Origin of the sequence: Shewanella sp. 10N.286.51.B7, from assembly GCF_002873615.1 — a bacterium.
Taxonomy (GTDB): Bacteria; Pseudomonadota; Gammaproteobacteria; order Enterobacterales; family Shewanellaceae; genus Shewanella; species Shewanella electrodiphila.
Genome location: NZ_MCUF01000024.1, coordinates 230,687 through 278,811 on the forward strand (window position 1 = coordinate 230,687; position 48,125 = coordinate 278,811).

Consider the following 48,125-nt stretch of genomic DNA (forward strand, 5'->3'; position numbering starts at 1 on the left):
TGCAATTCCTTGCTTGCTGACCCATGCGGCTCATATACGCCGCGCAGTATGGAAAGAAACTCGCTTGCCTGTTTGTGTCGGTATCGGTGAAACCCTGACCCTAGCAAAAGTGGCAAACCATGCGGCAAAAAAACTGAGTGGCTATAATGGCGTTTGTTATATTGACTCAGTTCAGCAACGACAAAATATTCTCGCTAGCATGAAGGTCACCGATGTATGGGGAATTGGTTCTCGTATAGGCAAAAGGTTACAACAAATGGGCATTCAAACTGCACTTGCCCTTTCTAAACTCCAGCCAGGGCTTGCACGAAAAAGCTTTAGCATTGAAATAGAGCGCACGGTACGTGAATTGAATGGCGAAGAATGTAAGGGCTGGGACAGTGCTCGAGCAGATAAGCAGCAAATTTTTTCGACTCGCAGTGTCGGTGAACGCATCACAGACAAAGAGGCATTACTACAAGCCTTAAGTAAGCATGCTGGGATTGCGGCAGCGAAAGCACGCAAACAAGGTTCTGCAGCAAGTAGCTTACTCATTTTTGCCAGAAATTCCCCCTATGATGAACAGCCTAGCGGTTTTAAGTATCACTACCGCTGCGCGACGCCTACCAACGACAGTTGTGAACTCATCAGTCATGCAACAAGCATTGGAAGCCAACTGTTTAACCCCTCTACCCGTTATTATAAAATCGGCGTCGGGCTGGTGGACTTATGTCCTGTACAACATTTACAAGGTGATTTGTTCACGCCGCCTAAAGATCCTGCATTAATGCAAGTTTGTGATACGCTCAATCAACGTTATGGCACTGACTCCGTCTTTGTGGCTGCACAAGGTATTGGCGGAAAATGGCATATGCGCCGCGACTTACTGACACCGCAATACACCACCAGCTGGCAAGATATTCCTCAGGTTAGTTGCCGTTAAAATAAAGCGCCTGTGCATTTATTCAATGCTGTAATAGCTCAAGCAGCAGTTGTTCGAGCTTCAATTGCTCAATCACATCTATTCAATCTACAATCATTCAACCTACAGTCATTTAATCAACAGTCACTTAATCAACGTGACTCATAAGCTGCCACTCAATAAGCTGCCACTCAATAAGCAGTGTATTGACCTTATATTGCCCATTTTATACCGCTAAACAACTTGTGCGCAGCAACAAAAACAGCGCCTAAACAACACAAAAATATAACGACATAATAACGTGAATTACACATGTGTGGGCTTTTACAAGCTAATATCAGCATAATTGAATAAACCTCGACTGGATCATTGTTTTAGCGGCGAAAATATAGACAATACGCACCTTCAAATTTTTATCGGATTACTGTGCGTGCCTGAGTTTGCTTTAAATCAGTTATTTTTTATCCAAGCAATTGGATTTGTCTCAATGGCCATAGGTTGGTGGGCAAATAGTCAACAGCAAGACTGCAAATTTATTCATGGCAATATGGTAGCTGCAATACTTACTGCTGTTCATTTAGGTCTATTAGGCAGTTTTTTAGGCATGGCGAATCAACTAGTAAATGTTATTCGCTTTCGTTGTTGTCAAAGCCTCAGTAAGGATGACTCAATTAACTTGTCCCCTTTATTCCTGACTATGCTTTTTAGCGGTGTTGCGATACTACAGGGTTTAATGTGGGCTGAACATTGGAGTGAATGGTGTGCAGTCATGGCTGCTGTCGTCATGAGTGTTAGCTTATTTTACTTTGCAGGCAGCCAGTTAAGACTCGCTATGATAGCCAGTAACACACTGAACCTTATGCTATCAATATATTTGATGTCATGGTCAGGAATACTCTATCAAGTAATGACGATGATTATTTTATCTCAAGGCCTGGTTCAGCAGTATTTACAAAGCAAATCCTATATCGAAGCGAATAGTATCGAAGCGAATAATGACTGTGTTGAGCTGGTAAAATAGATAGAGAGTGGATTGAGTGTAAATGCTTAACTTACGCAGACATCCACCATTACAGCTCGATACATAAATTCGATACTTAAACTCAGTACAAAAGCCCAGCACTCCCCTATCTCCAACTCTTATCTTTAAAATCATATCGCTACTTTTAAAGCAGCTAATTAATGCGTATTGTAATCAGCCATAGTTAAGCAGCCAGTGTGATGATCAATTAAGTTGGATCAAAAGCTTAAATGAATCATAGAAAACAGTTTTATTCACGACTTTAACAGGGATACAGGAGTTATAAATGCCACATTGTATTATTGAGCACTCGACAGAAATTGATGGAAATCTGCTCGTACCGTTAGTTCACCGAGGTGCGTTAACTTCAAACTTATTTGACCCAGAAGGCAGTGATATCAAGGTAAGGGCCATCGCTTACTCACATTACCAAACCGGTGCAGTTGATATTAATTTTATCCACGTTACCTTGAAGATCCTTTCTGGGCGTGATGTTGAGCAAAAATCAAAACTCACTCAATTAGTACTCGCGCAATTGAAGGCCTTATCAATAAAGGATTGTTCTATTTCGGTAGAAGTTGATGATATAGACAGAGAAAGCTACGCCAAAGTCGTTGTGTAGACAAAATAACGACATAAACTAATTTGTAAGGATACAATGAAGTGAAAATATGGAAACTCGTCATCGTGACTGTGATGCTTGCTGGCTGTTCAGCTACTGAAGTACATTTATATACGCGCTATTTATCAGAGGCTGAAATTGAGAAAGTCACCACGACGCTGGAACAAGCTAACTATAAAGTGACAACCAATACCCACGCTTTCCCTGATACGGTAAATCAATCAACCATCTTATATTCCCCCTTTATAAAGGATGAAACTCACCTTCAAGGACTTATTGGTTCCCTCTCTGATAATGGCTGGGTAATTCCTAACGTTGAAATGCTAAAGTCTGGAAATCACTGGTATAGCAAAGATAATGTGGGTTTATTTTTGCTGCCTGATGGCGTAAAGCCTAAAGATAAAGTCACCACACGAGATCTGGCTAGCAAATACCAAAGCAGAAATTGCGATACGTTAGTGGCTCTGGAGCTTAACGAAGATAATACTTATGAATTATCATATACCAGTAAGGCAGTCACACACTCAGATCATCTGAAAGGCAGCTGGAAAATGAGGAGTTATCCCTATATAGAGTTAACCTCATTAAACAGGCAATGGTGGTTTTATTTTGAAATAGAGCAGACAATTGAAACCGATAAAATCAGTGAAGTTAGCATTATCGAATTTAAGCCTTTAAACCAATATACGTCTTTCCCTGGTTGTAGCTTTGCTAGTGGCGTAAGGGTTTGATCAAATAAGATGCGAGTGAATAAAAAAGGGAGCCGAAGCTCCCTTTAAAAATAACATGTTGCAGACACTAATTAAGCTGAGCTTATAGCTAGACTAGGTGCAAGCACTTATAAATCGCACTTAAACCCAACTTATAGAGCATTAAGATAGGCTTTTAATGCCTTAAGCCTGATGGTTGCGCCACCAATAATATCCATAAACCCTAAAAAGTCAGCTGGTTTATCCGCCGAGATCCAGCCTGAACCTGTAGCACCAATTGGTATGATATAACCTTCCGGCTCTTCAAACTCGATAATCACTGTACGGCCGTGACTGCTGTTGTTGTTACCCACGTGCTGTCTAACATGTTGGGTTCCTGCCATTGGGCTGATTAACGACTCGCCCGTCCCCGTAGTGACACTGTGAACACGTCCACGAAAAATCTCACCAGGAAATGCATCAACATAAAACTCTGCAAATTGACCAGGTTTAATATAGCGATAAGTTTGATCAGCAATACGCATTTCTAAAAACTTTTTAGAAGTATCATAAAGATGCATGTTACCAATACGACTTCCGACTGCAACATTGGTTATTGATAACTGACCATCAAATTGCGCTCTGATCTCACGGCGATCGTCATTCCATTTAGCAGAACTAATCTGCGCATCGAACGAACGTAACTGCGCGCGATGGGTTTCAAGCTCAGCTTTGACAGAAGCGATTTCAGCCACTGTAGATTCGATTTTAGCGTCAAGATCGTCACGGGTCATTTCACTGGCATGTTCACCTAAATTGATAACACGCTCAAAATTACGCTTATCATTATTTAACGTTACCGTTAACGAATGCATTTTAAGTTTTAATGCTTCTTTCTTAGCAAGCTCTGCCGCTTTTTGCGCTTCAAGAGAATCTATTTCTTGTTCGCTGTCTACTGATACCAGTTTATAGATTAAATCGCCTTTTTTTACCTGTTGGTTATGAGTCACATAGATTTCTTCAATCTCTTGACCAAATAAAGGGCTTAACACCGCGTGAGGTGCTTTAATCGTTGAACTATCGGTTAAATCAGCTGGAGACCAAAAACGGTGTGCGGTAAAAAGCATAAATGCGATAAAAATACCTAAACCAACAGAACGAACCGCATTAGCAAGGTTCCATTTGATAACACCGAGTTTTACTAGGAGCCATATAATGAGTACATATGGGAGCATAATCTCTTTCATTTACTTGTCTCCTTTTAAGCCGTTACTAATGATGCTAGAAAGTCTGTTAGCTAATACATCCCAGCGACCGAAAGCAATAATGATGGCTAAAACCCACCAGGTTTTATCGATGAATAAGCCACATAATGATAAGGCAAACACAATTTGTGTATGTGCACTCGACATGGCCTCAGCCTTATGAACAGCAACTTCATGTAGGCGCCAAAATAACAGCAGCGTATAACAAATAATGCCAATAGTGACCACAAACACAAAACCCATGAATAGCTCAGAATCGAGCAATCCTAAGATAGATGGATAACCATTGGCAAAATAACTTTCAGGTAATGATTTACCGTGGATCTTGGTCAACAATGAAAATAAATAGCTCAAAAGACCTAAAGCTGAAAAAGCAGCAATAACAGTGAGACTCTTCTTTAATAACCTAAACACAATGTGCTGTTTAGTTGATGCTGTAGATGCATTTTCTAGCGCTTTTGACATGTATTCTCCATAAAGCAAAGATTTGGACAAATGTATATTAACAATATTTAAATGTAAAAATGGAATAACCGATATTCCAAATGGCTTATTTACTTTGTTCGATAATGTGTTTGTGGAATAGATGGTGTAATATGAAGTTAACGTGTTCTAAATTATCGGTATATTATGGATCTTAATGCACTTAATGTGTTCATTACCCTATATAGAGCAGGCTCGACCCAAAGAGCGGCTAAACAACTCGGAAGATCACAATCTTTTGTGTCAAAAGTGTTGGCGCAATTACGTGAAGAATTAAGCGATCCCTTATTCATACGCACCGCAAATGGTCTTCAGCCAACCAGCTACGCTGACAAGATTGCCCCTAAAATACAAAGTTCTATAGAACAAATCAACCTGGCTTTAGAACCTGAGTATTTTGATCCTAAAAACCTGCAATATATTACGGTTCATTTAGGCGAACCACTAATGGTCATGATGGGAAAAGATCTCATTGATGCAATTAGAGCAGAGACCTCAGCAGTAATTGAGTTAAGACAATGGCGTAAAACAAGTAATGACGGCTTAATTGATGGCTCAATTGATATTGGAATACAAACCTTAAGAGAGCGACCACAACAGCTATACCAGAAGAAAATTGCTTCAGGTTATGGCTCATTAGTGGGCAATAAAAATGGCGAGTTTATTAAGCTGATTATTGAAGACCTAAATGAGTATGTTGAGCTGTATCGCGCCATAGACGTGAAACTCAACCCAACCATTATTGTTGATAATTATAGTGTGCAATGCCAATTACTTGCCGATAATTACTCTTATCAATTTAAGCTAGAGTCAGATGATAGCCATAAAGCGATTGCTGTCGATTTAGCTGTCATCTGCAGTGCTGCGCGTCGTCATGAAGCAAAAATTTCATGGTTATCTGAGTTATGTCAAAAAGTCATGTTGCAATCTATCGCTAATAGTTAGTCCACTCGAAAGTGAGGCATTATGAGTCAGAGAAGTATTCACGCTTTATTTAAACCAAAGTCTATTGCCGTCATTGGTGCATCAAATAAAGAAAAGCGCGCAGGTCGCGTATTAATGAAGAACTTACTGGGTAGCGGATTTTCAGGCCCGATCATGCCGGTGACGCCTAAATACGACGCCGTGATGGGCGTATTGGCCTACCCTAATATTGAATCTCTGCCCATCAAACCTGACTTAGCCATCATCTGTACTCGAGCAAGTCGAGTCCCCAGTATTGTAGAAACCTTAGCGCAATTTGGTTGTAAGGTAGTCATTATCATGGCATCGGGCATGGCCAATGAATATGATGACAATGGTGTGAGTTTACTCAGTTTGACTCAGCAGCACGCTAAACGTTTTGGCATGCGCATTTTAGGCTCAAACAGCCTAGGTATGATAATTCCACCTATTGGTCTTAATGCCAGCTTAGCCCATAGCAGTGCCAAGAAAGGCAAAATCGCATTTGTGTCTCAATCCGCAGCAATTTGTACTACGGTGCTCGATTGGGCCAATAACAAAGACATCGGCTTTTCATCATTTATATCCCTAGGGGATGCATCAGATATTGATTTTGATGAGTTGCTGGATTATCTCGGTAGAGATAGCAGCACCAGCGCCATTATGCTTTATATCGATTCTATCAATGAAAAACGCCATTTCCTGTCCGCAGCCCGAGCAGCAGCGCGTAATAAACCCATCTTTGTGATTAAATCAGGTCGTAGCCAAGAAGGCATCGCAGCCGCCATGCTACATACTGGTGGTAAAGGCGGAAATGATGCGGTTTATGAAGCGGCATTTAAACGTGCTGGTATGCTACGTGTTAATGATTTAATAGAGCTGTTTGCTGCAGTTGAAAGTTTAGCCCATTCAACCCCCCTTAAAGGTGAACGTGTTGCCATTATAAGTAATGGCGGCGGCCCTGCGGTACTCGCTGCTGATGAGCTCATAATAAAAGGCGGTAAATTAGCTCAACTATCAGAAGACACCATTAATAAACTCAATGAAATCTTGCCAACAACATGGTCTGGCCAAAACCCAATCGATATTGTCGGTGATGCCAATAGCGAACGATATACCAAGGCATTAAATATCTTGATGGACAGCCAGGAAATGGATGCCATCTTAGTATTGCATTCCCCTTCAGCATTAGAAGAAAGTGACGAAATTGCCAATAGTTTAATTGCTGCAATTAAAGCTCACCCGAATCGAAATCGACTGAATATCTTAACCAATTGGAGCGGTGAAAACTCAGCTTACCAGGCAAGAAAACTGTTTAATAAAGCGGTGATCCCAACTTATCGAACGCCGGAAGGCGCAGTGAAAGCCTTCATGCACATGGTTGAATATCGACGTAACCAAAGGTTGCTTCAAGAAGTACCGCAATCTATTCCTGATAATATCCCTGCTGATGCAAACAGTGCGAGAAAGCTGCTGCAAAAGGCGCAAAATGAGCAACGTTTCATTTTAGAAACCCATGAAACCAGCGACATTTTAAAAGCTTATGGCCTGAATACCATTCAAACTTGTTTTGCTAAAACTGCAGATGAAGCCATTAAGCTTGCCAACGAACTTGGATATCCTGTTGCGCTTAAAGTACAGTCACCAGATTTAATGTATAAGTCAGATGCTCATGGCGTCATGCTTAATCTAACCAACGATGATGAAGTCCGACAAGCGGCACATTCAATAATAAGTCGCGTTAAAGAGATTAATCCAGATGCCAAGATTGACGGCATGATAGTGCAAAAAATGGCCTTAACAGCAGGAGCGCAGGAAGTACGAGTTTCTGTTATTAATGACCCTGTGTTTGGTCCAGCTATTTGTTTGGGTGAAGGAGGTTCTGAGTGGGATCCTACCCGTGATGCGTCAGTTGCCCTACCACCTTTGAACATGACACTAGCACGATACATGGTCATTCAAGCTCTAAAAGCGAATAAGCTTAGAGACAGACATTTGCCTTTAGGTTTAGACATGAATGCCTTGTGTGTCATGCTGACGCAAATATCGCATCTTATAATTGATTGCCCCGAAATTGCATCATTGGATTTAAATCCCGTTCTGGCAGCGGGTAAGACGATCACTTTGCTTGATGTGAATATGAAATTGAACCAAGCCGATATCGACCCTAAAACGCGCTTGGCCATCATGCCTTATCCAAAAGAGTTAGAACAAACAGCCGTCTTGAAAAATGGCTTAAAAGTCATGCTTAGACCCATTTTACCAGAAGACGAACCTAAGCATTTAGCCTTTGATAATTCACTTAGTGATGAAGACAGATACAAGCGCTATTTTGGTGTGCGCTCTCGTATGACCCATGAAGAAATGGCAGTATTAACCCAAATTGATTACGCCCGCGAAATGGCATTCATCGCTACCGCAGAGGACGATAATGGTGAATCAATCACCCTTGGCGCTGTTAGGGCATCAACTGACCCTGATAATACCGAAGCTGAATTTGCTATGGCTGTACGTGGAGATTACCAAGGGATTGGCCTAGGCAAATTATTGCTAGAAAAGTTAGTCGATTACTATAAAACTACCGATACTCCGGTACTTGCAGGCTTCACCATGTTTGAAAACCGCAGCATGGCAAATCTTGCAAAGAATCTTGGTTTTGCAGTCTCATTTGATATGGAGGAGCATTTGATCAAAATGCACATGGACATGCCTACTTCATCTACATCAAACCAAAAGTAAATGATCCTGTGATAATAAATGTTTAAACATGATTGAGTTAAGAGTGACTCAACAGATTCTAAACGGCTGAACGGCTGGACAGGAAGCTAATAGCATGGATTTCTGTTCAGTTTGGGCAAGGATATAAAGAATTTAAATCAAAACGGAATTTGACAATACTATGATTAGAAAATGCATGATTGGCTTGCTATGTACAGTTTCATTGATTGTTAACGCAGAAAGCTATCAAACGGAAAACTTCACCATTGAATACGATAAAAACATTTCTCTTAACACCGTAAAGCAGTTAGCGAACCGTGTTGCTAAAAATAGAGAAGTCGTTCTATCTTATTTACAGCAGTCTTCGGTCTATGTTGGAACTCCGATTAACGAGCATCTCATTATTTATGTTTCCAAAAAAAGACGCACGCCTTACCAAGATTGGAACACAATACATATCCCCGAAAAAGAGTCCTAGCTGCTTTTTCAGATAGCCAGCCTGAACACTCTGGTATGGCTATTATCCATGAATTGACTCACGTTTATGCCGTTAGTGCATTTAGAAAACAAAAGAAAAATGGATATGAAGATCGTTTTTATGATGACGGCCTTGCCGTGTTTTTACAGCATCGCTTTGGTGGAACACCAGAATATCCAGATTTTGGCACTGACTTATATAGGGCTGTTGCAGAGCAATCAGCAAAATATGGGAGTTTGATTTCACTGACTGAAGCAGAAGATATTAGGCATTCAGCAAAAACTGGAACCGCTAGGAAGCTCGCATATCTGCAAGAAGGTGCATTTACGCAATTTATCATTGAGCGTTACGGGTTAGATATTTATTTAAAATTATACAAAGGTGGCGAGCCACACACCTTAACGGGGAAAACATTTAGTCAATTAGAAAAAGATTGGATTGAGTTAATTAATGTATTTGCAGTTTAACTAAACTATCGACATTAAGTGCCAATAACTACAATTGTACTTATTGGCCGTCAGTGTTAGACAGTAGTAAAATTTAGATAAGCGTCAATGATGACAGTCATAACATTCATACTAGTTTGGACGCTTAGATTATTAGCCTTTCACACAGTTTCTGCCAGATGATTTTGCTTGATACAACATATCGTCTGCGCGTTTTAATAAGGTTTCAGAATCATCCCCTGGTTGAATATTGGCAAGTCCAATCGACACAGTAATATTACCTAGTTGCTGTTTGTTTTCTTTGCCAATCGTTAGTTGCCGCGCGGCAATACGCTCTCTTATACCTTCAGCAACAGTAAATGCATCTTTAAATTCTGTGTTAGGTAAAAGAACAACAAACTCTTCACCACCATAACGCGCGACAAAGTCATTGCCTTTCACTGACTGTTTTAATGCAAAACCGACAAATGATAAAACCTTATCACCCACTAAGTGACCGTGGGTATCATTAAATGCTTTGAAATGATCAATATCAACCATCAGTAAACTGCAAGGTATTTGGTTTTGAGTGAATAAGCTGACTTGTTCCGTTGAAAATATTTCATAGGCGCGGCGATTATTTAAGGAGGTGAGCTCATCGGTCATAGCCACTTTACTGAGGTTATCCATCTCTTCTTTAAGTTGGCTCAACTCGTCCCCTAAAGTTTCAATATCGGCTTTCATTGATTGGTTATTAGAGATGACCTGCTCTATCTCTGAGCTAATATTAACGACTAGTTCATTCAGTGTTTGAGGGTTAAGCTCTGTTTGAAGCTCTTGATTAAAATGTGAGAGATTACTTGAGAAGTCATCGGTACCAGAAGCAAACTGATTAATGCGATTCACTAAGCTATTAATGAGTAGCTGGGTTTCAATCTGGACATTCTCAATCACTTCAGGCGATTGCTCTTGTATGAAGTTATTGTATAAACCTTGATTGACTGAAGGGGTAAATTCAACCTCATTAGCAAGAAGACCATCAATCGCACGCTTTAAACTCAAATTGGTTTCTGAATAGTATTGATACCAAATGGCATAATTTTCAGGCGTGACAGGAATGTTTAACGCTGACATTTGCGGCACAGCCATACGTAATATTTGTGCAGAATTTTCAAGATTAGTATTCAAGAGAACATCCTATTCATCAATGTGAAAATCATATTTCGAAACAGTCAATCTGCACTAGTGACCTACAAGTCGCTTTAGCAATACACATAAAAAGTATACTTCACCAGTGTATTAAAATTATTTATTTAAGCAATGGAATTTAATATATAAAATGAAAAACATTGAATATAAAAGATATTTTAAGCTTTCATGAGGTGCGCTTATCGTAAAATCCTCGTGAAATAAATAAAAAAATAAAACCCTTTTTGAACCCCAAACCGTTTATATCTATAACAAGGTTTTAGATACCAGTAATACACTAGCATTTTACAAGTGAGAATCCATATGAAAATTAGTCTTAACAGCGCATTTAAAAATCTAATCAAGTTGTCTGCAGTTGGCGCCATTGCCACTATGTCATTTTCATCTGTAGCGACTAGTCCTGTGCCGAATCAATTTGAGCGCCCTAACATGATTTCAAGTCATTCATTTACACAAGAGAGCTATCAAGAAATTGAACAAGCTAAAATGTTTCCTAAGCCTACAGAGAACCAAGTACAGCATATATTATCGCTTTCTAAACGTGACGATGAAGCGAGTTATAAAGTGGAAATTCAGATTGGTCAAAACAAAATGGTCGACTGTAATCAACATCGATTGATGGGCGAAATTGAAAAGCAAAACCTGCAAGGTTGGGGTTATAGTTACTATACACTTGATAAATTGACCGATGGGCCAAGTACAATGATGATGTGTCGCGAGCCTAAAACAGCAAAATTTGTGACGCTAGGGGAAAGTATTACAATTGATTATGACAGCCGCTTACCTAAGGTCTTTTATTTGCCTGAAGGTGCCGAACTTCGTTACCGTATTTGGCAAGTCAAAAGTGATTACCAGTACACAGGTAATCAATAAAACAGGATTGGTGCTCGCGGTGTAGGTTAACTTACTGATTGGCAGATAAAAACATGTTAATAACGTTTAACCCGCACCACTTGCATTACTTCTATGGTAAAACCTGCAACCGTTTCTTCATCGGTGTAGTAAATAAGGCTCACTAATTGATCTTTAAGCGACTTATACTTTTTAGGTCGCTTAAATTTAAATGGAACGTCATAACCGTCTATCATAAGTGTATGCAGCACCCACTCTTCTTTCTCTCTTTGTATGTGAGAGATAACTTTAACGCCTTCTAAATGGTTAAGTTTTTCATGTTTCTTTAGCAAGCCCTCAACTGCTTTGTTCTTCATTTTAATGCGCTCCATTTTGGTTATATTTGTCGATACAGTTAACGATATCTTGATAACGATACTCACTACAATAACCGAAACCCGGTAACTGTTTCACTCTTATTCTGGCGAATATAGGCACGGTCATACCTGCCAAAAACTTAGCTTGCACAGATACTGAAACAGATAGATGCCCTTTTGTTAGCATGTGCTGATTAAAGCTGTCTAAATGTGCTTGGATGTCGGTTAAGTTTTCAATGGGTGCTATGGCTTTTTGCGGCAAAATGGCCGGTTTTCCACGACAAACACTACAATGACCACACTGCGAAGGCGCCGCATTATCGTCAAAGTAATGCGCTAACCGCGCTGTAATACAGGTTTGTGATTCAAAAAAAGCTAACAATTGATTTAAACGAGCGATTTCTTTGACTTCATTGCTCTGGAAGTAATCTGATAACTGACCAATGAGATCTTTTTGCACTAGCGCTGCAGGGTTTACTTCGAAAACTTGTGTGATTTTTTTGGTCTCTAATAAGATCATCTGCTTATCTGCAAGATACTCTAATGCTGCAACCACACGCTGCCTTTCAGCCCCATAAGCTTGATATAAACTATCAAAATCTAGTTGACCCCAAACCTTCTTAAAACGTGTATGTTCAAAAATTTGATTTAAAAATGTCTGCCTTTGCTCATCAAAGCCTGCAAGTAATTGCTGTTTATCAACTAGAAATTGATACTTAAACTCAGCAAAATAAGCAAAACTAGGTTTAACGACCTTGGCTAATTCAAGTTGAACCAATAAGGTTTTAAGCGGCAATAACTTGATATTGCAACTGCTGGATATACTAGATTCTTGCATTTCCCAGCGGCCATTATCCACTTCAGCGCTGATATGCTGAATTAATTTGGCAATGGCACTGGGCTCTGGAGTATCACCATAAACAAAGTTTTCTATGGTACTGAGACCATCTTTGTTTGCTAAAGTGACACAATGTGACAGACCATTATCACGCCCAGCTCTGCCAATTTCTTGGCTGTAATTCTCAATCGATTTGGGTAAATCATAATGGATAACAAAGCGTATGTTACTTTTATCTATCCCCATGCCAAAAGCAATGGTAGCGACAATAATATTGATTTCGCCATTCATGAAACGATATTGGATCTGATTTCGAATATCAGATTCAAGCCCCGCATGATAAGCCGTGGCCTGAAAGCCTTGAGTCGTTAAGTACTGCGCAACATCCTCAGCCGTTTTTTGCAAAGTCACGTATATAATGCCCGCACCGTTATACTGGCTGACGCAATGGCTCAAGCTGGTATTTTTTTCACTTTCTAAAACGGGTAATACACTGATATCAAGGTTAGCTCGATAAAACCCTGTTTGAACCACTTGCTGAGGCAATATATTAAACCGCTTAGCCATATCCTGTTTTACTTTGGCAGTTGCTGTTGCTGTTAATAGCAATACTTGAGGAATAGCGAACTCCTGACAATAAACAGGAATTTTCAAATAGTCAGGCCTGAAATTGTGACCCCACTCAGAGATACAGTGCGCTTCATCAACAACCAATAACGAAATAGTAATTGAAGATAAAAACTGCCTAAAGCGTTCATTTTTAAAACGTTCAACAGACACCATTAATATTTTAGTCTGCCCGCTACGCACATCACGCATCACTTGCTGGCTTTGTTCATAGGTCAAACTTGAATCAATACTCGCTGCACTAATTCCTTTACTATGTAAGAAAGCAATTTGATCCTTCATTAAGGCCAACAGTGGCGAAATCACTAACGTTACATTAGCAAGCTGCAGTGCACTAAATTGATAGCATAGTGACTTACCAGAACCCGTTGGAAAAATGGCTAAAGAAGAATGCCCTGACAATATATGTTCAATGACAGCTTGTTGCCCTTCACGAAATTGATCAAAACCAAATTGTTGTTTTAATAACGCAGTTAATGCTGGGGCTGTTGTAGATATGTGAGAACTTGGCTGTTGCATGTCGACGCCTTTATTGATTGAAAGCAGTCGAACGCTTACGACTTACGAGCAATATATTGATTGATTAAATCAGTCAGTTTATCTTCAAACACTTCTTGTACTTGTTCAAGGTCATGACCAAAGCGCTGTAAATATTTTGCAGCTTGCGCGCGAGTGAGCATTTTATTGGCTAAACAATAAGCCATTTCGTCTAATTGTTTATTAAAACGAGGTTCAAGTAACCACTGGCAACTGTCTGTATCAAACGCAGCTAACGTTTGCTGAGCAAGATTACAAAAGGTATCAATGTGATCTATACCATCTGGTCCTAAACAACCTGGCTCTAAACGGTAAAGAACAATTAATTTATTATCAAACATACTAAGCGCGCATCCTATGCGTAAACAATTAAACTGATTTACAAATTATCCAAAAATCAATTAAGTTAAAAAGAAAAACTAGCCTTCTTTGGCTATTATCATAGCTTGTTTAAACTTATCAATATAGTTTTCGATTGGCACAATGTCTTGTTTTAAGCGTCTATTACGCCCAAGCAAAGAGGACTCCACAAATAATTCAAACCAAGATGATAATGCCTCACCATTTTTAGGTTCATCTATCGCGCTAAACGCTAATGCAGCAACTTCAGCGGTAGACAACTGAAAGTCATGACTGCCCTTTCTTAATTCATAAGTGGCTAAGGTTTCCGGATTAAAAGATAGCAAAGGTAAATCATGAAGGTATGGACTCTTGCGAAACATTTTAATCGCTTGGCGCCAGCTACCATCCAGTAAAATGAGTAACGGTATTTTTTTAGGCTTATCAGCTTGATGCGCTAAAGAAGCATTAACTGCATTATCAATGTTTGACTGTTTGCACACTGATAGTTGATCAATATGCTCTACCACTTGCTGGCCTTCTTGTGCATATTGAGCTGGGAAAATTAACAAAGGCTGATATTGAGCATCATTAATCATCTCAATCATTTGCTTATTGGGCTCTTTACGCGACCAAAGAAAAGCGCTGGTATTAGGCACGGTATCAGCAATGAGACGACCACTATTTGTCGGCTTTAATACTTCGTCATCATACATGATCAACATAAAGCTAGCTGATGTGTTGAGATACTGCCTATGCTCACAGGTGCAGAAAATCTCTCCTAATAAACACCATGGGCAACGAATAAGCTTCATTCCTCTAGCTGCAAAAGGTTTTGTTGAAATTGATTTTCTGTATTGGTACAGACGATGAACAGCATGTTGCTGCTCAGGTGGTATCGCCAACATGGTGGACTCTCTTTCTATCGCAATATGGGAATGACTTAAGGACAGCTATAGTTTTGCTATTAAGGAAAATTATCATGCTTGCTTGATACATAATTATCTTAGTATCAAATGATAGTGTATTAAACACAAATAGATGCAGTCGTTTACTTTTACGTTCAAAAATATTCATCACCAATTAAGGTGATGAATGATTTTTGCCTAGCTATAATATTCTACGTAGTAAAAAATCAGCTTTTAAGCGTTTAATTCTAGTCATAATTTTTTTCACAGGAACTGGATATTTCTGTAAAGTTTCAATTTGACTGTAATGAAACAGCTTCTCAGTGTGGGTAAGGATCAGTTCTTGTTCAGCTTCAAAATTGGCCTTCCAAGCACCAGATTCATCATGCAGTAGTAAGCCATTTTCTAGATCCAAAGCCCAAGCCCGTGGGTTAAGATTAGAGCCTGTGATGAGGTGTTTTTTGCCATCAGCACTGATCCCTTTCAAATGGTAACTATTAATTCCATTTTTCCAAAGGTGGATCCTAAGCTGACCATTTTCAACAGCCCATTGTTGGCGCTTAACAAACTTGCGTAACGATTGCTCGTACATATACGGCAATGCACCAATGGTAGAGAATTCTTTTTCAGGTGGTATATAAAAATCGTTAGCCGTTTTATCACCGACAACAATATCAATACTTTTGCCATTACGAAGATGACGAGTCAGTGCACGCACCAAGGCATTAGGTGGATTAAAATATGGCGTACAAATAAACAATGACTCTTGAGACTCATCGACAAGCTTAACAACCACTTCATTAAGCTTATTCTTTTTACGGCCTAACCCCACAAGCGGTGTCACACGATTACCAATACGCGTACTTTCAAATTCGTATTTAGAACGCCCTAGACGCGTCTTGAATGTGCGAATATCGTTCTTTTCAGGGCACTGCTCGCTACTGCTATCTTGCGTTAATGAGCAAACTGCTGGATCGCTAACTAAATACTTATGAATAAATGCAGTCATGCTTCTTGCAAGTTCAGCAGATTCAATCAGGTGATAGCGATCAAAGCGATATTTTTCAAATTGCTGGAAATAGATATTATTGATACTTGCACCACTGAAGATGACAGCATCATCGATAATGAAACCTTTAAGGTGCAAAACGCCCATAAATTCACGGGATTTAACAGGCACCCCAAGAATATCAAATGGGACTTCAGCTTCAGCCATAGCTTTGCGGTACATAATGTAATTACCGCTATCGCCTTTATGGCCAATTAAGCCACGACGTGCACGATGATAATCTACTAGTACAACAATATTAATTTCAGGATTGGCAGCTTTTACTGCTAATAACGCATTTAAGACTTCGCGTCCTGCTTCGTCATCTTCCAAATACAACGCAGCTATATAGATCGCTTTTTTCGCGTTCGCGATGCGTGAAAGTAATTCAGTTTTAAACTGAATCGGATCTAATAACCATTTTAATGATTCAGCTTGTAATGCGATACCACCTAGCTTGTCCAGCAAGGCAACCTCCTTAAATGATTCTCAGTGTTACTCACTGAGTTCGCCGTTTTTAAATGACTATTCGTATTGAATTTAAGCATCAGCCCTATTTTTATTCTAGGTTTGAACAATAAAATGCTTAATCTATCAATCGATATATCTGAAACGACGCAATAACAAATTTACTAAAATAATTGGAGATAGAAATTACCGACTTAACTGCGTTCGAGCAAGGTTTTTCTCAACTTAAACACGTGTTTGGTTAGTTTATGAGAAACAATTAATATATTTGGGCTTAAACGCTAACGATTTACTCACGAAAGTGACCCAATATTTTCTGTAAAATCGACTCTTTCTCAGCCACAAGCAAAGATCTTTAATGTAAACCACGCGTAAATGACGTATTTTAACTTTACCTATATTGATTGTATCTAATTATGCCTTTTCCTATTCGAGCCTTATCCTTTACGGTAGTCATTCTGGCAATGAGTTTTCCAGTGTTAGCAAATGACTATTTAACTAATATGATGAATATCATCAGCCCATCACAGTCACAGATATCAGTGAGTGTTTGGGATGTTGAAAGCCAAAAAAACATCTATACACTGAATGATAATACCTTAATGTTACCTGCTAGCATTCAGAAGTTAATCACTGCAGTAGCTGCGAGCCATCAATTAGGTAAAGATTTTCATTATGAAACCCAAATTACTCATGACGGTGTTATCAATAACAATGTCTTAAACGGTAACCTGTATATCCACTTTCAAGGGGATCCAACCCTAAAACGTAAACACCTCGATGCGCTCATCCTACAATTAAAGCAAAAAGGGATCAGTAATATTAGCGGTGATGTATATCTAGTTGCAGAAGAGTCTAAACAAACTCGCGCACCAGGCTGGGCTTGGGACGATTTAGGCATTTGTTATGCGGCGCCGGTGTCAAATTACATTATTGATAGAAATTGCGTTAAAGCGACGCTGACGCCGTCTAAAGTGGCGTCTACCGTTTCAATTAAATCAATTTATCCAATCACGATGACATCAACAGCTAAGTTTGATCAAACCATTGATGTAAAAGAAGCACAAAAACATTTTTGTGAATTGCATATGCAACGATTTGATAATAACCATTATCAAATTGATGGTTGTTACCCAGGCAACAAATCCATTCGATTAGCGATAGCAGTAAACGATCCGAGTTTATACAGCAAAGGGGTAATTGAAGATTTACTGCAACAAAACAAGATTAACTATCTTAGTATTAACACTGTATCAAAGGTTAATCAGCCACAAACAGTCATTGCAACACATCAATCAAAACCGCTACCCGTTTTATTAAAAACCATGTTACAAAAATCTGATAATTTAATTGCTGACAGTTTATTAAAACAAATTGGCAGACAGTATTTTTTTCAATACCAAAAGCAATTACGAACTGAGCAAGCAGCCCCTTTAGATGAGATACAGTGGAATAATACTGTACCTAAAGATGGATTTTTAGTCGGAGCAAAAGCCATTGAGCATATAATGCTAGAACTTGGTTTACCTTATATTGAAGCAAACATTGTCGATGGCTCTGGCTTGTCACGTTACAACCTTATTACAGCCCATCAAATGATGGCGCTATTACAACTAATCAAAACAGACGAGCAATTAAACTATCTAGAAACATTACTACCCGTTTCTGGTGAGTCTGGCACCCTCAAATACAAAAAATATTTTAATCAACCACCGTTAAAGAGTGAAGTGGCCGCTAAAACCGGCACTATGATGGGCGTAGAAAACTTGGCAGGATATTTAGATGCAGATAATGGTAAGCAATATGCTTTTGTCATCATAGAAAACGGCTTAAGCCCTAAAGCAAAAAAAGCCAGACTGGCACCTTTTAGTGCCCTTTTGCTGCAAACGTTGAATGATTTGCCTTAAACCTTAAGTATCGGTCTTTGCGCTATCAAGCAAATTGCTGCTTAAGCTTATTTATTGTAGATACTAAAAAGCACCTTAAATTAAGGTGCTTTTTTCTGATAAGTGCTTACAAGTCGATAATTTAAAACAAGTCTGCAGGCATTGCCATAATAGCATCATCACCTTGACTAACCTGCGCAATATGGAAATCCGCTTTAGGCAGAACTTTGTCCATATAGAACTTTGCCACAAATTGTTTTTGTTGCGCAAAACTTTGATCTTCATGGCCTTGTGAACGTTCAGCCATCAGCAATGAGTAATAACCGTAAAGGATAAAACCAAATGCATCTAAGAAATCAACCGCACTCGCATTAATTAATGCTGGCTGAGTTAATTTATGCTCATTGATGTGATTTGCAATGGTGAGTAAATTATCAAAGCGCAAGCTGATCGCCTTTTTGTCAGCGTCAGACACATGTTCAAAACCGGCTAACTCTTGGTTAATCTCAGCAACGAAACTAGTTAACGTTGCGACATTGTCACCTGTGACTTTACGACCTAAAAAGTCGATAGCCTGAATGCCGTTTGTTCCTTCATAAATCTGCGCTATTCGCGTGTCACGGACAAATTGTTCTATACCCGTTTCGCGAATATAACCATGACCACCGAATACTTGTTGCGCCATGATTGTAGCGTCTAAACCACGGTCAGTTAAGAAGGCTTTAGAAACTGGTGTTAATAAGCCAACATATTTTGTCGCTTTTGCTTTAACATCACCTTCACTGTGCTTGGCCAAATCAAGTTGTTTACCAGTAAACACTGATAATGCACGACCCGCATCAGTAATTGACTTGATTGTTAATAGCATACGACGCACATCGCCATGCACAATAATTGGATCTGCAGTAGCGCCAGTTGCTGACCCTCCTGCTGCGACGCCTTGTACACGTTCTTTAGCATAGTCGGCAGCCATTTGATAAGCACCTTGAGCACTGCCTAAACCTTGAATACCAATAGCCAAGCGCTCATAGTTCATCATAGTGAACATACACACCAAGCCACGATCGACTCTACCAACTAAAAAACCTTTGGCATTGTCGTAATTCATCACACATGTGGCAGATGCTTTAAGGCCCATTTTATGTTCTATAGAACCAACAGTCACCCCATTAGAATCACCTAATGAACCGTCATCATTAACATTGATTTTAGGCACTAAAAATAAAGATATACCACTGGAGTTAGGCAATTTAGCCAACACTAAGTGAATAACGTTTTCTGTTAAATCATGATCGCCACCGGTAATGAAAATTTTGCTACCAGAAATTAAGTAACTGCCATCATCTTGCGGTTCAGCTTTAGTACGAATGTTACGTAAATCTGAACCCGCTTGCGGCTCAGTCATGTCCATTGCACCTGACCACTGGCCAGAATAAAGATTAGGTAAATATTTTTCTTTTAACTCTTCTGTTGCGTGCGCATTAATACATAATGCGGCGCCAGCAGTCAGTGAACTATATAAAGTAAATGAGTTACAGGCGCTGTAATTCATCTCATCAACTAATACACCAAGCATTTTCGGCATTCCCATACCACCAAAATCTGGCTCACCACAAAGTCCTACCCAACCACCTTCTGAAAATTGCTGGTAAGTTTCTTTAAACCCATCCGGTGTGATGACCTTACCATCAATATGTCTGACTTCTTGTTCATCCCCATTTCGGTTAATAGGTTGAATTAGGTCACGGCTTATCTTGCTCGCTTCATCTAAAATAGCGACAGCAGTATCCATATCGACCATTTCAGCCATAGCAGGCATGTTTTGCCAAGTATTGGTGGCGTCGAAGACATTTTCTAATAAAAACTGCATGTCTTTTAAAGGTGCTTGGTAAGGGTTCATATCAGACTCTTAAACAGATAATTAAAACAGTTGTTTCAATTTATACAAAAGTCGCAATAAACACAAGTTCAATCGCATGTTAACCACATAAAAAAAGGATATTTCTAAAAGCACTTTGGAAAGATAACTACTGTCAATTATCTTAGATAATTAGCAGAGTTTTATTGATAAAATAAGAACGATATTAGATAAGTAACTTTTATTGCTGTTGCTCGTAAGCAGCACCCAGCAATGCAAAATAATCTATAATACAAGCCATGATCTGTTTGCGATGCTCCATAGAGGGATATATCATTTTTGAAACAGTATCGGTATCTAATGTCCCTGAGACCAAATACTGGTTATGAATATGACCGTCTGATTCAATTGCAGCCTCAAATGCCCTTGCCATTAGCTCTGTAGGTTTAGAGAAATAGTAACTTCCTTGCTGCTTATCAATGGCGATAGCCTTGTTCACATAATCACTTGCACTCTTGCCGTCATCACTCAACAATACCAATTTAAATAACGCTGACAGCTTGTCATTTAGTTGGTGAGGTTTTAACAACACATCTTTGAGCCATAAATCAGATGCACAGCTGTATTTAACGCTAAAGGCAGAATGGGAACTCCTCATATTGCTACCAACATCAAAAGCCTTATCAACAATATAATGATCAAATGCATGCCAGAACTCATGTGCTAAAGCTCCTGCACCTGCATTTTTAGCTAAAGCTAGTTCTTTCGTGGTCGGGGAATAATGAGCCTGTACACCTTTTTGCCCCCCTCGGCCAAATAACAAGTTCAATGTTTGTCGTAACCCCAGTAACCTTGTAGGCACTTGTAATATCTGTGATAAATCAGCTAATGAATCAAAAACTAGATTAGCTGCAATGTTAGACTCTTCTCTAGTAACCCATTTGCCGACACTAATATGCCTCAAACCAAAAGTATGTTTGATATCAATAAAATTGGCTTGCTGCCCTTCTCGGTAATCAGCACCATTTCTATAGTAGTGAGTTTTTTTAAGCACGATGATTACCTAGTAAAGCATGAATGAAATGGTATTTAATTATAAATTTAAGCAATAAAAAAGCCCCGTAAAGAGGCTTTAATAATTATGATTTGTGTAAACGAATTCGCCATTAAACACATCATTTGAATAATGAGAGTTTACTCCGTGTTTACCACATTAAATCATCAGGAATTGCATAATCTGCGTATGGATCATCTGCTTGTTCAACTTGTTCAGTTTGGGTATTGGTATTTTCTTCCCATAAATAACCACACCACTCAGGTACCAATAAGTTTACACGCTCAGCCAGTTTGTGAGGTACAAGGTAGCTCTTATCTTCGTGGCGTACGATACCTACAGCGCCAGATAATAACTGACCTTGCAGCTTTTCTGTTACGTAAATAGATAAAATCTTAGTGCTCATAGTGAAATTAAATTTGATTTCAGCATCTTTAGGAATGCTAATGGCAAACTTATTAAACTCGGTAATAAGACCACGGACTTGACCTTTCTCACTCGCCTCTGCAAATCGTTTCTCGTTTAAAGCGCGATCTTTTTCTGCTTGCGCTAACTTTTGATCTGCAATTTGCTGTTTCAAATCAGCACTGCCGTCATCGACCTTGGCTTTTTTCTGTTTACGTTTTTGAGTTTTAACGTCTCGCGCTTTTTGCTTACTCGCGAGTCCTGCTTTTAGCAATTGCTCTTGCAATGCGTTGGCCATTTAAATCACCTTTAAAAAAATTGTATTACTGTTCAGGTAAATGTTTTGCTAATGCATCCATTGCAGCACCTGCACCACCTAATGACCAACCACCATCGACAGGTAATATTGTTCCGGTAATGTATGAAGCCATGTCAGATGCTAGAAATAACGCAGCATTGGCAATATCTTGTTTTTGTCCGTTACGTTTAAGCGGCACACTATCAGCTATCATCGATTTTAATGCTTTACTCGGTGCTAAGCGATCAAAACCTTCAGTTTCTGCGATAGGACCCGGCACAATAGAATTGACTCGAATACCTTCAACGCCCCATTCTATGGCTAAGGTACGTGTCAGCATATCAACACCCGCTTTTGCTGCACATACGTGCACTTGTAACGCCATTGGCACATAGGCTTGAGGTGCTGAAATTTGAATGACACTGGCAGACGTTTTGCCATCAGTCTCTTTTATGCCTTTCGCCAATAATGGATATGCTTGTTTAATCACTTGAAAGCTGCCAAGTAAATCAATATCCATAACCGATTTAAAGCCATTTACCGATAAATCTTTCGCTCGTGCTGGAAAGTTTCCTGCAGCGCCACTGACCAACACATCAATATGGCCGAACTGTGCTTCAATCTCTGAAAAACCCGAAGCAACAGCTTCAGGATCTCTGACATCAAAACTCACGCCTATGTGCTGACCTCGAGGGTTAGCTGACTTTAAAGCATCTACAGCAGCACACACTTTTTCAATACTGCGACTGGCAACAGCAACATTTGCCCCTTGCTGAGAAAAAGCGCAAGCAATACCAAGATTAATGCCACTTGTACCACCAATAACAACAACGTTCTTTCCATGATAATCAAACATTATGCACTCCTGCTTAGGTGATACTATTAGAATATTGTTCAATATCTACATGATTACGTTAATGAATTAACGATTTGATGTAATGAAGCTAATGGATCGGTTGCTTTAGTAATTGGGCGACCAATCACTAAATAATCAGAGCCCGCAGCAATCGCCTTCGGTGGCGTCATTACGCGATGTTGATCACCAACATCAGCACCAACAGGGCGAATACCTGGAGTGATTAGATTAAAGTCTTTACCAAAGCTTGTTTTAAGCATAGTGGCTTCTTGAGCTGAACACACAACGCCATCAAGACCAGCTTGGTGTGTTAGCGCAGCTAAACGTTTAACATGTTCAGATGCAGGAACATTTATCCCTAATAATGATAAATCTTCATCACTCATTGACGTTAATACTGTTACAGCGATTAGCAAAGGTGCGTCATTACCATAATTGCCTAATGCATTTTTTGCTGCCTGCATCATCGCTAACCCACCACTTGCATGGACGTTCGTCATCCAAACACCAAGGTCCGCTGCTGCAGACACGGCTTTTGCTACAGTATTAGGAATATCATGAAATTTTAAATCTAGAAATAAATCGAATTCACGATCATGGATGTCTTTTACCAATTGTGGTCCAAATAAAGTAAACATTTCTTTGCCTACTTTAAGGCGACACATAGATGGATCAAGCTTATCAATCAGTGATAGTGCCTCATTTTTATTGTCATAATCTAAGGCTACTACAATCGGTTTATCTGCCATGTTTACTCCGTAAGGTGTTTATTAACGCATTTCAGCTATAGGGTATTAAATGAAATGTTTGATTGGTAACCCAATGTTTTAATCGGTTATCGTTGTTACCTTTGGCCACGCATATTGCCATACTCTGGCGTTATTCGCCGTCTAAGCCTTTAACACGTTTGATGCTGCCCCATTCTTTACAAGACGGACAATGCCAATACAAACTGTGCGCTGGGAAACCACATGAGCAGCAACGATAACTGGGTCTAAATTTAATCTGTTGTTCAACTAACTTTTCAAGCATAGATAAACTTTGTTTAGCTTGGCCATCTTCTGCTTGTTTGATATGTAGTTGCATTAAATGCTGAAAACCCTTCATCGTTGGGTGACGGTAAAGATGATCTAACACCATCTTTTCAGCATTTTTGGTATTACCTTGTTCAATCATGTGTTTTGCTAGTGCAATAATGACACTTGCCCCAGCGCCTGCCTCTAGGGCTTGTTGTAACAAGGATTGATAACCTTCAGCGTCGTTTGTGTCGCGATAGACTTGTTTTGCAACACCAATGGCATCAGAAAATAATTCAATATCAGCTAATTTTAGTTCCAAGATAGCTTTTTTACATAAATTAACTTGATTTGAATCGAGATAAATTTTTGCCAAAGTTAACCAAGCACGACCACATTTATCATCGAGTTTAATTGCTTGTTGTAGTAATTTGATTTTCTCAGCGCCATCTGTAGATTCATCAGCAAGCTGACAATAAAAATGGGCTGTAATTGATTTTAAAACTTGCTGACGCTTGCGGCTTAAACCTTTAGTGATGTTAATGGCGTTCTGCCATTCTTTGGTAACTTGATAAATAGAGATCAGCTGAGTTTCAGCTTCTTCACTATGATCATCTTGACTAACAAGGTTTAAAAATATTTCTTCAGCTCTGTCGTAGAAACCAGCCGCTAAATAATCTTTACCCAACTCCATCATAGCAATATCACGTTGTTCTGTGGTTAAGCTAGGTCTGGCAATTAAGTTTTGATGAATTCTGATGGAGCGGTCGACTTCGCCGCGTTTTCTAAAAAGCGAGCCTAATGAAAGGTGAGTATCAATGGTTTCATCATCGACATCTAACATGGTAATAAACAAATCGACTGCTTTATCAGATTCGTTTGAAAGTAAAAAATTAAGCCCAGTAAAATAGTCTCTACTGAGTTTTTTACTTTGCTGTTTTTGATTCTGTCGTATACTTCTTCGTCCCATATACCAGCCATAACCAGCCGCTATAGGTAACAACAGAAAGAGGATTTCTAGCATATTACGCGACGGTATCCTGTACAGTTGGCTCAGAAATGTTGTTCGTTAGTTGAGCAATAGTTTTGTTCCTTTTTCTAACGACCATTTTCAACTTAATAATATAATAAGCAGCAAATAACCAACTAATGATGAAGCCTGCTAAAAATACAACCGCGAGGACAACAGGTAATCGATACTGTCCTTCAGCGATAAAATAACTGACAGTAACAATTTGCTCATTCTTAGCACCAAAAAGTAGCGCAAGAACAAAGAATAAACCAACAATGACAATGGCAATAAAAGATTTCACGTGCAGCTCCATTCTATCTGTGAAAGATAAGATCGAAATTTACCAATATAATGATTATCCAAGAATTTTAGTCAACTAACCAGCTTTGCTGAGCATTAGATACAAAAAAGCCTCCAAAAGGAGGCTTTTTAATCAAGCGTTAATCATTGATTAACCGCATCGACACGTTCACGCAGTTCTTTGCCAGGCTTAAAGTGCGGTACATATTTGCCTTCCAAGTCAACTGAGGTTCCAGTTTTAGGATTACGGCCAACACGTGGTGCACGGAAATGAAGTGAAAAACTACCAAAGCCACGGATCTCTATGCGATCACCGTCTTCTAATGTTGTCGCCATTTGCTCTAACATTTCTTTTATAGCACTTTCCACTTCTTTCGCCGACAGCTGCGACTGCCTAGTGGCAAGTTTTTCGATCAGTTCGGATTTCGTCATCCTATACCCTCTATTATCAAGCCAAACACAGTCGCCTAATGGGAAACAAAGTGCGTTTCCCACACAACAGGCGATTTATTACTTACGAGCTGCTTTAAACGCTTCAGCCATTGCATTACTAATAACAGCATCATCTTGCTTGTTAATAGTTGCCATTGCTTCTTTCTCATCTGCTTCATCTTTCGCTTTGATAGATAAGCTGATAGAACGGTTCTTGCGATCTACGCCCATGAACTTAGATTCAACTTTGTCACCTACAGAGAATTGTGTAGATGCGTCTTCGATACGCTCGCGAGAGATATCTGCAACGCGAAGGTAACCTTCAACAGTTTCAGCTAGTTCAATTGTAACGCCTTTAGCGTCAACAGCAGTAACTACACCATTTACAATAGTACCTTTCTTCTTGTCTGCCAAGTAAGCATTGAAAGGATCGTCTTCAGTTTGCTTAACGCCTAAGCTGATACGCTCACGCTCAGGGTCAACAGAAAGAACTACTGCGTGGATTTCGTCACCTTTCTTGTACTCAGATACAGCGTCTTCGCCAGTACCGTTCCAAGAAATGTCAGATAAGTGAACAAGACCGTCGATGCCGCCGTCAAGACCAATGAAGATACCGAAGTCAGTGATAGACTTGATCTTACCAGAAACTTTATCGCCCTTGTTGAAACGAGTAGCGAAATCATCCCATGGATTAGTCTTACATTGCTTAAGACCTAGAGAAATACGACGACGTTCTTCATCGATGTCTAGAACTAGAACTTCAACTTCATCACCTAAGTTAACAACTTTAGATGGGTGGATGTTCTTGTTAGTCCAATCCATTTCAGAAACGTGAACAAGACCTTCAACGCCTTCTTCGATTTCAACGAAACAACCGTAGTCAGTTAAGTTCGTTACGCGACCAGTAAGACGAGTGCTTTCTGGGTAGCGCTTGCTGATTTCTAACCATGGATCTTCGCCAAGTTGCTTAAGACCTAGTGATACGCGAGTACGCTCACGGTCATACTTAAGAACTTTAACGTTGATTTCGTCACCAACATTAACGATTTCAGATGGGTGCTTAACACGCTTCCAAGCCATATCAGTGATATGTAGAAGACCGTCAACGCCACCTAAGTCTACGAATGCACCGTAGTCAGTAAGGTTCTTAACGATACCCTTAACTGCTTGACCTTCTTGAAGGTTCTCAAGAAGAGCATCACGCTCTGCACTGCTTTCTGATTCGATAACAGCACGACGTGAAACAACAACGTTGTTACGCTTCTGGTCAAGTTTGATAACTTTGAATTCTAATTCTTTGTACTCTAGGTGAGCAGTATCGCGAACTGGGCGAACGTCTACTAGAGAACCTGGTAAGAAGGCACGGATACCGTTTAATTCAACAGTGAAACCACCTTTAACTTTACCATTGATGATACCGATAACAGTTTCAGCATCTTCGTAAGCTTTTTCTAGAACAATCCAAGCTTCGTGACGTTTCGCTTTTTCACGAGATAATTGAGTTTCACCGAAACCGTCTTCAACAGAGTCAAGTGCAACATCAACTTCGTCGCCAACAGCGATTTCTAAAACACCTTGAGCGTTTTTGAATTCGTCAGCAGAAATTGGGCTTTCAGACTTAAGACCAGCGTCAACTAGTACAGTACCGTTTTCGATGCGTACAACTACACCACGTACGATAGAACCAGGACGGAACTCAAGTTCATTTAGGGATTGTTCAAATAGATCAGCAAAAGATTCAGTCATTTTATGATTACTTTCTTTTATAAACCACCATCCATCCTGGATGTGGAGTCAATTAATTTATTTACATCATCCGTGATATAAATGTTGTTTCATAATCTCTCAGAATTAAGAAATTACGTTAAGTTTTTATTGATGTGTTCAAGCACAAGCTCAAGCACATCATTAATACCTATACCACTAGTATCAATCACTAGCGCATCATCTGCAGGCACTAAAGGTGAGACTGAACGATTAATATCGCGGTCATCACGTTCAATGATTTCAGATAAAAGGCGATCGATATTAACATCGAAGCCCTTGTCCTGCAACTGTTTATAGCGTCGCTGCGCCCTTTCCTCTGCTGATGCAGTAAGGAAAATCTTAGCTGGAGCATTAGGAAAAACGACCGTCCCCATGTCTCTGCCATCGGCGACTAAACCTGGTGTGTTACTAAAAGCACGCTGACGACGCAATAATGCTTCGCGAACTCGAGGAAATGCAGCAATTTTTGACGCTGCATTGCCACATTCTTGAGTACGGATGCTGGTAGATACATCTTCGCCTTCAAGAATCACTTTAACTTGTTCAGTACCTGTTAAAAACTGCACATCTAAATGAGCAGCAAGTAAGGTAATAGCTTCTTCATTCTCTAATTCAACATTGTGATGAATCGCAGCAAGGGCTAATACGCGATAGATAGCACCGCTATCTAATAAGTGCCAATCTAGTTTCTCTGCGACTAATTGACATATGGTCCCTTTCCCTGCACCGCTTGGTCCGTCGATTGTGACTACTGGAGCACGTTCAGACATAAATTCCTCCGAAAAAAACAATCTTCCATGAAAGTATAAAAAGGTTCATCAAAATGAGCGGGCGGCATTGTATAACAATTTTGATGAAAAAACTGGAGTATTTTGTAAGTTCACTAACCAGATCAAAACAACGGCAGTATATTGACTGCCGTCATTTAATTGGTCGATGAAATCAACAGCCTTATTGAGCTAAACGAGCAAACTCAGCGAAATAGGTAGGGAATGTTTTAGACGTGCAATCTGGGTCATTGATGGTAATCCCGCAGTCAGCAAAGGCTAACATAGAAAAACACATAGCCATACGATGATCATTATAAGTATCAATTGCTGCAGTATTTAACTTAGCTGGCGGAGTAACAGCAATAAAGTCATGACCTTCTTCTACAGTGGCACCGACTTTACGGAGTTCAGTTGCCATAGCTGATAAGCGGTCAGTTTCTTTAATTCTCCAATTGTAGATATTTCTTATGCGTGTGGTCCCCTCAGCAAATAACGCAGCAGTCGCGATAGTCATTGCCGCATCAGGAATATGATTCATATCTAAATCAACAGCCGTTAGCTTTGCTTGGCGTGCAATAATGTAATCATCACCCCACTCAATGTCTGCACCCATTTTTTCAAGTACATCTGCAAATTTCACATCTCCTTGAATACTTAATTTACCAACACCAGTAACTTTAACTTCACCACCTTGAATTGCACCAGCAGCGAGAAAATAAGAAGCTGATGATGCATCACCTTCAACAAGCACTTTGCCCGGTGAAACATATTGCTGACCAGTTTGAATTTCAAAACGGCGGTAATCATGATTAATGACTTCAACACCAAACTGAGCCATTAATGCAATGGTAATATCAATATAAGGCTTTGAAACTAACTCGCCCTTGATATTTATGTTTACTGTGTCTTTAGTTAATGGGGCAACCATTAATAATGCCGTTAAAAATTGGCTAGATAAATCACCTGCGATTTCAACTTCTCCGCCATTTAAACCGTCTGCATTGATAGTTAAAGGTGGAAAGCCATCATTCTTAAGGTAAGTTATATTTGCACCTAACTGACGTAACGAATCAACTAAATCTCCAATAGGTCTTTCTTCCATGCGAGGTTCACCTGTTAAGGTAAACTCACCTGAACCTAACGTAAGCGCTGCACATAATGGTCGCATTGCCGTGCCTGCATTACCTAAAAATAAAGTCTGCGCTTGCTGAGCACTTAATGGCTTGCCTAAACCTTCTAATTCACACACGGTGTTGTTTTCAGACAATTGGTACTCAACGCCTAATTGCTTTAATGATGCCAACATATAGCGAATATCGTCTGAATCTAATAAATTTGTCAGGGTTGTTTTCCCTTTTGCTAGCGTCGCTAACAATAATGCTCTATTTGATATGCTCTTTGAGCCAGGGATATTAACGACACCATTTACTTTGTTAACGGGTTCTAGACGCAATTGTTTCATTAGCGATTCTTCTTAAATGATTTCTAGCTAAACGCGAGAATGACTGAAGGCAAAAGATAAAGACAGCTTTGTCAATTTATCTATACGATTTGGGCACTATCAAATTGAATAATTATTCTTGCCTACAAATTTACTGATTGCAGCCCATGATTCAAGGGAAATATGACATTTATTTACTGTTTTTAAGCCAACTTGAATAAAATGAATGAAAAACAGCCTGTTTAACTTAAAGTCAGAGCCTGTTCTGCACTATTGAACCGTAAACTGTAAACTTTCGGCTCATAAAAATAAGCTTTTTGGTGTTATTATAAAAAAGGCATTTCATTCAGTATTTAATCTACGTTACCCTTAAGTTAATCCTACTAAAACTGAATAATAAATAAGGTCAACAGTCATGTTCAAAACATTAACTGCTATGCCAGCCGATCCAATCTTAGGTTTGCTAACTCAATACCGCCAAGATAATCACTCACAGAAAATAGATTTAGGTGTTGGCGTCTATAAAGATCCAGCGGGTCACACACCCATTCTGGAATGTGTAAAAACAGCAGAAAAAATGCGTACAGAAACTGAAACCACCAAAGTCTACATTGGCCCAACCGGATCAGAGTCGTTTAATCAATTAATGTCTGAACTTGCATTTGGACAAAGTCATACAGCATTGCTTGCTGATCGTATTCGCACAGTGTCAACACCTGGCGGTACTGGCGCATTGAGAGTGGCAGCTGAATTTATTAAAAGTTGTAATCCCAATGCCGTCATTTGGGTTAGCGATCCAACTTGGGCCAATCACACTGGCCTATTTGAAGCTGCTGGCTTAACGGTTAAAACCTATCCTTATTATGACTATGACACTAAAACCCTTAAATTTGATCAAATGGTCGATGCATTAAAACAAATCAATAAAGATGACGTCGTTTTATTGCATGCATGTTGTCACAACCCGAGTGGAATGGATTTAACTCAATCGCAATGGGATGAAGTAATTAGCATCACAGCTCAGCAAGGCTTCACACCACTGATTGATATGGCTTATCAAGGTTTTGGTGATGGTGTCGATGAAGATGCCTATGGCGTTCGCCAGATGGCTGCGGCTGTAGAGGAAATGATTTTATGTAGTTCGTGCTCTAAAAACTTCGGTTTATACCGTGAGCGTATTGGCGCATGTACTATTGTCGCTGATAATAGCCAAGCTGCAAACGTTGCTTTTTCTGTTCTACTGTATGTTGTGCGTTGTATCTACTCTATGCCGCCAGCACACGGTGCAGCATTGGTTGAGACCATACTTGGAAATCCAGAGTTAAAACAAGCATGGTTAAATGAATTAACAGTCATGCGAGATCGCATTAACGGCAACCGTCAAATGCTGGTGAGTAAATTAATTGAAAACGGTGTTGAGCAAGATTTCAGCTTCATTGCTAAACAAAAAGGAATGTTCTCCTTCTTAGGTATTAACCCTGAACAAGTAGAAACGCTTAAGCAGCAACACAGTATTTATATGGTAGGTTCAAGCCGGATGAGTATTGCTGGTATCAGTGAAGCAAACGTTGATTATCTGGCTAAATCAATCGCGACAATTTTATAATCAACATCACTAAACACATATAAACTAAAAAGCGAACGACATTAATGTCATTCGCTTTTTTATTTATGATTAGCTTAAACAGTTATGCACTATGTTGTTTTGCAAACGTTTCCATAAAGTTAACCAAAGCTTGAACACCTGATAATGGCATCGCATTATAAATACTTGCTCTCATGCCACCGACAATACGATGTCCTTTAAGCGCAACAAGACCCGCCTGCTCCGCTTGCTTTAAAAACTCACTATCTAGACTGTTGTCAGTTAACTGAAAAGTGACGTTCATTCTTGAACGGTTTTCTGCTTTAACACCATTTTTATAAAACGGATTACTGTCTATACACTGATACAGTAAATCCGCTTTTTGTTTATTGATTTTTTCTATCTCAGTAACGCCACCTTGCGCAGTCAACCAATCAAACACTTCTGCGGCAAGATACCATGCAAATGTTGGTGGTGTATTGAACATAGAATCGTTCGCCTGCGCGACGCTGTAATCCATAATTGAAGACTGAGCTAAACTAGGCAGTTTCAACATATCGTCACGAACAATGACAATAGATAAACCTGATGGGCCGATATTTTTTTGAGCGCCGGCATAGATCAGCCCATACTTACTAACGTCTATTTGGCGTGACATAATCGTTGAAGATAAATCAACCACCACAGGCCATGGGCTTTCAAGTGATTCAAATATTTCTATGCCGTCAACGGTCTCATTGGCACAAAAATGGACATAGCGATAATCTTTATCAATGGCATTGAGCTCAGGAAGAACAACTTGATTGACACCATCACAGTTTTCGACAATGTTCATTTGATCAATATTGTCATCACCCACCAATTTAACCGCTTCTTTAACCGCTGCTGTTGACCATTGGCCATTAACTAAATACAAAGCCTTACCGTTATCACCTAAAAAGTTATTAACGACATTGGTGAATTGACCACGACCACCACCATGCATAAATAACACATGATAGTTTTCTGGTATATCCATTAATGCGCGTAATGTTTTTTCAGCATGTTGAGTTAATGCAATGAACTCTTTACTTCGATGGCTAATTTCCATGACGGAGACACCTAAACCATTCCAATCAATTAGTTCTTGCTGCGCTTTTTGCATTACAGCTTGTGGTAACATGGCAGGTCCAGCACAAAAATTATAAATAGCGCTCACAGCATTGTCCTTTATCGTTTTTAGTTAAAACATTAAATTGATAGCATTTTGACATGCAGTATATCCCAACTGTTTCACAGCTAAAATGAAAAATAATCATAAAGCAGATCAAGCATGATTTAATTACTCAAAATATACTTTTAAATACTATCAACAAAGCATTTTTTGATAGAATCTACTGGTCAATTATCAATAAATAACCTGCTATTTTATTAAGTGCTGCATAAGTAAACTACGGCACTATTTTTATGTTTAAAATGAAACAGATTGTTTGAATTTACATGACGAGTCACTAGTAAATATCATTAAATTAAACAACAATACTTGTATACAAATGAGTAACAAACGTCCTTTTTAGTTATAGACGTCAACACAATAATAAATAAACCGTATTAACGGTCATTGGAACTGTACATGTTTTTAAAACCTATATTATTTTTAGGCGCTGTATCTTTTGTTAGTTTGCTCCCTACTTCCTTAATAGCTGCAGAGCAATCTGACTATTCTCCTTTAGCCGACAGCTTTAAACAGCGTTTTCATCAACAGCTTAAAACAAGCAAAGTGCCAGGAGGCGCATTTGTGATAGTTGAGGGCGACAAAGTGCTGAAACTCAGTACATATGGTAAACGAACAAAAGGCGGCAGTTTGAATGTCAATGCAGACACTGTATTTAGATTAGCGTCTGTATCTAAAACTTTTGCTGGCACGTTAGCCAGTATGTTGGTCAATGAGAAAAAATTAAATTGGCAACAGCCGATCAAAAGCTACTTGCCAGAGTTTACCCTTGCCGACAAACAAAAAGCGCAGCAAATCAATCTCGGCCATATCATTGGACAAAGTACCGGCTTGATGCCTAATAGCTATGATAATTTAATCAATGCCAATGTGGGCATGGAAAGAATAATCAACAAATTCTCTGAGCTCACCCCGATGTGTTCTCCTGGGGTCTGTTACAGCTACCAGAATGTAGCATTTTCATTTATTCAAGACGCAATAGAACAACAATCGGGTCAATCTTATGAATCTTTACTGCAAAATAAGATATTTTCACCTTTAGATATGAAGTCAGCATCCATTGGTTATGACGCATTCGATCAGCAAAGTAATCGCGCTGAGCCACACGTAAAAACGAAATCAGGATTTAGAAAAGTAAAAGTAAAACCCAACTATTACAAATTAGCGCCTGCTGCTGGTGTTAATGCCAGCATTACTGATATGTCAAAATGGCTAATTGCCAATCTAGGTGAAAACCCTGGGGTACTGTCCAACAGTGTGATTAAAGATGTTACTACCCCAGGTGTTAGAACAACAAAAGAACTACGCCGCCGTGATTGGAGAGCTTATCTAGATAATGCTCATTACGGTAAAGGTTGGCGAGTTTATGAATTTGAAGGTAGACCATTAATTTATCATGCTGGATGGGTGGCTGGTTATGTTGCCGAAGTCTCCTACTCACCTGAATTAAATATCGGTATGGCAATGTTACTTAATGGAGAATCAAGGGTTATTGCTAAACTCAGTTCGGCATTTTGGCGTGATACATTTAAACGTGCAGATGTCCTCGCCAGTAATACATCAGCGAACTAAAACTGAATAGAACTGAGCTGAACTAATATAAGTTAAATTAAGTTAAGTTAAGTTAAGTAATCAAGCTGTCTTAAACAAGTTAATCCATCGAGTGGTGAATACTTGTGACAGCGAATAACTGTAGCCATTTACGCATTAAGTAGGTAAGTAAGTGAGCAAACAACACTAAACCAAACACTGTAGTTTGAGACAATTTACAAACCTATAATTAAAAACACTAAAGCTGTGTTTACGCTAAGTTTAACGTTATCGATTATAAAAAAGAACCAATAAAAAAGGATGCCATTGGCATCCTTTTTTTGTTTCAGCAAATAACTCGATTAAGCATCTGCTTCTGGTGTATCAGTCGCATCGTCAGCAGTATTTTCTACTGCAGCTGTTTCAGACTCTTCGCCTTCAACAAACTCTTCTTCTGGGACTTCAATTTCATCAAGTCTTTGCAAACCGACTACTTTTTCATCTTCAGCAGTACGAATGATTGTCACACCTTGTGTGTTACGACCAATCAATGAAACACCGTTAGAAGGAGTACGTACCAGAGTACCTTTGTTACTAATCAGCATGATTTCTTCAGATTCAGTCACTTGAACAGCGCCAACGACTGCACCGTTACGCTCACTCACTTTGATTGAAACAACACCTTTAGTGCCACGGCTCTTAGCTGGGTACTCAGATAGGTCTGTACGCTTACCGTAACCATTTTCAGTTACCGTAAGAATAGAGCCATCTTCTTTAGGAATGATCATTGAAACAACTTTTTGACCATCTTCAAGTTTGATACCACGAACACCCGTTGCCGTACGACCCATTGGACGGATAGCAATCAGATCTTCACCAGTCTCAGGATCTTTCTTCACTTCACCCGTTTCAGAATCACGTACTTTCTCGTTAAAGCGAACAACTTTACCTTCATTCGAGAACAACATGATGTCATCACTACCATTAGTAATATCAACACCAATTAACTGATCATCATCTTTCAGGTTAACTGCAATAATACCGTTTGCACGAGGATTACTATAAGCAGTTAATGCTGTTTTCTTAACGGTACCGTGAGCGGTAGCCATGACAATAAACTTATCATCAGCATATTCACGCACAGGTAGAATCGCAGTAATACGTTCACCATCAGAAAGCGGTAACAAGTTAATGATTGGACGACCACGTGCTGTACGGCTTGCCAACGGTAACTGGTAAACTTTAAGCCAGTACATTTTACCGAAGTCAGAGAAACATAGAATCGTGTCATGCGTATTGGCAACAAGCAGTTTTTCAACGAAATCTTCATCTTTCACTTTCGTTGCAGCTTTACCTTTACCACCACGGCGCTGCGCTTGGTAATCAGTCAATGGCTGATATTTAGCGTAACCCATGTGTGATAGTGTCACCACGACATCTTCTTCGTTAATTAAGTCTTCAAGACTCATATCAACTTCGTTTTGATTAATCACAGTACGACGAGCATCACCGTATTGTTCTAGAATCTCTTCTAACTCTTCTTTGATGACTTCCATCAAGCGTTCAGGGCTACGTAGAATAAACAATAGACCTGCAATGAACTCGAGTAACTCTTCATATTCAGCAAGAATTTTTTCATGTTCAAGGCCCGTTAGGCGATGTAAACGAAGCTCTAGAATTGCCTGTGCTTGCTGCTCAGTTAAGAAGTATTCGCCATCACGAATACCAAATTCTGGCTCTAACCACTCAGGACGAGCTGCATCATCACCTGCTTTTTCAAGCATACCTTGTACATTTCCTAGCTTCCAACCTTGCTCTACTAATTTAACCTTAGCTTCTGCAGGAGTTGGTGAAGCCTTAATTAACGCAATGATTGGATCAATGTTAGCCAATGCAATAGCAAGTGCTTCTAGGATATGTGCACGTTCACGTGCTTTACGTAATTCAAATACGGTTCTACGTGTAACGACTTCACGGCGGTGAAGGATGAAACACTCAAGCATTTCTTTTAAGTTAAACAGTTTTGGTTGACCATTTGTCAACGCAACCATGTTAATACCAAAAGAGCACTGCATTTGAGTTTGAGCGTATAGGTTATTAAGTACAACCTCGCCAACTTCACCACGTTTAATTTCAATAACAATACGCATACCGTCTTTATCAGACTCGTCGCGTAAGCCACTGATACCTTCTATTTTCTTATCTTTTACAAGCTCAGCGATTTTTTCAATCAAACGCGCTTTGTTAACCTGATAAGGAATTTCAGTAACGATAATACGTTCACGGCCATTCTCTTCTTCAACTGCAGCTTTTGAGCGCATAACAGCACGGCCACGGCCAGTTTTGTATGCATCAATGATACCTTTACGGCCATTGATAGACGCTGCTGTTGGGAAGTCAGGACCTGGAATGTGTTCCATTAGCTGTTCAATTGAAAGACTTGGCTCTTCAATTAACGCTAAGCAACCACCGATCACTTCAGAAATGTTGTGAGGAGGTATATTGGTTGCCATACCAACAGCGATACCAGAAGAACCATTAATTAATAATGTCGGTACACGCGTTGGTAGTACAGCAGGAATAAACTCAGTACCATCATAGTTAGGTACATAATCTACTGTTTCTTTTTCTAAATCGGCTAATAATGAATGAGCCAATTTTTCCATGCGAATTTCTGTATAACGCATTGCTGCTGCAGAATCGCCATCAACTGAACCAAAGTTACCTTGGCCGTCAACAAGCGTATAACGCATAGAGAATGGCTGAGCCATACGTACGATTGTATCGTATACAGCAGAGTCACCATGTGGGTGATACTTACCGATTACGTCACCAACAACACGAGCTGATTTTTTATAAGGCTTATTAAAGTCGTTCTTTAATTCGTTCATTGCAAAAAGCACACGACGGTGAACCGGTTTTAAACCGTCACGAACGTCGGGTAATGCACGACCTACGATTACACTCATTGCATAATCTAAATAAGAATTTTTTAGTTCGTCTTCGATGTTAATTGGCGAAATTGATGATGCCAGATCAGTCATAAACTGCTCGTTCCCCTAAAATTAGCGCACAATAATTATTCCATTTTATTGTGTAGCTCAAAAACGTGATTTGGCATTCTAACACAGATATAAAAAGTGGCTAGACCCTAGGACAACGAAAAGTTAAAGCAAGTGAAAAACTGAATAAAAACAGCAAGAATAAGTCAATATTGTTTAGGTTTCTCTACTATTTAAATTACGAAAATGGTTTAACAAATATCGGATGTCCTTTTTATCTACAAATAGTGTTGAATATATAACCAACTAGAAATGAATCTTGTTTCATCTCACTATGTTTATTGCAACGGATGGTTATAATGCATGCAATAATCACTAATAAATCATGGGTCCTTGCAATGTCGAATCAAGAACACACCACTCAACAAAATGTTGATCATCAAGAAATCGAAAAATTTGCCAATATGGCTGAGTCTTGGTGGGATCCAAATGGTGACTTTAAACCTTTACATTTGCTGAACCCATTGCGATTAAATTATATCGACCAAACCTGTGGTGGTTTATTTGGTAAAACAGTCGTTGATATTGGTTGTGGTGGTGGCATTTTGTCTGAAAGCATGGCAAAAATAGGCGCGAAAGTGACTGGGCTTGATATGGGTGAAGCCCAAATAGAAGTGGCAAAGCTGCATGCATTAGAAACTGGCGTGACAGTGGATTACGACACAATGACAGCTGAAGAGCATGCTGGTGCAAACCCTGCTAAATACGATGTTGTCACTTGTATGGAGATGCTTGAGCACGTCCCTGACCCATTATCTGTGATTCAAGCCTGTTGTGACATGGTAAAACCTGAAGGTTATGTGTTCTTCTCAACCATTAACCGCAATATGATGTCTTATATACAAGCCATTGTAGGTGCTGAATATGTATTAAAAATGCTGCCAGTCGGCACACACGATCACAGTAAGTTTATTAAACCATCTGAGTTAATAAATTTAGTGGATAAAACAGATCTAATTTGTCGTGATGCCCTAGGCATTACCCATAACCCATTATCGGGTGTATATAAGTACACTAATAAAGTTGACGTTAATTATATGATTGCCACTCAAAAAGTGGCTGACTAATTAATAGTTTTCATGGGTAGCATCAAATACGGTGCTGCCAGAGGCAAAATGCTTCGTTAACAGAATTAGCTTTGACAAAGAGTGCTAATCCGTTTTACTCATTGATAAAGTGTCGATTACGTATCTAAGGGATGTATGAATTCGATTAAAGCAGTGTTGTTTGATTTAGATGGTACTCTTGCTGATACCGCCCCAGATTTGATTCATGCATTAAATTTAAGCCTACAAGAACGCGGCATTGAGTCTAAAAGCGTTGATGAATTACGTTACTCAGCTTCTCATGGAAGCTTGGCACTGGTTAAAGCCGGAGTGCCACACCTTGATGAAGCATCTCAAATTGAAATTCAACAATCCTTATTGGCCTACTACAAACTAGTCAATGGTGAGAAAGCGAAATTATTTCAAGGATTCGAAGCCTTCCTAACTTTATTAGATAGTCATAATATCCCATTTGGGATCGTCACTAATAAGCAAGCTAAGTTTACTCGCCCTCTAGTCTGTGCTTTAGGGCTGACTAAAAGGGCCAAAACGGTAATTAGCGGTGACTCAACTCAATATCCAAAACCACATACTGCGCCAATGCTATTAGCCGCTCAACAAATTGACTGTCTACCAGAGCAGATCTTATACCTTGGTGACGCTGAGCGTGACTTAGTCGCGGCAGAAAAAGCAGGTATGATTGGTGGGACGGCATTGTGGGGTTATTTGTCTGAATCTGATACACCGTCACAATGGCCAAGCCAACTTGAATTCGAATCAGTTCATGCGCTCCAGCAATACTTTCTAAATACTGTTCTCTAAACATTCTTCTCTAAAACTAGGGGGCTATTTAATTCGCTTACCGTATTTAAGACTATTTTTGACAGTGTTTTAATGAATTAAATAATACCAGTTTGGCTTAGCAAAACCTTTCTATAAAGATCAAACTATTTTTTCAACAAAACAATTGATCGCTGAATATTGTAGCGATCAAACCGAACTCGTTCTTCGTTCAAAATTTAACCTAACCTAATTATTCAAAGCGTAATTTGCGTTAGCAGGTTAGCTTTTACTAACTTGTTTCACTATACATAAGATATCCACAAGTTATTCAGTAAAATCTTGCTTGCAAAAGTACGCCAACCTCACTATCTTGTATGTATCAAATTTAAAAACACCATATCTTGTGTATGACATCACCACGAGACACTAGCTTAAAAAGCTCAGTATCTCGCTGTATCACTAGTATTTTTGTAAATTTAATGTTGTAAATGCTTTTGGATGATCGACTTACAAGGGAACGTAATGTGATTTATTGGCGATCGTAAGCAGTACGGTTAAACAAGATCCAAATAATAAATTACACCAATAAATATAGAACCAAGGTCTCTTTTTAATGAACAGCAATATGACAGTCACTAAACGTAGTGGCGAGCGCGAAACAATCGATTTAGACAAAATTCATCGCGTTATCGAATGGGCAGCAAAAGGACTGAATAACGTATCAGTCTCTGAAGTAGAATTACGATCACACCTGCAGTTTTTTGATGGTATTCCAACTGAAGCTATTCATGAAACTATTATTAAAGCCGCTGCGGATTTAATTTCTCCAGAATCGCCAGATTATCAATTTCTTGCTGCACGCTTAGCTGTTTTCCATCTTCGTAAAAAAGCCTTTGGCCAATTTGAGCCTCCAAAGTTAGTCGACCAAGTTAACCGTTTAGTAGAAATCGGTAAATACGATAAGCACATCGTTGAAGACTACACAGCTGAAGAATTAACCATTCTTGACGGCTATATGGATCATTGGCGTGATATGAACTTTTCATATGCTGCAGTTAAGCAGTTAGAAGGTAAGTATCTAGTACAAAACCGTGTGACTAACGAAATATACGAGAGTGCCCAGTTCCTTTATATTTTGGTCGCTGCATGTTTATTCGCTAAGTATCCAAAAGAAACCCGCCTTGACTACATCAAGCGCTTTTATGATGCGGTTTCTACTTTTAAGATTTCATTACCTACGCCGATTATGGCTGGTGTACGTACGCCGACTCGTCAGTTCAGCTCTTGTGTATTAATTGAATGTGATGACAGCTTAGATTCAATCAATGCTACAGCCTCTTCAATCGTTAAATACGTTAGCCAACGTGCTGGTATTGGTATTAACGCTGGGCGTATTCGTGCATTAGGAAGCCCAATTCGTGGTGGAGAAGCATTCCACACTGGTTGCTTACCATTTTACAAATATTTCCAAACAGCCGTTAAGTCATGTTCTCAAGGCGGTGTCCGTGGCGGTGCAGCAACCTTGTTCTACCCAATTTGGCATCTAGAAGTTGAATCTCTGCTGGTACTGAAAAATAACCGTGGTGTTGACGATAACCGTGTTCGTCACCTTGATTATGGTGTGCAATTAAACAAGCTGATGTATCAGCGTTTAATTAAGTCACAAAACATCAGCTTATTCAGCCCATCTGATGTGCCTGGTTTGTACGATGCATTCTTTGCTGACCAAGTTGAGTTTGAGCGCCTTTATTTGCAGTATGAAGCTGACACTAGCATTCGTCGTAAAGAGATTAAAGCAGTTGAATTATTTTCATTGATGATGCAGGAACGTGCTTCTACTGGTCGTATTTACATTCAAAATGTTGACCATTGTAATACCCACAGCCCGTTTGATCCGAAAGTTGCACCAATCAAACAATCTAACCTTTGTTTAGAAATTGCCTTGCCAACTAAGCCAATGAAAAACATTGAAGATCCAAATGGTGAAATTGCCCTTTGTACTCTTTCAGCGCTAAACCTTGGTGCTATCAATGACTTATCAGAGTTAGAGCCTTTAGCTGATTTAGCCGTTCGTGCTTTGGATAACTTACTCGATTATCAAGATTACCCAATTATCTCTGCGCAACTTGGTTCAATGAATCGTCGTACGCTAGGTATAGGTGTAATTAACTTTGCAAATTACTTAGCAAAAAATGGCATGAAATATTCTGATGGCTCAGGTAACAACTTGACTCACAAAACCTTTGAAGCAATTCAATTCTACTTATTGAAAGCGTCAATGAACTTAGCCAAAGAGCAAGGTGCATGTCCGTTATTTAACGAAACGACTTATGCAGAAGGTATCTTGCCAATTGATACTTACAAACGTGACTTAGACAAAATCTGTGATGAACCATTACACATGGATTGGGAAGGATTACGTAGCGACATTAAAGAGTACGGTTTACGTAACTCAACGTTGTCAGCATTGATGCCTTCAGAAACCTCTTCGCAGATTTCTAACGCGACCAACGGTATTGAACCACCACGTGGATTAATCAGCGTTAAAGCAAGTAAAGACGGTCAGTTAAAGCAAGTAGTACCAGATTTTGATGAGCTTAAGCATCAGTACGAATTGCTTTGGAATATGCCGAACAATAACGGTTATTTAGAATTAGTCGGGATTATGCAGAAGTTTATCGACCAAGCAATTTCCGCCAACACTAACTACGACCCTACTCGCTTTGACGGTCAAAAAGTACCAATGCAAACCTTGCTTAAAGATTTGCTTACAGCCTACAAGTTAGGGGTAAAAACCCTTTACTATCACAACACTCGTGATGGTGCATCAGACAACTTAGACGACATTACTGTAGTCGAAAAAGAAGATGACGATTGTGCCGGCGGCGCTTGTAAAATTTAATCAATAATTAGCATATAATTGCGGGGGCTTTCCCCGCTTTTTTGGGATATATAAATGGCTTACTCTACTTTTTGTCAAACACCGAACAATCCAATGAACGAACCAATGTTCATGGGCCAATCAGTTAATGTTGCGCGTTACGATCAACAAAAATATGAAGTTTTTGAAAAGTTAATTGAAAAGCAATTATCTTTTTTCTGGCGCCCAGAAGAAGTAGATGTAAGTAAAGATAAAATCGATTATCAAAGTTTGCCTGAGCATGAAAAGCACATTTTCATCTCAAACCTTAAATACCAAACGTTACTTGATTCTATTCAAGGCCGTTCACCAAACGTTGCCCTTTTGCCGTTAGTGTCGTTACCTGAATTAGAAACTTGGATTGAAACTTGGTCATTCTCAGAAACCATTCACTCACGTTCGTATACCCATATTATTCGTAACATCGTTAACGATCCTTCGGTTGTATTTGACGATATCGTTGTGAACGAAGAAATTCTGAAACGTGCTGGTGATATTGCTCAGTACTATGATGACCTCATTGAGTTAACTCAAGTATTCAATCTGCATGGTGAAGGCACGCACACCATTAATGGTAAAGAGATAGCTGTTAGCTCTCGTATCCTTAAAAAATCACTTTACCTGTGCATGATGTCAGTCAACGCTTTAGAAGCGATTCGTTTCTATGTCAGTTTTGCCTGTTCATTTGCTTTCGCGGAACGTAAGTTGATGGAAGGTAATGCTAAGATTATTCGCTTAATTGCTCGCGATGAAGCATTGCACTTAAATAGTACGCAGCACATAGTGAATATCATGCAAGGTGGTAAAGATGATCCTGAAATGGGCGAAATCGCTAAAGAATGTCACGATCAAGCCTACGATATTTTTTATAAAGCGGCTGAACAAGAAAAAGAATGGGCACAATACCTATTCAAAGATGGTTCAATGATTGGCTTAAATGAACAAATTTTATGTCAGTATGTTGAGTACATAACCAACCAACGTATGAAAGCTGTTAACTTACCGCAACCCTACCCAGAGCAAACTAATCCACTACCTTGGATGAAAAACTGGTTAGAAAGTGACGCTGTTCAAGTAGCGCCGCAGGAAGTTGAAGTTTCATCATACTTAGTGGGACAGATTGACTCTGCAGTCGACAGTGATGAGTTCTCTGATTTTGACCTATAAGCACAATTTTAAAAAAGCGCCCATTGTCAGTTTAAATGGCGAACCAGTGTTGCTGTTCAACCAGCAGCAACACACACTACTTGAAGTATTAGAAACTAAAAAAGTTAATATTTTCTCTGAATGTAGAAATGGGTTTTGTGGCGCTTGTAAAACCAAGGTCAACAAAGGTAGCGTTCGTTACCTTACTAAGCCACTGATTGAGCTAAAACAAGATGAATGCTTACCTTGTTGCTGCGTACCTGATACAAATCTAGATCTAGATTTGACCACAGATGAGCCCAGTAACTTATATGTTCAACATAACAAGTCTGTGGTTTTCTTAGATTAAGCTAAGGTGAGTTGTCTCAAAAAAGCACTAACCTTTGGCTTTCTTTGCCTCATTAAACATTTTATCAACTTCACCAAACATCCAATTCATAATATTACCCGCCCCTTTATCGCGACGCTTTACCAATCCCATTTCAATCAATAACGAATCTGGAATGTGATAACAACTCAATTCTTTAATTTCACCAGAATACCAAGACGAGTCAGCAATGTGCTCAGGCACTAGCGCCCAACCTAAACCTCTTATGACCAAAGACGTAATATAGTAATAGCTATCAACATGCCAACAGTTTGCCGAAATGGGCTTACTCTGGGTTTGTAAATCACATATAACCAACTGTCGATACTGATTCAGTTCAGCGATATTGGGAGTCGCAACATTTGCTAGCGGATGATTTACCGAAACAATCAAAGATTGATGAAAACTGTCTATGCTAAAAAACTCAAGTCGCTCACAGAGTTGTTCATTGCGAAACAAAATACCTAAATCTGCTTTGCCATCATCAACCCATTGAGCAATGTCATCTCTTGAACCATTCAAAATAGTCAGTTTTAACAAAGGGAATGTATTGGCCGTTTTATCAAAAAAAGCTTCAAATGTAGAAATTGGTACAGCTTCGTCAATAGCAATAGTCAATGCAAGCTCATCCTCTGTTTGCACTGTCATTGCACGTGAATTTAATCGTTCACATTGTGCTAGTACTGCTTTCGCTTCGATGAACATCTGTTCGCCTTGCTCGGTAAGTACTGGCATACGCCCTGTTCTATCGAAGAGTTTAAAACCTAAATCTATTTCTAAATTGGCTACCGCAGTACTCACACGAGACTGCGCTTTACCTAATGAACGCGCAGCAGAGGAAAATGATCCCATATTCGCCGCTGCAACAAATGCTTGTAACTGTTCTATAGACCAGTTCATGTTGACTCCCGCTAAAATACTATCCGAAAATCGGATAGATACTAACTTTATTCTATCTTATAAATAGCCATAATGGACAACATTAAGTCTGTAAATTTATTTGAGTGTGTAGAATGTCTAACCTTATTTCAAAACCATCAAGTTTGACGGTCAGCCAGCATTTCTGGAAATATGCCATCCCTTCTATTGCTGCTATGCTCGTCAGCGGCTTATATCAGATTATTGATGGCATTTTTGTTGGTCACTATGTGGGTTTTGAAGGTTTAGCTGGGATCAACATGGCTTGGCCAGTAATCTGCTGTATCGCCGGTGTTGGAATGATGATTGGCATGGGCGGTGGTAGTTTATTATCCATCAGCCGAGGCGAAAATAAACCCGAAGACGGACAGCGTGTATTAAATAATGCCATCGCACTAATTGTGTTGTTAAGTATTGCTGCTGCCGTATTCATTCAACTATGGGGTGAATCGTTATTATTGTTACAGTCAGCTAGCGGCGCTAACTACACCATGGCAATGGACTATATAGAAGTATTTGCTTATGGTGCATTCTTTACTGCAGCGGCAACAGCTTTACCGCTATTAGTACGAAACGATGAAAACCCAGGTCTTGCCACAAAGCTTTTAATCGTTGGTGCCACGCTAAATATTGCATTGGATTATTTGTTAATTGCCGTCTATCCATTGGGCTTAAAGGGCGCAGCGATTGCGACATTAGTGTCACAAGCGGTCGTAGTTGTACTCGGTTTCAGCTACTTTTTCTCATCAAAAGCCAATACAAAAGCCAAACTTAATCTAAGTTCTATCTGCTTTTCTCAAATGAAACATATCATTGTGCTCGGTAGCTCGAGTTTGTTTATGTTTTTATACTTCAGTTTTATTATTGCATTGCACAACTATTTATTCATGAAGTTCGGCTCTGCTGTACATGTTGCCGCTTTTGCCATCGTAGGATACGTGGCTACCACCTTCTTTTTGTTGGCTGAAGGTATTGCAAGTGGTATGCAACCACCTGTGAGTTACTACTACGGCGCAAAAGAAGTCAGCAATATCAAAGCGACGGTAAAACTCGCTGTTAAAGTCATTATGGTATTAGCCGTATCAACAGTGACCTTTATCAATGTGTTCCCTGAGTTTGTTATCGGTTTTTTTAGCAGTCAAGACCAAGCTTTAATGGCTGAAACCTTGATTGGGATGAGATTACATTTATTTGCTTTGGTGTTAGATGGACTTATTTTTATCGCTACCATGTATTTTATGGCAGTTAACCAAGGTGGTCGTTCATTAACGATTTCATTGGGTAATATGCTAATTCAAATACCCTTTCTATTAATGCTACCTTCTTTACTTGGGGTTAATGGCATTTGGTTATCAGTGCCCTTATCTAATATCGCTTTGTGTATTATTCTGTCACCATTAATTTTCAGTGAGATTAAACGGATCAATCAATTAGGTGAGCAGCCAACAAAGAGGGATTTGCATACTTTCAGTGAACTTAACGCCTCTTAATCGATGCATGGATGAATATTGCTCCGCAGTTAATGCTCATTACAACTTGATAAAATAAACTCGCCATATATATACATCCATTATGTGGCGAGTGTAGATTCAGCATTGTCATAACCCTTCAAAATCCTTCATAACCTGCCATGAAAAAGAGTTGTATTTAATCCGCTCGTCTTCAGCTCAAAATACCTGCTGTTTACAAGCTTAAGTACTAAGCAAAAAGTTATTAGCAATCAGCAATATTCATCTTTGGCATACAATTTTACACTTTTAGTGTTCAATAACTTCGACTTATGTTAGTTAGTTGTTAATATCCACTGGCGTAAAATAAGATTAAATCATTATCTAAAATGGATTAAAACAACAATAAATAGGGACAATCATGATTAAAAAATCATTGAAATGGTTAGGACTTGGCACGTTAGGTGTTGCCACTATTGGTGCGAGTTTCGCTGCCCATGAGTGGTATGCTGATAAACCATTTATGTTTAGATCTTATCTAGATCGCCAAATGGTTAAGATGGCTTTTAAAGATCCTGAAGGGTTAACCTCTCTTGGATTTCTCGAGTCAGTTGGTATAAAAGGACATAATGCTCACCTTGATGATGTCGATCCATCTAACAGCAAAGCCATGTTTGATGAAATGAAAAGCTTTCGTGATGGCTTGCATCAATATGAAGATAATAATTTAGATGAAAATCAGCTTATATCGAAACAAATAGCCCTATATTTGACAGGTCTTATCGATGATTTCGACAAGTTTCAGTATCACACCTATCCGGCAAATCAAATGTTTGGCATTCAAAGTGGCTTCCCAAGTTTTATGGAGTCATCACATCAAGTGGCCACAGTTGAAGATGCCGAAAACTATCTTTCAAGAATGGGTGAACTAAACCGCAAATTTTCACAGTACCTATTAGCACTTCAAGAGCGTGAAGATCGCAATATCATTCCGCCACGCTTTGTGATTCAGCGAGTGCTTGATGAAATGCATGGTTTTGTTGCAACACCTGCAAATGAAAATATTCTTTATACTTCGCTTGTAACAAAATTTGATGCGACTGAAGAAATATCAGACTCTGAAAAAGCTAGACTCCTTGCGCAAACAGAGCAAGCGATTATAGATTCAATATATCCCGCCTATGATTTATTCATCAATTATTTTGAAGCATTAAAACCCAAGGCTGGCACTGACGATGGATATTGGCATTTACCTCAAGGCGAGCAAGCCTATGCGTTAGCTTTAAAGCTATTTACTACAACAGATTACACCCCTGATTATATTCATGAATTGGGTTTAACCGAAGTCGCGCGTATCCAAGCAGAAATGTTAGTTTTATTTGAGCAAGAAGGCATTGATACCAGTGATGGCTACCTTGCAGCAATGAACACGTTTTCTGATAAACCAGAATATTATTATGAAGACAGTGATGAAGGTAGAGCTCAAATCCTCGTCGACTACCAAACCATACTGGATGAAATTAATGACGGTCTAGATGACAGTTTTAACATTCGCCCAAAAGCTGGCATGGAAGTGGTTAGAATACCTGAGTTTAAAGAAAAAACAGCACCAGGAGCTTATTATCAAGGCCCCTCATTAGATGGCAGTCGCCCAGGGCGTTTCTTTGCAAATCTATATGATATAAAGACCTCACCTAGATATGCGATGCGTACATTAGCCTACCATGAGGGCATTCCAGGACATCACTTTCAAGTATCCATCGCTATGGAACTTGAAGGTATGCCTTTGTTGCGCAGATTTGCACCTTTTACAGCTTACTCCGAAGGTTGGGCATTATATGCTGAGCGTTTAGCTTATGAACAAGGTTTTCAAAACACACCAGCAGATAACATAGGCCGCTTAACAGATGAGTTATTACGTGCCGTTCGCCTTGTCGTCGATACTGGCTTGCATCACAAACGCTGGACTCGAGAAGAGTCGATAGCATACATGAGCGCTAATACTGGCCGTGCGGAGCGTGATGTCATATCAGAAATTGAACGCTATATTGTCATGCCAGGCCAAGCGACATCTTACAAAGTTGGCATGATGAAAATTCTAGAGCTGCGACAGAAAGCTCAAGATAAACTCCAGGATAAATATGATATACGTGAGTTTCATGATGCGGTGCTGAAAAATGGTGCAATGCCTTTAGATTTATTGGAAACAGTCATTGATCAATATATAGAACAAAGGCTACAACAAGCTTAGAACTCGTTAAAATATAACAATAAAATAAAAGAAAG

Annotated in this window: 41 protein-coding genes (1 of these 41 cut by a window edge); 19 read left to right on the plus strand and 22 right to left on the minus strand. The window is 39.3% G+C overall.

The window, feature by feature from the left end:
* From BCU84_RS06970 to BCU84_RS06985, 4 genes are all read left to right on the plus strand, one after another.
* Positions 1–922 carry the 3' portion of a Y-family DNA polymerase gene (locus BCU84_RS06970; RefSeq protein ID WP_102527349.1) on the plus strand. Its footprint begins 335 nt before the window's first position, so 922 of the gene's 1,257 nt are visible here — the last part of the coding sequence; its start codon lies off the left edge, out of view; its stop codon occupies positions 920–922.
* 409 nt (positions 923–1,331) lie between these two features.
* Positions 1,332–1,922 carry a YgjV family protein gene (locus BCU84_RS06975; protein WP_241906375.1) on the plus strand — a complete coding sequence of 197 codons (591 nt, stop codon included), beginning with the start codon at positions 1,332–1,334 and terminating at the stop codon, positions 1,920–1,922.
* 286 nt (positions 1,923–2,208) lie between these two features.
* A complete protein-coding gene (locus BCU84_RS06980; RefSeq protein WP_102527350.1) occupies positions 2,209–2,544 on the plus strand; it encodes a 5-carboxymethyl-2-hydroxymuconate Delta-isomerase in 336 nt (111 codons plus the stop codon).
* A gap of 41 nt (positions 2,545–2,585) precedes the next feature.
* Positions 2,586–3,275 carry a hypothetical protein gene (locus BCU84_RS06985; protein ID WP_241906376.1) on the plus strand — a complete coding sequence of 230 codons (690 nt, stop codon included), beginning with the start codon at positions 2,586–2,588 and terminating at the stop codon, positions 3,273–3,275.
* A 131-nt stretch (positions 3,276–3,406) separates the two neighbouring features.
* On the opposite strand, the gene BCU84_RS06990 is transcribed toward BCU84_RS06985, so the two are convergent.
* Both BCU84_RS06990 and BCU84_RS06995 read right to left on the minus strand, forming a co-directional pair.
* Positions 3,407–4,480, minus strand: coding sequence for an efflux RND transporter periplasmic adaptor subunit (locus BCU84_RS06990; protein WP_102527351.1), 1,074 nt, complete (start codon positions 4,478–4,480; stop codon positions 3,407–3,409).
* Positions 4,481–4,963, minus strand: coding sequence for a magnesium transporter (locus tag BCU84_RS06995; protein ID WP_102527352.1), 483 nt, complete (start codon positions 4,961–4,963; stop codon positions 4,481–4,483). It abuts the gene before it with no gap.
* 165 nt (positions 4,964–5,128) lie between these two features.
* Here BCU84_RS06995 and BCU84_RS07000 point away from each other — a divergent pair, with 165 nt between their 5' ends.
* The 4 genes from BCU84_RS07000 (at position 5,129) to BCU84_RS07015 (ending at position 9,586) form a co-directional block, all read left to right on the plus strand.
* Complete coding sequence (locus tag BCU84_RS07000; protein WP_102527353.1) at positions 5,129–5,926, plus strand: LysR family transcriptional regulator; 798 nt, start codon at positions 5,129–5,131, stop codon at positions 5,924–5,926.
* 21 nt (positions 5,927–5,947) lie between these two features.
* Entirely contained in the window at positions 5,948–8,662 is a 2,715-nt protein-coding gene (locus BCU84_RS07005; RefSeq protein WP_102527354.1) for an acetate--CoA ligase family protein, read from the plus strand.
* 175 nt (positions 8,663–8,837) lie between these two features.
* The gene (locus tag BCU84_RS07010) at positions 8,838–9,119 is read left to right on the plus strand and encodes a hypothetical protein (RefSeq protein WP_133146624.1); all 282 of its coding nucleotides are present in this window, start codon (positions 8,838–8,840) and stop codon (positions 9,117–9,119) included.
* Positions 9,120–9,154: 35 nt separating this feature from the next.
* Positions 9,155–9,586, plus strand: coding sequence for a hypothetical protein (locus BCU84_RS07015; RefSeq protein ID WP_102527356.1), 432 nt, complete (start codon positions 9,155–9,157; stop codon positions 9,584–9,586).
* Between the two features lie 132 nt (positions 9,587–9,718).
* On the opposite strand, the gene BCU84_RS07020 is transcribed toward BCU84_RS07015, so the two are convergent.
* On the minus strand, positions 9,719–10,693 hold the full coding sequence (locus BCU84_RS07020; protein ID WP_102527401.1) for a diguanylate cyclase: 975 nt from the start codon (positions 10,691–10,693) through the stop codon (positions 9,719–9,721).
* Between the two features lie 363 nt (positions 10,694–11,056).
* On the opposite strand from BCU84_RS07020, the gene eco reads away from it, so the two are divergent.
* Positions 11,057–11,626, plus strand: coding sequence for a serine protease inhibitor ecotin (eco, locus tag BCU84_RS07025; RefSeq protein ID WP_102527357.1), 570 nt, complete (start codon positions 11,057–11,059; stop codon positions 11,624–11,626).
* 56 nt (positions 11,627–11,682) lie between these two features.
* Here eco and BCU84_RS07030 read toward each other — a convergent pair whose 3' ends face one another.
* The 5 genes from BCU84_RS07030 to pssA all read right to left on the minus strand — a co-directional run bounded on the left by BCU84_RS07030 (position 11,683) and on the right by pssA (position 16,726).
* Entirely contained in the window at positions 11,683–11,961 is a 279-nt protein-coding gene (locus tag BCU84_RS07030; protein ID WP_102527358.1) for a hypothetical protein, read from the minus strand.
* Position 11,962: 1 nt separating this feature from the next.
* A complete protein-coding gene (locus BCU84_RS07035) occupies positions 11,963–13,945 on the minus strand; it encodes a RecQ family ATP-dependent DNA helicase (protein ID WP_102527359.1) in 1,983 nt (660 codons plus the stop codon).
* Between the two features lie 35 nt (positions 13,946–13,980).
* Entirely contained in the window at positions 13,981–14,304 is a 324-nt protein-coding gene (locus BCU84_RS07040; protein ID WP_102527360.1) for a hypothetical protein, read from the minus strand.
* Positions 14,305–14,382: 78 nt separating this feature from the next.
* On the minus strand, positions 14,383–15,207 hold the full coding sequence (locus BCU84_RS07045) for a DTW domain-containing protein (protein ID WP_102527402.1): 825 nt from the start codon (positions 15,205–15,207) through the stop codon (positions 14,383–14,385).
* Between the two features lie 205 nt (positions 15,208–15,412).
* On the minus strand, positions 15,413–16,726 hold the full coding sequence (gene pssA, locus BCU84_RS07050; RefSeq protein ID WP_102527361.1) for a CDP-diacylglycerol--serine O-phosphatidyltransferase: 1,314 nt from the start codon (positions 16,724–16,726) through the stop codon (positions 15,413–15,415).
* Between the two features lie 416 nt (positions 16,727–17,142).
* Between pssA and dacB the strand changes: the two genes are divergently transcribed.
* Complete coding sequence (gene dacB, locus BCU84_RS07055; RefSeq protein WP_102527362.1) at positions 17,143–18,633, plus strand: D-alanyl-D-alanine carboxypeptidase/D-alanyl-D-alanine-endopeptidase; 1,491 nt, start codon at positions 17,143–17,145, stop codon at positions 18,631–18,633.
* A 121-nt stretch (positions 18,634–18,754) separates the two neighbouring features.
* Here the strand turns inward: dacB and BCU84_RS07060 are convergent, their stop codons facing one another.
* The 11 genes from BCU84_RS07060 to aroA form a co-directional block, all read right to left on the minus strand.
* On the minus strand, positions 18,755–20,512 hold the full coding sequence (locus BCU84_RS07060) for an acyl-CoA dehydrogenase family protein (RefSeq protein ID WP_102527363.1): 1,758 nt from the start codon (positions 20,510–20,512) through the stop codon (positions 18,755–18,757).
* Between the two features lie 199 nt (positions 20,513–20,711).
* Positions 20,712–21,524, minus strand: a complete 813-nt coding sequence (locus tag BCU84_RS07065) for a CLCA_X family protein (RefSeq protein ID WP_102527364.1) — start codon at positions 21,522–21,524, stop codon at positions 20,712–20,714.
* 151 nt (positions 21,525–21,675) lie between these two features.
* Entirely contained in the window at positions 21,676–22,227 is a 552-nt protein-coding gene (locus tag BCU84_RS07070) for a DUF2058 domain-containing protein (RefSeq protein ID WP_102527365.1), read from the minus strand.
* Positions 22,228–22,252: 25 nt separating this feature from the next.
* Positions 22,253–23,083 carry an SDR family oxidoreductase gene (locus tag BCU84_RS07075; RefSeq protein ID WP_102527366.1) on the minus strand — a complete coding sequence of 277 codons (831 nt, stop codon included), beginning with the start codon at positions 23,081–23,083 and terminating at the stop codon, positions 22,253–22,255.
* Positions 23,084–23,136: 53 nt separating this feature from the next.
* On the minus strand, positions 23,137–23,832 hold the full coding sequence (pyrF, locus tag BCU84_RS07080) for an orotidine-5'-phosphate decarboxylase (RefSeq protein ID WP_102527367.1): 696 nt from the start codon (positions 23,830–23,832) through the stop codon (positions 23,137–23,139).
* A gap of 130 nt (positions 23,833–23,962) precedes the next feature.
* The gene (lapB, locus tag BCU84_RS07085) at positions 23,963–25,123 is read right to left on the minus strand and encodes a lipopolysaccharide assembly protein LapB (protein ID WP_102527368.1); all 1,161 of its coding nucleotides are present in this window, start codon (positions 25,121–25,123) and stop codon (positions 23,963–23,965) included.
* 1 nt (position 25,124) lies between these two features.
* Positions 25,125–25,412: a lipopolysaccharide assembly protein LapA domain-containing protein gene (locus BCU84_RS07090; protein WP_102527369.1), complete on the minus strand. Its 288-nt coding sequence runs from the start codon at positions 25,410–25,412 to the stop codon at positions 25,125–25,127.
* A 143-nt stretch (positions 25,413–25,555) separates the two neighbouring features.
* Complete coding sequence (gene ihfB / locus BCU84_RS07095) at positions 25,556–25,843, minus strand: integration host factor subunit beta (RefSeq protein ID WP_102527370.1); 288 nt, start codon at positions 25,841–25,843, stop codon at positions 25,556–25,558.
* Between the two features lie 78 nt (positions 25,844–25,921).
* Positions 25,922–27,610: a 30S ribosomal protein S1 gene (gene rpsA, locus BCU84_RS07100; RefSeq protein WP_277868760.1), complete on the minus strand. Its 1,689-nt coding sequence runs from the start codon at positions 27,608–27,610 to the stop codon at positions 25,922–25,924.
* Positions 27,611–27,702: 92 nt separating this feature from the next.
* A complete protein-coding gene (gene cmk, locus BCU84_RS07105) occupies positions 27,703–28,380 on the minus strand; it encodes a (d)CMP kinase (RefSeq protein ID WP_102527372.1) in 678 nt (225 codons plus the stop codon).
* Between the two features lie 181 nt (positions 28,381–28,561).
* Positions 28,562–29,842: a 3-phosphoshikimate 1-carboxyvinyltransferase gene (aroA, locus tag BCU84_RS07110; RefSeq protein ID WP_102527373.1), complete on the minus strand. Its 1,281-nt coding sequence runs from the start codon at positions 29,840–29,842 to the stop codon at positions 28,562–28,564.
* Between the two features lie 394 nt (positions 29,843–30,236).
* Here aroA and BCU84_RS07115 point away from each other — a divergent pair, with 394 nt between their 5' ends.
* Positions 30,237–31,427 (plus strand): amino acid aminotransferase, encoded by a 1,191-nt coding sequence (locus BCU84_RS07115; protein ID WP_102527374.1) that lies wholly within the window; start codon positions 30,237–30,239, stop codon positions 31,425–31,427.
* A gap of 82 nt (positions 31,428–31,509) precedes the next feature.
* Here BCU84_RS07115 and serC read toward each other — a convergent pair whose 3' ends face one another.
* On the minus strand, positions 31,510–32,604 hold the full coding sequence (gene serC, locus BCU84_RS07120; protein WP_102527375.1) for a 3-phosphoserine/phosphohydroxythreonine transaminase: 1,095 nt from the start codon (positions 32,602–32,604) through the stop codon (positions 31,510–31,512).
* Positions 32,605–33,018: 414 nt separating this feature from the next.
* Here serC and BCU84_RS07125 point away from each other — a divergent pair, with 414 nt between their 5' ends.
* The gene (locus BCU84_RS07125) at positions 33,019–34,191 is read left to right on the plus strand and encodes a serine hydrolase domain-containing protein (protein WP_102527376.1); all 1,173 of its coding nucleotides are present in this window, start codon (positions 33,019–33,021) and stop codon (positions 34,189–34,191) included.
* Between the two features lie 320 nt (positions 34,192–34,511).
* On the opposite strand, the gene gyrA is transcribed toward BCU84_RS07125, so the two are convergent.
* On the minus strand, positions 34,512–37,193 hold the full coding sequence (gyrA, locus tag BCU84_RS07130; protein WP_102527377.1) for a DNA gyrase subunit A: 2,682 nt from the start codon (positions 37,191–37,193) through the stop codon (positions 34,512–34,514).
* A 356-nt stretch (positions 37,194–37,549) separates the two neighbouring features.
* Between gyrA and ubiG the strand changes: the two genes are divergently transcribed.
* From ubiG to yfaE, 5 genes are all read left to right on the plus strand, one after another.
* Complete coding sequence (gene ubiG, locus BCU84_RS07135; protein ID WP_102527403.1) at positions 37,550–38,278, plus strand: bifunctional 2-polyprenyl-6-hydroxyphenol methylase/3-demethylubiquinol 3-O-methyltransferase UbiG; 729 nt, start codon at positions 37,550–37,552, stop codon at positions 38,276–38,278.
* Between the two features lie 135 nt (positions 38,279–38,413).
* The gene (locus BCU84_RS07140; RefSeq protein WP_102527378.1) at positions 38,414–39,079 is read left to right on the plus strand and encodes an HAD-IA family hydrolase; all 666 of its coding nucleotides are present in this window, start codon (positions 38,414–38,416) and stop codon (positions 39,077–39,079) included.
* Positions 39,080–39,653: 574 nt separating this feature from the next.
* Entirely contained in the window at positions 39,654–41,942 is a 2,289-nt protein-coding gene (gene nrdA, locus BCU84_RS07145; protein ID WP_102527379.1) for a class 1a ribonucleoside-diphosphate reductase subunit alpha, read from the plus strand.
* A gap of 54 nt (positions 41,943–41,996) precedes the next feature.
* Positions 41,997–43,127, plus strand: coding sequence for a class Ia ribonucleoside-diphosphate reductase subunit beta (gene nrdB, locus BCU84_RS07150; protein ID WP_102527380.1), 1,131 nt, complete (start codon positions 41,997–41,999; stop codon positions 43,125–43,127).
* Positions 43,102–43,455 carry a class I ribonucleotide reductase maintenance protein YfaE gene (gene yfaE / locus BCU84_RS07155; RefSeq protein ID WP_102527381.1) on the plus strand — a complete coding sequence of 118 codons (354 nt, stop codon included), beginning with the start codon at positions 43,102–43,104 and terminating at the stop codon, positions 43,453–43,455. The genes nrdB and yfaE overlap by 26 nt, the downstream gene beginning before the upstream one ends.
* Positions 43,456–43,482: 27 nt before the next feature.
* On the opposite strand, the gene BCU84_RS07160 is transcribed toward yfaE, so the two are convergent.
* Entirely contained in the window at positions 43,483–44,373 is an 891-nt protein-coding gene (locus BCU84_RS07160; RefSeq protein ID WP_102527382.1) for a LysR family transcriptional regulator, read from the minus strand.
* 113 nt (positions 44,374–44,486) lie between these two features.
* On the opposite strand from BCU84_RS07160, the gene BCU84_RS07165 reads away from it, so the two are divergent.
* Positions 44,487–45,881 carry an MATE family efflux transporter gene (locus BCU84_RS07165; RefSeq protein WP_102527383.1) on the plus strand — a complete coding sequence of 465 codons (1,395 nt, stop codon included), beginning with the start codon at positions 44,487–44,489 and terminating at the stop codon, positions 45,879–45,881.
* A gap of 379 nt (positions 45,882–46,260) precedes the next feature.
* Positions 46,261–48,090, plus strand: coding sequence for a DUF885 domain-containing protein (locus BCU84_RS07170; RefSeq protein ID WP_198589542.1), 1,830 nt, complete (start codon positions 46,261–46,263; stop codon positions 48,088–48,090).
* Positions 48,091–48,125 lie beyond the last annotated feature (35 nt).

Coding starts and splice junctions, on each gene's coding strand:
- BCU84_RS07115 (WP_102527374.1), top strand. CDS start 30,237: ATGTTCAAAACATTAACTGCTATGCCAGCCGATCCAATCTTAGGTTTG.
- BCU84_RS07070 (WP_102527365.1), bottom strand. CDS start 22,227: ATGGCCAACGCATTGCAAGAGCAATTGCTAAAAGCAGGACTCGCGAGT.
- pyrF (WP_102527367.1), bottom strand. CDS start 23,832: ATGGCAGATAAACCGATTGTAGTAGCCTTAGATTATGACAATAAAAAT.
- cmk (WP_102527372.1), bottom strand. CDS start 28,380: ATGTCTGAACGTGCTCCAGTAGTCACAATCGACGGACCAAGCGGTGCA.
- BCU84_RS07035 (WP_102527359.1), bottom strand. CDS start 13,945: ATGCAACAGCCAAGTTCTCACATATCTACAACAGCCCCAGCATTAACT.
- gyrA (WP_102527377.1), bottom strand. CDS start 37,193: ATGACTGATCTGGCATCATCAATTTCGCCAATTAACATCGAAGACGAA.
- nrdB (WP_102527380.1), top strand. CDS start 41,997: ATGGCTTACTCTACTTTTTGTCAAACACCGAACAATCCAATGAACGAA.
- BCU84_RS07125 (WP_102527376.1), top strand. CDS start 33,019: ATGTTTTTAAAACCTATATTATTTTTAGGCGCTGTATCTTTTGTTAGT.
- BCU84_RS07165 (WP_102527383.1), top strand. CDS start 44,487: ATGTCTAACCTTATTTCAAAACCATCAAGTTTGACGGTCAGCCAGCAT.
- BCU84_RS07170 (WP_198589542.1), top strand. CDS start 46,261: ATGATTAAAAAATCATTGAAATGGTTAGGACTTGGCACGTTAGGTGTT.
- BCU84_RS07060 (WP_102527363.1), bottom strand. CDS start 20,512: ATGAACCCTTACCAAGCACCTTTAAAAGACATGCAGTTTTTATTAGAA.
- eco (WP_102527357.1), top strand. CDS start 11,057: ATGAAAATTAGTCTTAACAGCGCATTTAAAAATCTAATCAAGTTGTCT.
- BCU84_RS07160 (WP_102527382.1), bottom strand. CDS start 44,373: ATGAACTGGTCTATAGAACAGTTACAAGCATTTGTTGCAGCGGCGAAT.
- yfaE (WP_102527381.1), top strand. CDS start 43,102: ATGAGTTCTCTGATTTTGACCTATAAGCACAATTTTAAAAAAGCGCCC.
- ubiG (WP_102527403.1), top strand. CDS start 37,550: ATGTCGAATCAAGAACACACCACTCAACAAAATGTTGATCATCAAGAA.
- BCU84_RS07015 (WP_102527356.1), top strand. CDS start 9,155: ATGGCTATTATCCATGAATTGACTCACGTTTATGCCGTTAGTGCATTT.
- aroA (WP_102527373.1), bottom strand. CDS start 29,842: ATGAAACAATTGCGTCTAGAACCCGTTAACAAAGTAAATGGTGTCGTT.
- BCU84_RS06995 (WP_102527352.1), bottom strand. CDS start 4,963: ATGTCAAAAGCGCTAGAAAATGCATCTACAGCATCAACTAAACAGCAC.
- nrdA (WP_102527379.1), top strand. CDS start 39,654: ATGAACAGCAATATGACAGTCACTAAACGTAGTGGCGAGCGCGAAACA.
- BCU84_RS07020 (WP_102527401.1), bottom strand. CDS start 10,693: ATGGCTGTGCCGCAAATGTCAGCGTTAAACATTCCTGTCACGCCTGAA.
- lapB (WP_102527368.1), bottom strand. CDS start 25,123: ATGCTAGAAATCCTCTTTCTGTTGTTACCTATAGCGGCTGGTTATGGC.
- BCU84_RS07000 (WP_102527353.1), top strand. CDS start 5,129: ATGGATCTTAATGCACTTAATGTGTTCATTACCCTATATAGAGCAGGC.
- BCU84_RS07005 (WP_102527354.1), top strand. CDS start 5,948: ATGAGTCAGAGAAGTATTCACGCTTTATTTAAACCAAAGTCTATTGCC.
- BCU84_RS07140 (WP_102527378.1), top strand. CDS start 38,414: ATGAATTCGATTAAAGCAGTGTTGTTTGATTTAGATGGTACTCTTGCT.
- BCU84_RS07040 (WP_102527360.1), bottom strand. CDS start 14,304: ATGTTTGATAATAAATTAATTGTTCTTTACCGTTTAGAGCCAGGTTGT.
- BCU84_RS06990 (WP_102527351.1), bottom strand. CDS start 4,480: ATGAAAGAGATTATGCTCCCATATGTACTCATTATATGGCTCCTAGTA.
- BCU84_RS07010 (WP_133146624.1), top strand. CDS start 8,838: ATGATTGGCTTGCTATGTACAGTTTCATTGATTGTTAACGCAGAAAGC.
- BCU84_RS07075 (WP_102527366.1), bottom strand. CDS start 23,083: ATGTTTGATTATCATGGAAAGAACGTTGTTGTTATTGGTGGTACAAGT.
- dacB (WP_102527362.1), top strand. CDS start 17,143: ATGCCTTTTCCTATTCGAGCCTTATCCTTTACGGTAGTCATTCTGGCA.
- BCU84_RS07030 (WP_102527358.1), bottom strand. CDS start 11,961: ATGAAGAACAAAGCAGTTGAGGGCTTGCTAAAGAAACATGAAAAACTT.
- BCU84_RS06980 (WP_102527350.1), top strand. CDS start 2,209: ATGCCACATTGTATTATTGAGCACTCGACAGAAATTGATGGAAATCTG.
- ihfB (WP_102527370.1), bottom strand. CDS start 25,843: ATGACGAAATCCGAACTGATCGAAAAACTTGCCACTAGGCAGTCGCAG.